The organism is Desulfocicer vacuolatum DSM 3385 (genome assembly GCF_900176365.1).
Lineage (GTDB): Bacteria > Desulfobacterota > Desulfobacteria > Desulfobacterales > Desulfobacteraceae > Desulfocicer > Desulfocicer vacuolatum.
The window spans coordinates 57,672-115,342 of the sequence record NZ_FWXY01000004.1 but is presented as its reverse complement, the minus strand read 5'-3'; the positions used below and the strand labels follow the sequence as shown (position 1 = coordinate 115,342).

Annotated in this window: 57 protein-coding genes and 2 tRNA genes (2 of these 59 cut by a window edge); 39 read left to right on the top strand and 20 right to left on the bottom strand. The window is 45.4% G+C overall.

Going from position 1 to position 57,671, the window contains the following annotated elements; genetic code table 11:
• Together B9A32_RS05185 and B9A32_RS05180 are read left to right on the top strand one after the other, a co-directional pair.
• Window positions 1-325, top strand: partial view of a lytic murein transglycosylase gene (locus B9A32_RS05185; protein WP_232367048.1) — the final stretch only. The gene continues 575 nt to the left of window position 1, outside the view; 325 of the gene's 900 nt are visible here — the last part of the coding sequence; its start codon lies off the left edge, out of view; it ends in the stop codon at window positions 323-325.
• Window positions 326-337: 12 nt separating this feature from the next.
• Window positions 338-553, top strand: coding sequence for a PLDc N-terminal domain-containing protein (locus tag B9A32_RS05180; RefSeq protein WP_084067323.1), 216 nt, complete (start codon window positions 338-340; stop codon window positions 551-553).
• A 135-nt stretch (window positions 554-688) separates the two neighbouring features.
• Here B9A32_RS05180 and B9A32_RS05175 read toward each other — a convergent pair whose 3' ends face one another.
• Window positions 689-952 (bottom strand): hypothetical protein, encoded by a 264-nt coding sequence (locus B9A32_RS05175; protein WP_084067322.1) that lies wholly within the window; start codon window positions 950-952, stop codon window positions 689-691.
• Window positions 953-1,310: 358 nt separating this feature from the next.
• Here B9A32_RS05175 and B9A32_RS05170 point away from each other — a divergent pair.
• Window positions 1,311-1,385, top strand: a tRNA-Glu gene (locus B9A32_RS05170).
• Window positions 1,386-1,522: 137 nt separating this feature from the next.
• Window positions 1,523-2,632 (top strand): tyrosine-type recombinase/integrase, encoded by a 1,110-nt coding sequence (locus tag B9A32_RS05165; protein ID WP_084067321.1) that lies wholly within the window; start codon window positions 1,523-1,525, stop codon window positions 2,630-2,632.
• A gap of 834 nt (window positions 2,633-3,466) precedes the next feature.
• Here B9A32_RS05165 and B9A32_RS05160 read toward each other — a convergent pair.
• From B9A32_RS05160 to B9A32_RS05150, 3 genes are all read right to left on the bottom strand, one after another.
• Window positions 3,467-4,783, bottom strand: coding sequence for a DEAD/DEAH box helicase family protein (locus B9A32_RS05160; RefSeq protein ID WP_139795716.1), 1,317 nt, complete (start codon window positions 4,781-4,783; stop codon window positions 3,467-3,469).
• A gap of 219 nt (window positions 4,784-5,002) precedes the next feature.
• On the bottom strand, window positions 5,003-5,413 hold the full coding sequence (locus tag B9A32_RS05155) for a hypothetical protein (protein WP_084067319.1): 411 nt from the start codon (window positions 5,411-5,413) through the stop codon (window positions 5,003-5,005).
• 646 nt (window positions 5,414-6,059) lie between these two features.
• Window positions 6,060-6,626, bottom strand: a complete 567-nt coding sequence (locus tag B9A32_RS05150; protein ID WP_084067318.1) for a recombinase family protein — start codon at window positions 6,624-6,626, stop codon at window positions 6,060-6,062.
• Window positions 6,627-7,665: 1,039 nt separating this feature from the next.
• Here B9A32_RS05150 and B9A32_RS05140 point away from each other — a divergent pair.
• The 5 genes from B9A32_RS05140 (at window position 7,666) to B9A32_RS21300 (ending at window position 11,697) form a co-directional block, all read left to right on the top strand.
• The gene (locus tag B9A32_RS05140) at window positions 7,666-8,238 is read left to right on the top strand and encodes an SLATT domain-containing protein (protein ID WP_084067316.1); all 573 of its coding nucleotides are present in this window, start codon (window positions 7,666-7,668) and stop codon (window positions 8,236-8,238) included.
• Window position 8,239: 1 nt separating this feature from the next.
• Window positions 8,240-9,571 carry a reverse transcriptase domain-containing protein gene (locus B9A32_RS05135; RefSeq protein WP_084067315.1) on the top strand — a complete coding sequence of 444 codons (1,332 nt, stop codon included), beginning with the start codon at window positions 8,240-8,242 and terminating at the stop codon, window positions 9,569-9,571.
• 484 nt (window positions 9,572-10,055) lie between these two features.
• Complete coding sequence (locus tag B9A32_RS05130; RefSeq protein WP_084067314.1) at window positions 10,056-10,421, top strand: helix-turn-helix domain-containing protein; 366 nt, start codon at window positions 10,056-10,058, stop codon at window positions 10,419-10,421.
• Complete coding sequence (locus B9A32_RS05125; protein ID WP_084067313.1) at window positions 10,421-11,053, top strand: ImmA/IrrE family metallo-endopeptidase; 633 nt, start codon at window positions 10,421-10,423, stop codon at window positions 11,051-11,053. The genes B9A32_RS05130 and B9A32_RS05125 overlap by 1 nt, the downstream gene beginning before the upstream one ends.
• 507 nt (window positions 11,054-11,560) lie before the next feature.
• Window positions 11,561-11,697 (top strand) — tRNA-Ser (locus B9A32_RS21300).
• 18 nt (window positions 11,698-11,715) lie between these two features.
• Here the strand turns inward: B9A32_RS21300 and B9A32_RS05120 are convergent.
• Window positions 11,716-11,919, bottom strand: a complete 204-nt coding sequence (locus tag B9A32_RS05120) for a hypothetical protein (protein ID WP_139795715.1) — start codon at window positions 11,917-11,919, stop codon at window positions 11,716-11,718.
• Window positions 11,920-12,064: 145 nt separating this feature from the next.
• Here B9A32_RS05120 and B9A32_RS05115 point away from each other — a divergent pair, with 145 nt between their 5' ends.
• From B9A32_RS05115 to B9A32_RS05080, 8 genes are all read left to right on the top strand, one after another.
• Window positions 12,065-14,836 (top strand): DUF499 domain-containing protein, encoded by a 2,772-nt coding sequence (locus B9A32_RS05115; protein WP_084067311.1) that lies wholly within the window; start codon window positions 12,065-12,067, stop codon window positions 14,834-14,836.
• Between the two features lie 46 nt (window positions 14,837-14,882).
• On the top strand, window positions 14,883-16,130 hold the full coding sequence (locus B9A32_RS05110) for a DUF262 domain-containing protein (protein WP_084067310.1): 1,248 nt from the start codon (window positions 14,883-14,885) through the stop codon (window positions 16,128-16,130).
• An 8-nt stretch (window positions 16,131-16,138) separates the two neighbouring features.
• Window positions 16,139-17,227 (top strand): AAA family ATPase, encoded by a 1,089-nt coding sequence (locus tag B9A32_RS05105; protein WP_084067309.1) that lies wholly within the window; start codon window positions 16,139-16,141, stop codon window positions 17,225-17,227.
• Window positions 17,228-17,231: 4 nt separating this feature from the next.
• Entirely contained in the window at window positions 17,232-18,134 is a 903-nt protein-coding gene (locus B9A32_RS05100) for a type II toxin-antitoxin system RelE/ParE family toxin (protein ID WP_084067308.1), read from the top strand.
• Window positions 18,135-18,146: 12 nt separating this feature from the next.
• Complete coding sequence (locus B9A32_RS05095; protein ID WP_084067307.1) at window positions 18,147-19,145, top strand: hypothetical protein; 999 nt, start codon at window positions 18,147-18,149, stop codon at window positions 19,143-19,145.
• A 1-nt stretch (window position 19,146) separates the two neighbouring features.
• Window positions 19,147-22,437 (top strand): DUF1156 domain-containing protein, encoded by a 3,291-nt coding sequence (locus B9A32_RS05090; protein ID WP_212637768.1) that lies wholly within the window; start codon window positions 19,147-19,149, stop codon window positions 22,435-22,437.
• Between the two features lie 61 nt (window positions 22,438-22,498).
• Window positions 22,499-23,020, top strand: coding sequence for a hypothetical protein (locus B9A32_RS05085; RefSeq protein ID WP_084067306.1), 522 nt, complete (start codon window positions 22,499-22,501; stop codon window positions 23,018-23,020).
• A complete protein-coding gene (locus B9A32_RS05080) occupies window positions 23,020-25,782 on the top strand; it encodes a DEAD/DEAH box helicase (protein ID WP_084067305.1) in 2,763 nt (920 codons plus the stop codon). Before B9A32_RS05085 ends, B9A32_RS05080 begins: the two co-directional genes overlap by 1 nt.
• A 330-nt stretch (window positions 25,783-26,112) precedes the next feature.
• Here B9A32_RS05080 and B9A32_RS05075 read toward each other — a convergent pair whose 3' ends face one another.
• The 3 genes from B9A32_RS05075 to B9A32_RS05065 are packed head-to-tail and all read right to left on the bottom strand — an operon-like array spanning window position 26,113 to window position 27,471.
• Window positions 26,113-26,352: a helix-turn-helix domain-containing protein gene (locus B9A32_RS05075; RefSeq protein WP_084067304.1), complete on the bottom strand. Its 240-nt coding sequence runs from the start codon at window positions 26,350-26,352 to the stop codon at window positions 26,113-26,115.
• A 52-nt stretch (window positions 26,353-26,404) separates the two neighbouring features.
• Window positions 26,405-26,941 carry a hypothetical protein gene (locus tag B9A32_RS05070; RefSeq protein WP_084067303.1) on the bottom strand — a complete coding sequence of 179 codons (537 nt, stop codon included), beginning with the start codon at window positions 26,939-26,941 and terminating at the stop codon, window positions 26,405-26,407.
• 2 nt (window positions 26,942-26,943) lie between these two features.
• Window positions 26,944-27,471 (bottom strand): hypothetical protein, encoded by a 528-nt coding sequence (locus tag B9A32_RS05065; protein ID WP_212637766.1) that lies wholly within the window; start codon window positions 27,469-27,471, stop codon window positions 26,944-26,946.
• A 286-nt stretch (window positions 27,472-27,757) separates the two neighbouring features.
• On the opposite strand from B9A32_RS05065, the gene B9A32_RS21045 reads away from it, so the two are divergent.
• Entirely contained in the window at window positions 27,758-28,135 is a 378-nt protein-coding gene (locus B9A32_RS21045; RefSeq protein ID WP_139795714.1) for a DUF6399 domain-containing protein, read from the top strand.
• A 91-nt stretch (window positions 28,136-28,226) separates the two neighbouring features.
• On the opposite strand, the gene B9A32_RS05055 is transcribed toward B9A32_RS21045, so the two are convergent.
• Complete coding sequence (locus B9A32_RS05055; RefSeq protein WP_084067300.1) at window positions 28,227-28,412, bottom strand: hypothetical protein; 186 nt, start codon at window positions 28,410-28,412, stop codon at window positions 28,227-28,229.
• 54 nt (window positions 28,413-28,466) lie between these two features.
• Here B9A32_RS05055 and B9A32_RS05050 point away from each other — a divergent pair, with 54 nt between their 5' ends.
• Window positions 28,467-28,703: a DUF4160 domain-containing protein gene (locus B9A32_RS05050; RefSeq protein ID WP_084067299.1), complete on the top strand. Its 237-nt coding sequence runs from the start codon at window positions 28,467-28,469 to the stop codon at window positions 28,701-28,703.
• Window positions 28,684-28,986 carry a DUF2442 domain-containing protein gene (locus tag B9A32_RS05045; RefSeq protein ID WP_084067298.1) on the top strand — a complete coding sequence of 101 codons (303 nt, stop codon included), beginning with the start codon at window positions 28,684-28,686 and terminating at the stop codon, window positions 28,984-28,986. Before B9A32_RS05050 ends, B9A32_RS05045 begins: the two co-directional genes overlap by 20 nt.
• Window positions 28,987-29,339: 353 nt before the next feature.
• Here B9A32_RS05045 and B9A32_RS05040 read toward each other — a convergent pair whose 3' ends face one another.
• Window positions 29,340-30,212: a tyrosine-type recombinase/integrase gene (locus tag B9A32_RS05040; protein ID WP_084067297.1), complete on the bottom strand. Its 873-nt coding sequence runs from the start codon at window positions 30,210-30,212 to the stop codon at window positions 29,340-29,342.
• Between the two features lie 273 nt (window positions 30,213-30,485).
• On the opposite strand from B9A32_RS05040, the gene B9A32_RS05035 reads away from it, so the two are divergent.
• Both B9A32_RS05035 and B9A32_RS05030 read left to right on the top strand, forming a co-directional pair.
• Window positions 30,486-30,908 (top strand): hypothetical protein, encoded by a 423-nt coding sequence (locus B9A32_RS05035; RefSeq protein WP_084067296.1) that lies wholly within the window; start codon window positions 30,486-30,488, stop codon window positions 30,906-30,908.
• 339 nt (window positions 30,909-31,247) lie between these two features.
• Window positions 31,248-32,447 carry a putative sulfate/molybdate transporter gene (locus B9A32_RS05030; RefSeq protein WP_084067295.1) on the top strand — a complete coding sequence of 400 codons (1,200 nt, stop codon included), beginning with the start codon at window positions 31,248-31,250 and terminating at the stop codon, window positions 32,445-32,447.
• On the opposite strand, the gene B9A32_RS21555 is transcribed toward B9A32_RS05030, so the two are convergent.
• Window positions 32,411-32,551, bottom strand: coding sequence for a hypothetical protein (locus tag B9A32_RS21555; RefSeq protein WP_212637758.1), 141 nt, complete (start codon window positions 32,549-32,551; stop codon window positions 32,411-32,413). The two genes, B9A32_RS05030 and B9A32_RS21555, sit on opposite strands and share 37 nt — an antisense overlap.
• Window positions 32,552-33,016: 465 nt before the next feature.
• On the opposite strand from B9A32_RS21555, the gene B9A32_RS05025 reads away from it, so the two are divergent.
• The 6 genes from B9A32_RS05025 to B9A32_RS05000 all read left to right on the top strand — a co-directional run bounded on the left by B9A32_RS05025 (window position 33,017) and on the right by B9A32_RS05000 (window position 39,979).
• Complete coding sequence (locus B9A32_RS05025; protein ID WP_212637756.1) at window positions 33,017-33,769, top strand: outer membrane lipoprotein-sorting protein; 753 nt, start codon at window positions 33,017-33,019, stop codon at window positions 33,767-33,769.
• A gap of 64 nt (window positions 33,770-33,833) precedes the next feature.
• Entirely contained in the window at window positions 33,834-35,072 is a 1,239-nt protein-coding gene (locus B9A32_RS05020) for an ABC transporter permease (RefSeq protein ID WP_084067293.1), read from the top strand.
• Window positions 35,073-35,521: 449 nt separating this feature from the next.
• Window positions 35,522-36,850 carry an ABC transporter permease gene (locus B9A32_RS05015; protein ID WP_084067292.1) on the top strand — a complete coding sequence of 443 codons (1,329 nt, stop codon included), beginning with the start codon at window positions 35,522-35,524 and terminating at the stop codon, window positions 36,848-36,850.
• A 136-nt stretch (window positions 36,851-36,986) separates the two neighbouring features.
• Window positions 36,987-37,697, top strand: coding sequence for an ABC transporter ATP-binding protein (locus tag B9A32_RS05010; protein WP_084067438.1), 711 nt, complete (start codon window positions 36,987-36,989; stop codon window positions 37,695-37,697).
• Window positions 37,682-38,971, top strand: coding sequence for a hypothetical protein (locus B9A32_RS05005; RefSeq protein ID WP_139795713.1), 1,290 nt, complete (start codon window positions 37,682-37,684; stop codon window positions 38,969-38,971). Before B9A32_RS05010 ends, B9A32_RS05005 begins: the two co-directional genes overlap by 16 nt.
• A gap of 531 nt (window positions 38,972-39,502) precedes the next feature.
• Entirely contained in the window at window positions 39,503-39,979 is a 477-nt protein-coding gene (locus tag B9A32_RS05000; protein ID WP_084067290.1) for a CYTH domain-containing protein, read from the top strand.
• Between the two features lies 1 nt (window position 39,980).
• Here the strand turns inward: B9A32_RS05000 and B9A32_RS04995 are convergent, their stop codons facing one another.
• The 4 genes from B9A32_RS04995 to aroB form a co-directional block, all read right to left on the bottom strand.
• Window positions 39,981-40,943, bottom strand: coding sequence for an NAD(P)H-dependent oxidoreductase (locus B9A32_RS04995; RefSeq protein ID WP_084067289.1), 963 nt, complete (start codon window positions 40,941-40,943; stop codon window positions 39,981-39,983).
• Window positions 40,944-40,977: 34 nt separating this feature from the next.
• Complete coding sequence (locus tag B9A32_RS04990; protein ID WP_232367047.1) at window positions 40,978-41,685, bottom strand: BamJ family beta-barrel-assembly machinery protein; 708 nt, start codon at window positions 41,683-41,685, stop codon at window positions 40,978-40,980.
• 206 nt (window positions 41,686-41,891) lie between these two features.
• On the bottom strand, window positions 41,892-42,467 hold the full coding sequence (locus tag B9A32_RS04985) for a class I SAM-dependent methyltransferase (RefSeq protein WP_084067288.1): 576 nt from the start codon (window positions 42,465-42,467) through the stop codon (window positions 41,892-41,894).
• Between the two features lie 53 nt (window positions 42,468-42,520).
• A complete protein-coding gene (gene aroB, locus B9A32_RS04980) occupies window positions 42,521-43,537 on the bottom strand; it encodes a 3-dehydroquinate synthase (RefSeq protein WP_084067287.1) in 1,017 nt (338 codons plus the stop codon).
• A gap of 216 nt (window positions 43,538-43,753) precedes the next feature.
• Here aroB and B9A32_RS04975 point away from each other — a divergent pair, with 216 nt between their 5' ends.
• The 3 genes from B9A32_RS04975 (at window position 43,754) to B9A32_RS04965 (ending at window position 46,849) form a co-directional block, all read left to right on the top strand.
• Entirely contained in the window at window positions 43,754-44,878 is a 1,125-nt protein-coding gene (locus B9A32_RS04975; protein ID WP_084067286.1) for an SPFH domain-containing protein, read from the top strand.
• A gap of 370 nt (window positions 44,879-45,248) precedes the next feature.
• Entirely contained in the window at window positions 45,249-45,932 is a 684-nt protein-coding gene (locus tag B9A32_RS04970) for a TFIIB-type zinc ribbon-containing protein (RefSeq protein WP_084067436.1), read from the top strand.
• Window positions 45,917-46,849, top strand: coding sequence for a DMT family transporter (locus B9A32_RS04965; protein ID WP_084067285.1), 933 nt, complete (start codon window positions 45,917-45,919; stop codon window positions 46,847-46,849). Before B9A32_RS04970 ends, B9A32_RS04965 begins: the two co-directional genes overlap by 16 nt.
• 38 nt (window positions 46,850-46,887) lie before the next feature.
• Here the strand turns inward: B9A32_RS04965 and B9A32_RS04960 are convergent, their stop codons facing one another.
• Together B9A32_RS04960 and speD are read right to left on the bottom strand one after the other, a co-directional pair.
• Window positions 46,888-47,913 carry a glyceraldehyde 3-phosphate dehydrogenase NAD-binding domain-containing protein gene (locus B9A32_RS04960; RefSeq protein WP_084067284.1) on the bottom strand — a complete coding sequence of 342 codons (1,026 nt, stop codon included), beginning with the start codon at window positions 47,911-47,913 and terminating at the stop codon, window positions 46,888-46,890.
• Between the two features lie 359 nt (window positions 47,914-48,272).
• Entirely contained in the window at window positions 48,273-48,668 is a 396-nt protein-coding gene (gene speD / locus B9A32_RS04955) for an adenosylmethionine decarboxylase (RefSeq protein WP_084067283.1), read from the bottom strand.
• 453 nt (window positions 48,669-49,121) lie between these two features.
• Here speD and B9A32_RS21550 point away from each other — a divergent pair, with 453 nt between their 5' ends.
• From B9A32_RS21550 to B9A32_RS04930, 6 genes are all read left to right on the top strand, one after another.
• Window positions 49,122-49,268: a hypothetical protein gene (locus tag B9A32_RS21550; RefSeq protein ID WP_212637754.1), complete on the top strand. Its 147-nt coding sequence runs from the start codon at window positions 49,122-49,124 to the stop codon at window positions 49,266-49,268.
• 242 nt (window positions 49,269-49,510) lie between these two features.
• On the top strand, window positions 49,511-49,852 hold the full coding sequence (locus B9A32_RS04950) for a hypothetical protein (RefSeq protein ID WP_139795712.1): 342 nt from the start codon (window positions 49,511-49,513) through the stop codon (window positions 49,850-49,852).
• Window positions 49,853-50,291: 439 nt separating this feature from the next.
• A complete protein-coding gene (locus B9A32_RS04945; protein WP_232367046.1) occupies window positions 50,292-50,831 on the top strand; it encodes an RNA polymerase sigma factor in 540 nt (179 codons plus the stop codon).
• Window positions 50,828-51,316, top strand: a complete 489-nt coding sequence (locus B9A32_RS04940; RefSeq protein ID WP_084067280.1) for an anti-sigma factor family protein — start codon at window positions 50,828-50,830, stop codon at window positions 51,314-51,316. Before B9A32_RS04945 ends, B9A32_RS04940 begins: the two co-directional genes overlap by 4 nt.
• 42 nt (window positions 51,317-51,358) lie before the next feature.
• Window positions 51,359-51,814, top strand: a complete 456-nt coding sequence (locus tag B9A32_RS04935; RefSeq protein WP_084067279.1) for a hypothetical protein — start codon at window positions 51,359-51,361, stop codon at window positions 51,812-51,814.
• Window positions 51,815-51,999: 185 nt separating this feature from the next.
• Window positions 52,000-52,596, top strand: a complete 597-nt coding sequence (locus B9A32_RS04930) for a helix-turn-helix domain-containing protein (protein WP_084067278.1) — start codon at window positions 52,000-52,002, stop codon at window positions 52,594-52,596.
• A 43-nt stretch (window positions 52,597-52,639) separates the two neighbouring features.
• Here the strand turns inward: B9A32_RS04930 and B9A32_RS04925 are convergent, their stop codons facing one another.
• Window positions 52,640-53,326 carry a DUF554 domain-containing protein gene (locus B9A32_RS04925; protein ID WP_084067277.1) on the bottom strand — a complete coding sequence of 229 codons (687 nt, stop codon included), beginning with the start codon at window positions 53,324-53,326 and terminating at the stop codon, window positions 52,640-52,642.
• Window positions 53,323-54,870: a sigma-54-dependent Fis family transcriptional regulator gene (locus B9A32_RS04920; RefSeq protein WP_408607024.1), complete on the bottom strand. Its 1,548-nt coding sequence runs from the start codon at window positions 54,868-54,870 to the stop codon at window positions 53,323-53,325. The genes B9A32_RS04925 and B9A32_RS04920 overlap by 4 nt, the downstream gene beginning before the upstream one ends.
• 282 nt (window positions 54,871-55,152) lie before the next feature.
• Between B9A32_RS04920 and B9A32_RS04915 the strand changes: the two genes are divergently transcribed.
• Window positions 55,153-56,331: a PAS domain S-box protein gene (locus B9A32_RS04915; RefSeq protein ID WP_212637752.1), complete on the top strand. Its 1,179-nt coding sequence runs from the start codon at window positions 55,153-55,155 to the stop codon at window positions 56,329-56,331.
• Between the two features lie 16 nt (window positions 56,332-56,347).
• Here B9A32_RS04915 and B9A32_RS04910 read toward each other — a convergent pair whose 3' ends face one another.
• Entirely contained in the window at window positions 56,348-57,181 is an 834-nt protein-coding gene (locus B9A32_RS04910) for an NAD(+)/NADH kinase (protein WP_084067275.1), read from the bottom strand.
• A gap of 271 nt (window positions 57,182-57,452) precedes the next feature.
• On the opposite strand from B9A32_RS04910, the gene B9A32_RS04905 reads away from it, so the two are divergent.
• On the top strand, window positions 57,453-57,671 hold the 5' end (the start) of the coding sequence (locus B9A32_RS04905) for a branched-chain amino acid ABC transporter substrate-binding protein (protein WP_084067274.1). It continues 897 nt past the right edge of the window; the window shows 219 of its 1,116 coding nt (coding positions 1-219); its start codon is at window positions 57,453-57,455; the stop codon falls past the right edge of the window.

Below are 57,671 nucleotides of genomic sequence, written 5' to 3'. Positions count from 1 at the left end.
TGCAGAACTTCAAGCTTTCTTAAAATTTGCCCAACGGGAAAAAATTGACCCCGTGGCTGTTAAAGGTTCCTATGCCGGGGCCATGGGGATCTCTCAGTTCATGCCAAGCAATGCCCTTACCCTGGGAAAGGACGGCAATGGAGATGGTAAAGTGAATCTGTTTGAACACCCGGACGCCATCCACAGCATTGCAAACTATCTGAAACGATATGGCTGGAAGCCCACGGTGAGCCGCCAAAGGGCTCACAAGATCCTTTACAAGTATAACCACAGTAATTATTATGTGGACACATTGCTTAAAATTTCAGATAAATTAAAGAAATAATCAGGGGATTGAATGGATACATTTGTAGTGATTGCCGGCATTGGTGTTATTTTCTGGGGATTAACCATGCTGGCCATGGTGGATATCATTTTAAAGGACTTTGGTTCCATTAAAACCAAAGCGTTGTGGGGAGCGGTCTCCTTGGTACCCTTTATTGGCTGGCTGATCTATGCCGTGGCAGGTGCCAAAAAAGGCATCCGAAAAAAAAATATAAAGGCTGATTCCTGACCAAAGTTTATAGATTCACGGGCATTTATTAAAAAATACAAGCAGACCTGACATCACTTTCATGCTTTGTTGTGGGCAAACCCAGGTGCAGGCGGAGGTCTGCCCATGGCAGTGAGGTAAATGCTCTGGATTTCCTCATGTGCCAATGTTTTTTAAAAAATTTTTACGGCGAATTTTAAAAAGAGAGTCGTCCTCTTTTACCAGGTAGTAATGCTTTTTATCTTTCTCATCAAAGCATTCATAAAGGGCTGTATAGCTTTCAACATCATCCACGTCACGAACGCGGTGTACATCATCGTTAAAGCGCCTGCAAACAGCTACCCAATCCTCAACCAATCCGCCTTTTGCAAAATCCAATGTATTTTTTCTGGCATCATATTCCACAAGAATTGCGTCCATGTTGTTCCTCCATTTTAAAATGGGTTGATCCCGGATAAAAACTGCGGGATGACTATTTGGACAAGCTTTAATAAAAATATTATCACACCTTGAAGCTCTGTCAACGCAAAAGCCCCTTTGATGTAAATTGGAGTCTACTCATAAGTCCAAAGTTCTCATTTCTCAGACCACATGGAATATGTTCAATTTCAAAGGAACACATTGTGAAGTGTCAAGCTGAAGAACTTAATGACTTAGAAGGACTCTATATTCTTCAATATTTAACCCGGGAGCACCACTGAAACAGCATTGATTTAAAAAACATTCCAATTTTTTATTGACAACACCACCATCTATCTATATAAAGTAGTGGTTTTGTGGCCCCATCGTCTAGCGGTTAGGACGCTGGCCTCTCACGCCGGAAGCCGGGGTTCGATTCCCCGTGGGGTCACCAAACAAAACTATGAAATTATAAGGGGTTATGCTTATCAAGAGCATAGCCCTTTTGTATTTTTAACCCACCCCAAAACGTCCTGTTTACACACTATTTACACACCTTTCAGGATACCCAAACCAAAGAAAGGGTATCTTATGACCATCACCTTACACTGTCCCAAATGCAAGTCTGGAGCGAAAATCGGAAGCAAGGAGTGCAAGAAATGTAGTTTCAAATTCACACCCAACGGTCGAAAATATCGAGTTGCTGTGAAGTTAGCCAACGGCAAAAGAAAATCCAAGGTTGTAAATTCTCTAAACCTTGCCAAAAAGCTGGAGGCAAAGTTAAAAACAGAATCTGTTGAAAATGGGATGTTCAATATCCAGAAGTCCCCAAACCTATCTGACATCTGGAGCCAGTATTTGACCTGGGCAAAAGCCAACAAAAAATCTTGGACAGAAGATCAGGGGCGCTGGACACATCATGTTAAATCACACCTCAAGGCCATGACAATGGATAAAATAACGGCAAGAGATATTGAGGCTGTCCTTGAAGCAATGAATAGCACCAATAACAGACAAAAAAAGCCCTACGCACCACAGACAGTTAAGCACGTCCTCATCCTCATGAAACGTGTTTTCAACTGGGCGATCCGCAGAGATCTTTACCATGGTCAAAACCCCTGTCTTAAAGTGAAGCCACCTAAATTTGATAATCGTATTAACAAAACACTGTCAAAAAAAGATCTGGAAAAACTTTTATCGGTTCTTGATTCCTGGGAAAACCAGAGGGGTGCCATGGTAGTAAAATTCGCATTGTATACAGGTAAGCGCCGGGGGGAAGTATTGTCACTCAAATGGAATGATATTGACTTTGAGAACCGCCTCATGACTTTTCATGGTTCGACTACCAAAAATGGTAAAAGCCAGACACTTCCCATAAATAACAAAGCTTATGAAATCCTTCTGACTGCCAGGGAATTAAACAAAAACGATGCGGTGTTTTCATCACGAAAAGGGAAGGCTTATAGCCCCAATGGTTTCCATTCCATATGGAAGCGGATTAGAGCTAAAGCCGGAGTAAATATCCGGTTCCACGATCTCAGACATACCTACGCCAGTTATCTTGCAAGTTCCGGAAAAGTTGATATTTACACCCTCAAAGAACTCCTGGGGCATTCAGATATCAACATGACCCAAAGGTATGCCCACCTCATTAATGGAGCATTACGGAAAGCGGCTTGTGTAGCCGATGAAGTTTTTTAACCGAAGCTCAAACGTAAACTGAGAATTATTAATCACATACATAGAGGTGTCCTCAAAACTGAGGATACCCCTTCTCCACGGTTCAGTAGCCTCTGACGGGGTCTGCTCAAAACTGAGCACCCCCTCCGGCTACCGCCAAAGTGATGGCAATATTCCGCATGGTCCGAACCATTTCACCTTATTAGATGTATGGCTAATCATCAAATCCATATCCTTCCAGAAACTTTGAAATCCCTGTGAACATTGCTATCCTGAGAGAGGGACCACAGGGACCTAAAGCCTTGGTAAAGTGAACTGCAGACGATGATGACCGAAGGGATATCCCAAATCAAGCATCTTTAAAGATGTCACACAAAAATCAATAGAAATTCTCATGTTTGGCAGGATTATGAATTATTCTATTGGGGGGTGTGTCTGGCTTTAAGCCTGGGCTGTAAGCTGACTTTCAGTCTTTGTTACTCTGGTGTTAAAAGATCTTAATTCATTATCCCTCCTCCACACGGAACTACGTTCCATGCTCCGATCGGGTCAGCTACGCTGAATACACATCTCTGATTATTTATGCCTGAATTAAACTTAACTTCACTGAAAGCATATCTCAGATTTAATCTTCTGATCTTACCATTTCTGACCATACTTAAATATCTGGTATCTCTTTCAGTTTCTTCTTACCTTTAAGGACTGTGTTCTGAAAAGCCCTATTAACAGGGCTCTTGAGCCCCCGGTACGCAAATAGAAACGTACCTTTTTTCAAGGGTCGTAAAATCATAGTCTCAAGCCGAAGGATAATGGCAGGTAACACCACCATATGGGTAAGTGATGCCAGCGCACCTCTCAGGACCAGCCGAGCCAGTTTATCAGCAAATCTCTCATCCGCTTGGACGGAATATAGACCCGGACCTTTTCTCCCTTTCTGATCGCAGACCGCCAGATCCACTGCAGCAATGTACTCAAAGCAAGGGTATCCTCAGAATAACAGCTATCTTCACTGATCACAGAGTTAACCGTTTGTTTGACTGCAAGATGCTGAAAGACATTGTACAGGAACGCCAAGTTATGCTTGTGGGCATACCCATTGACCCCCCGCTTGTTGTACGGCACCCATGTGGATTCCCCGATGAACTTTGTCGGCAGGTCTTTACCGCTCCAGATGCCCCTGATGTCACTGAGGGAAGCATACATAAAATCCTCGGGCTCAATGACCTGGTTTTTCTTTCGGTTTCTGAAGTGCCGTTTAAGATCTTTCTGGACCTCATTTATCATGGTGATGTTCCGTTTAGACTTTTTCTTCAATGCCCTGGATGAAGTTGCGGAAAGCTGGCCCCGCTCATTCCCAAAAGAACTCTTCACATCCAGTATTTCAATGAAACTTTTGAACATGGCACCACTGTACTGACCGGAATGAGAAGCAAGATGAAACAAGTCCTCGGCATCCCTGGTCAATTCCAGGTGAGCCACTCCGATGCCTTTCATCCGACACCAGTAATCCAGATCACTGCCCAGGAACATATAGGTCAGAACTGTCATGGATTTAAAAGACTTCAACCGACTCTCGGACAATGAGAATGTAAAGAACCCTTTGGCGCTTTGATCTTTTACTGCCAGCATGTCATTGACCATCAGCCCTTTTAGTAGGTACTTTTCAACCGGAGTGGTCATGAAGTTATCAGCCCTGGTATACATCTCCGTGACACCGGATACGGGCTCAATCTTTCTAAGCCTTTCATTGAGCTGCCTGATTTCCACAATACCGTTGACCAACCATCCATCCAGCATTGTCTTGGACAAACTCTTGATCGGTTCAAACGTGGCAATGGCTTCATCCATCAGAAGGTGCCAATGTCCCTCCTCAATCAACTGAAATAAATGGAGTTTGAGAAAATCTTTTAGCAATGTATGGGTGGTGATGATTACATGGGCATCTTGCAGGGCATCTTCAAACCGTTCCTGCTTGTTCTGACCTTCAATGTCATCATATAGGGCCGTGACATTCAATTCCGGTGTATCCTCCAGAAGAGCATCGGCATACCGTTTGATTTCTGCCCGGTACGGCAACACCACAATGGTTCTTTGTCCTGTTGCTTTAAGCTGCTGAATGGCCCAGGTTGATTTACCCGTTCCCATTACAGCATCAATAACTTTAATGAGCATGTCTTCTTTCTCTCCCATAAAATAGCAAAGGCCCCAGGAGTTCTCCCCCAGGGCCTTCGGTTTGTGGTTAAGTCTAAATATAAAAGTAAAATGTCGTGCCGGTCAGTTAATCCACATCATCCATGCCAGCAGAAAAGTAGCCGCAACGTGCAGCAGGTCATCATAATAGCTTGTCCTCGTTAATATAAAGGTGTGTCCCCCCCTTCCTTCTCCTCATGGTTACCGGTTAATGGATTTCCCCTCATAATCAGAGGCCTCATAGGGTTTCTTCCCGACCTTCTGAAGTTCCCGGAATGTAGGAAACACCTTCATAGCCCCAGGGTCGTGATATTGATTTCTACGCTGGCCTTCAGATCCTTTGGCGCACCGGTCAAGGCTTGCGAGTTCCTGCCGGTTTGTTATAGCACCGGATCGCTCCTTTAAAATCTGACTGTCAATATGGTCAATGAGAAGTTCAATGGCCCGGCGCACGACCACACCGGTGTTTGTGGATAAACCTGTCGATTTGTCATAGTAGGCTTTAAGGTACTTCAGGCGTTCATGGGTCTGGTGGTCAATGCGGGTATTGCACTGGTAGATGCCGTTCAGGGGCCTGATGGTCTTGGCCCGGTTGTTTAGGTGGTTAAACATAGTGGTCCTCCAATGGTTTGTAGGGTTGCTTGAATGGTTGTCTCGGCTCCTCCTCCCCTCTGATAAGGACTGGAAAAAGAGTATAAGCAAAAAGACACAGGCAGGTTTGAATTCAGGTTGATTACTGGGTGAGGATAAGGTGTAGAAAAGGAGATGGTGACCAACTGCAGATCCCGGTCGGGAACCTACAGCCAGTCTCCACCACCACGAGAAGAGGGCATGACAAGACCGTCACAATAAATCACGGAGAAACCGGACTGTATTTTCCTTCATAGTGAGTAGTTGTGATTTGCTCATTATATCAGGACGTTTTTCTCTTCTATATGGTCGACTGAATTGTTTTCAATGATTTCAGGCCTTTTGCTCTTTAGTGAGCAAGCTGGTTGGTGAACAAAATAAAGCCATTTTTTCCTTCTATATGTTCGACCATATTGGCATGGAATTACAATAGGTTGGAGGTTCATGTTTTGGCCATTTTGTAACCTTCTGGGGTTGACACCATCAAAATGGCAACGCTCCTTGCATACTTTCCCAGTTCCTGGGGTATCCATCACCGGTAGGCAAGTAAAAGCGCCATTTATGGAAAATCGTTCTATCCTCCTATATGGTCGACTTAATGCTACAAAAATCCCTTGAGTTTACTTGGCTATGTAGTCACCTCTTTTTTCAGGACATTATAAATAGTGGCCCGGCTCACCGCATATTCACGGGCAAGCTGTGTAGGGTTCATACCTTGATTTCTTTTCTGGAGGATCTCCCGGCACTGATCCGATGTCAAGGACGGCTTACGACCTGTATAGACACCCTTGGCCTTTGCTTTTTGGATACCTGCCATCTGCCGTTCACGCCGAAGATTTGTTTCAAACTCAGCAAATACTCCAAGCATCTGCAGGAAGGCTGTACCGGATGCAGTGCTGGTGTCAATGGCCTGGTCCAGGATCTCCAGGGATGCTCCCCGATCCTTTAGCAACTCCACGATCTTGAGCAGGTCCATCATGTTCCTGGCAAGCCTATCCAGTTTCCAAACCACCAGTTTCTCTCCCTGGTCGATTATGTTCAGGATAGTGTCCAGTTTCTCCCGGCCTTTTGTGGTGGTGCCAGATTTCTTTTCGGTGAGAATCTTAGCATCCGGGTATCGGTTAAGAATTCCATCCTGTTGCATGGTAGGGTTCTGATCCAATGTCGAGACTCTGCAGTATCCGTAGATTTTCATGGTGATGTTTCCTTTCCGGTTCAAGTTCAAGTCAGGTGGTGTCACGGCCAAAGTGCAAGATAGGGTCTAAACCATTTTAGAATCAGTGTCAACAACCTATTTCACCACCCTAAATATACACTGTTTTGATGTCTAATATGGGTAAACCCTATTTAACACTTCCTTTGAATAATAGCAGACATGCTCCCTGGATACTGATTATGTCCGATACAATCCTATCTCAACATACCACCAAGCTATTGAGAATCAACCAGACCAGGCCGAGAATCTATTCAAAGTGATACGATGCAATCAAATCGCATTGCAGGCACTATTCAGGCCACAGGAATAGACTGTAAGGTACTGAGAGGGGGGGAAACCAAGGATAAATGATAACGATGAGGGCCTCATATTTTTGCAGCACTTTAAAATGGCATCGGCCATTTGATATCGATTTTTTTTGCGAACCAAATAATGCATATTTGAACCGTCAGGAAAATAGAAAATATCGTTGAAGGTATAGTTTTCTGGATAAACAGGGAAGTTTCCAATAACATACATGGCTGTAACCACCAGCCACAACGAAAATTGAAAATCTCATGATTCCAGACCTTTGGGCGGAGTTTCATATAAATAGATTAAGCAGAAAAAGAATATTCTGTAGCTCAAAATCTAAGATGGAGAGATCTACAAATGAAACCAGGCAGCATGAGCATTGACCGCATATCGTAAGATGCGTTAACAAATATTCTATCTTATGCTCGTGTTTTATACAAAACAAATCTGTGTGAGGATAAATCCCCATCGAAGTTAACATAAATTCCCCATATTATTTTTATTTAAAATATTTCTTGCTTTAGAAACTTCCTTTCTATATGAGAGTAGAGGCTCGGATTATTCTGAATTGTCCCGAGGTGTGCCAACCTTTCGGTTGACCGTCCATAGCTGGATGTTACTAATATTGGAGGGTTTATCCCCTTAGCATTAATGCTGGCCCTTTACTGGGCTTTACTCATTTACTATCTATGACACCTCGGGACATTTTTCATTGGAGGTTGGTATGTCTCTACAAGACAATATTTGGTGGACAAGAAAAGCGCGTATTCAAACTGAAAAGCGACTCCTTTTTAATGCAAAACAAACCAATATTATACTGTTCTGGTATTCTTTTGTTTCTGTTGCTGCATCGATTTATTATTTAAAATTTGGTAAGCAAAGCGATCATTCAGGAGTGGCATGGATAATATTTTCAGGATTAGTCCTAAGTGTTTCTGGACTTATCAATGGTTTCACTTTCAAAAGGAGAGCTGGCTTAATAAAAGATTGTTATGAAAAACTAAATGTTTTGCACCAAAAAGCAGTTACTTCTAAATCTTGCCAGTCAGACTCAAGTATCAACGACGATTACAAACAGATTTTGAATTTATGCGAAAACCATCTGGATTGTGACTACCACCAAGCTCTCTGCCTCGAATACTTAACTACTCCCAAAAAAAACAGAGATAAGCTCTCAAAAACACCGACCTTTTATATTTGGTTTTTATGTCTTTGTTACAACTCAAAACGAATCTTCAGCATGGTACTTTTTTATTTCTTCCCAATAATAGTGATGTATCTTTTGGAGTTCACGTAATATGACTGTTCGACAAGATTTCGAGGAATTCCTATCAGAAATATATCTAAAAAAGATTTATACCGAGCATATAGTATACTCACCTGCTCAAGGAATAGATAACCTTAATCAAAAGCAGTTTAACAAAATCCTTGATGATCAGATCGAGATTATATCTCGAAAAACTCTGAATGGGACCTACAAGTTTACCAAATACAAGCTGAAACTAATCAGTAAGGGTAAAGGAAAAGTACCACGAGAAATATCTATTCCAACGATTAGAGATCGTATTGCGCTAAAGGCACTATGCAACTTTCTGATTGATCGTTACGACGGAACCATTCATTTTGATATTCCGCAAGTCTTAATAAAGAATTTAAAAAATGCTACCATGAGCGGTAGGTACAATGCTTTCATAAAGCTTGATGTCGCCTCATATTATCCCAGTATAAAACATAAAGAACTGAAACTAAGACTGGGCCGGAAAATTCGAAATCCTGAGATAAAAGAATTCATTGAAAAAGCGATAAAGACAGCAACGGTTATAAAGTCTTTTAAACACGATAAAGAGAATTCAGAGGGAATCCCTCAAGGATTATCTATTTCTAATATTTTAGCAGCGATTTACCTGATCAACATTGACAAAACACTATCGGCATTGAGTGAGGTAAAATATTTTAGATATGTTGATGACATTCTTATCCTGTGTGACGAACGGGACGTTAAAACGATCACGCAAAAGGTTATCCTGCTTTTTAAAAAAATAGGATTAACTATTCATGACCCTGAAAAAGTGCCTGAAAAGTCAGTGGTTGGGAAGATTGGTGATGAGTTCAGTTATTTAGGTTACTTGTTTAAAGGACCATTAACCTCAGCAAGAACAAATTCTGTTCTTAAATTAAAAGAATCCATAGTTTCCATTTTTTCAGGTTACAAACACTCAAAAATAAAAAGTAAAAAGTTTTTAGAGTGGAGATTAAATCTTAGAATAACTGGATGCATCTTTCAAAACAAGAGCAAAGGTTGGCTATTCTTTTTCTCTGAAATGAACGATGAATCGTTGCTTCACGAATTAGATCATTACGTAGTGATATTAATGACAAGATTTAGAGTAACAATACAACCCAAAAAGTTTGTACGCTCATATTTCCAAATCAAACATCATAAATACAGAACTAAATATGTTCCGAATTTTGATAAATATGATCTAAAAATGATGAAAAAAGTTCTTGTTGAGTATTTCAACAAAAGCATCAAGCACCTTACTGACCAAGAAATAGAATATGAATTCAAAAAGCGAATCGACCGCCAGGTAAGAGATCTTTTAACAGATGTAATGGATTTTGGTTATTAGTACATATTTTTAAAATAGGCGCTCCCTACATTGATACCAGATAAACAGCCTCCGAATTTTTCAATTCTTAAAATTCATCATTTCTGGTGATATGTTCAACCAAATCAATCGATATCGAGTAAGGATTGATCTGTATCGCTAAATCCACTTAAATAAAGGCTCCTGAGCATTTGTGTCAAACAAACAAGTACGGGAGGATATCAGAATCCAAGGAAAAGAAACACCTTTCTCGGAATTTTTACCCCATGAAGGAACCAAAGTCGAATAAGTTTGCATCAACGTAGGCTTTCCCTGCAAGGAATTGTTATTCATTCGTGAAAACAAAAAGGCTTGACTCCAACCAAGGTGTGGTTTATATTAAACCACGTGGTAAGAAAAACACCACACCCTTCTCTATAGACGCACATTTTGTTGGAGGAGGAAACACAAACCCACTAACCAAGGAGGAAACAATGGAAGCAAAATCAGGAAGGGAGGTGCTCAAATGTTTGGTAAATTCATCAAATCTCTCAGGATTGAGAGAGATATCGGCCTAAGGGAATTTTGCCGTCGGCTATCACACGATGCAAGCAACTGGAGCAAGATTGAAAGAGAACTTTTAGCACCACCACAAGACGAAGAAAAACTAAACAGTATTGCTGAAGTATTGAGCATTAAAAGAGATTCTGAGCTGTACAACGAATTGAAAGATAAAGCGGCTATTTCGGCAGGAATAATCCCCAAGGATCTCCTGTCAAACGACGAAACACTAAGCGCGCTACCAATGTTCTTCAGGACGGTAAGAAATGAAAAGCCGACTAATGAGGAATTAGAAATGCTTATAGAAAAAATTAGAGGAGAAGGAGGTTAATGCTAACCATCTCGGATTTTAAGTGTCCCTACATAGACAAAAAAGAAATATGGAAGGTAGCAGAACGATTTAGGGAAAAATATTGCAAGGGAAATGAACTGCCCATTGATATTGAAAAGGTCATTGAAGATGACTTAGGAATGTATATCGAACCGGAACATGACCTCCTTAGTGAGTATGACATCGACGCTTATTTGAGATTTGACCTTACCGGCGTTGTCGTTGACTATGCACGCTATATGGATGAACGATTTGCCAACCGGCTAAGGTTTTCCCTTGCACATGAGCTTGGTCACTTTTTTTTGCATCAGGACACATATAAAAAATTCGGGATCACTGATTTAAATGGATGGAAATCATTCATGGATCGGCTTTCAGAAAGACAGTATAGTTTTTTTGAATTTCAAGCAAATGAATTTGCTGGAAGAGCATTAGTTCCAAAAGAAGCACTGGCAACAGAACTCAAAAAATGTCTTGTTTTATTAAAAGACAACGGCTTAGAAAATCTACTCGTTCAAGACCCTTCTATGACATTGAACCACATTAGCACCGCACTATGTAAACCATTTGGAGTTTCACACTATGTCATTGAAAGGCGTATAGAACGGGAAGACCTCTGGCCGCCGAGGTAAAAAGAACAAAAAAAACCCTTAGATGTTGACGCACCTAAGGGTTTCGGTATAAAGCCAAAACAAACTGACTCGACCATATCAAGTTTCACTTTAGAGGATACGGCCATTGGCTGTCAATCAAAAAGTGGCACTGCATCGGAGACGTTGTTACCGGCTTTAAATCATGCCGAGAAAAGGAGGTGAAATAATGGCTGGTAAACGTAAAACCAATACGTTCAAAGTTGGGCGGGACGCCGGTAATGGTAGATTCATACCTGTTAAAGACGCACAACGCCGGAAGAAGACCGCTGTAGTTGAGACTATAAAAAAAAGAACCAAATAGTCGACATCAATAATGTATACTAAGCCTTGGCCATTTCGGTTGAGGCTTACCCTATTTTCTACTCATAATAAAATACCATTGTAAAAGACAACCGCATCAACAACTAAAATATTAACCCGTATCCTGAAGGGAACTCACTTGAATCAACTCAGTACACACTATTTACACACCCTGTGTCTGAGGGAGACTATGAGTTGGGTGTTAGAACGTTTAAAATGCAGGCCATACAAGGGTTTTGGAGAAACTCATCGCCCTGAAACAACTTTTACTTTACTGGCCTCTCACGCCGGAAGCCGGGGTTCGATTCCCCGTGGGGTCACCAATTAATAAATTCAAGGGTTTAGCTTAAATGCTGAACCCTTTTTTTATTGGGTAAAAAAGTCGTTTCACCCTCTATTTCACCCCCCTGGATAGAATATACAGGTGTTTTAAGATGGCATCTATCTGTGATTTTTTTCTTCGAGATTCTGACAACACCTGCCACAGCCCCGATTCCCAACGATTCAATAATCACGCAATAAAGCACACCTGTTTTCAAATTCATGGGTTTCATTTAATCATAATATTGCGATTACTCAATGATTCTTGCAATAAGGCAGCTATTGTGAAATAACCTGATGATAAACAAAACTAAACGTATCGTTAGTATGAAAGGTGTATTCAGGAGTACGGCAAATTCGGAGGAACATATGCTCGGTCTGAAGCTTCGACAAGAATTCAAAGGACGGCGCCTGAAGGGCACTGCCATTGAGCTGACAAACAAAAACAACACCGGTGCCACCCAGATACCGGCTGAGGATTTTCTTCGAATCACCTATCCCTCCCATGATGTGTTGAAAACAATAGAAGCATCCGGGCCATCACAGGGCCGACCCGTAACCATTATAGGTGATAGAGGACAAGGTAAATCTCATTTAATGGGAATGCTGTATCATGCCTTCAATGATCAAACAGCAACCCGTAAATGGCTTGAAAACTGGTCCGACCTGTTGGGAGAGAAAGCTATCAAAGCTCTCCAGCTCCGTGACGGACTCCATGTAATCAGCGCAAGCCTGCATAAACAGCGCTATAAATTTTTATGGGATTTGATTTTTGACAATCACCCCCATGGGAGCTACTGCAGAGGTCAATGGGAAGGTCAGGGGGATAAAAAAACAGATATCCCCAGCGATGAAATTCTGCTTGAGTTGTTCAAACATACCCCCACCGCACTGATTCTTGATGAATATCAAACATGGTACGACGGGTTGACTAACACAAAACAATACCCCTGGAAAAACTGGACATTCAACTTCATTCAAATTCTTTCTGAAATTGCCAAAGAGCATCCGGAGTACCTGGTTCTTGTGGTGTCCGTCCGTGAAGGCAACACCGATGCATTCCAGCAGATTCAAAGGGTCAACCCGGTGATTGTCGATTTCAAAGGCCCTTCAGCAAAGCATGACCGTTTGCGTCTTTTGTTGCATCGGCTTTTTGAAAATCGTATTCAGGTTAACGATGATCAGATTGAAAAACTGATTAACATTCATATCTCTGAATTCTTCAGGCTCCATGACACGCCACCGGTGGAACAAGATCGACTGCGCACGGAATTTATTGAGGCATGGCCCTTTGCCCCCCATTTGATGAAGCTTCTTGAAGATCAGGTATTGATGGCAACCCAAGCCCAGGAAACCCGTGATTTGATACGGGTGCTGGCAGCCCTTTATAAAAAAAATGGGCAGAAAGCCTCCATTATCACGGCTGGACATTTCAGGCTCGATGATGATACCAGTGGGATTACTGCGTTATTGGATTCTGTGGCAAACCAGTACCATGCAAAGCTTAGAGAAAAAGCGCTTCGGAACCTTGAAGCCGTAAGGGATGCCGCTGCCGGTACCCGTCAGGAGCTGCCGAATCTTGAAAGAATTCTCAGTGCGCTTTGGCTGCGGTCCCTGGCGGCAATCAATCAAGCCGGGGCGGATCAATCCACCCTGCACGTTGACATCACTTGTGATATACCCATTGATGATAATGCATTCCAGGTTGAACTGACGACCATTGTGGAGAACAGCTTCAATATCCATGAGGATGGCAATCGGTACATTTTCAGAGAAGAAGAGAATCCCCAGGCAAAACTCATTGCCAGTGCCAGAAATGATCGAATGTTTAAAGATGAGGAAGATATTGATCATCTCACCAAAGAGATCCGCTATGTTATTGGTGGTGATACCGATGTGGCGACCCGGTTTCGTGTTATTGTGCTTCCCCAGGCCTGGCAAACCGATCCCTGGCACAAAATGGATGAAAAAGACCATCCTGACCACTGGGGTGATCGTATTCCATTGCTGATACTGCCCCAGACCCCTGAAAAGAAAAAGGATCTTGAGACTCAACTGGGAACATGGTTGTGCAAAAATGTGCAAACCCATCGGAATATCGTCAGGTTTCTACTCCCCCGCCAAGAATCAACAAACCTGTTTTCTGATCGAGATCTCATTGTCCTGGCACGCTGTGTCTTCCTTGCCCAAAAATGGAAATCACAAAATCCAGAATACAGACGACTGGAAACCAAGTATCAAAAAGAATTAAGGGGAATATTAAAATCTCGATTTGACCGGTTTGCCATCATCTCAAGTTGGAATTTTCAGCATCCTGAAAACTGTCAATTCCTCATAGAAAATCACAAAGCAGAAGGGAACAAAATCCCGGATGCCATTGATAGCATTACCAGGGAAGATCTATTTATACCGGAAGATTTTGAAGATTTCATCATGGAAGCGGCACCCAATAACGAATCCGTTGGTAAACTGATCAACGAATTGAAAGAGCCCCGTCCAGGTGGCAAAGATTGTATCCCCTGGCTGGGTGAAACCGTGGTCAAAGAAAACATCATCCACCTTTGCGCACAAGGAAAGATCGCCATCAACTTAAGAGGGATGGAGTATTTACAGCAAGAAGATGGTGAAACAGAAGACAAAGCCTGGAAACGAATGCGGGGCAAGCTGGGAACAGGTAAGCATCTTGATGAAACCCATATCCTTTTACCTCAAAATGTTCCCACTACCGGGGGCGCTTCTTCTGATCCAGATAAACCGGCAGGAACGGACTCCACAGGGGGACAGTCATGGAAAGACAGTGCCAATGGCGACGCGGGATCAGCAGGGGGTAAGATTCAAGATCCAAGTATACCCGGCAACCATGGAACGGACTCAGGGGATGGCTTAGGTGGCAGCAGCAATCCTGGACCCGGTGGGATATTTGGCGGCGGCAACAGCTATACCACACATTCAGAACCCGCAACCTCTGCCCTTAATCTGCTTGGAAAAATCGAAAACTGGGGTGTTGGTACCGGCACCCAGATACGCTCCATGGAATTAAAAATCAGCCATCTCACCGGAGCGCAACTTCAGGAATTGATCCGAAAATTACCGGATGGTATGGTGTATGAACTGGAGCTTGAAAAAGAGAACAACGCATAACCCCATATTTGCCCAGGCAGCAGGTGCGCCATAAGAGGAACAAAGCATGCAGACCGATGAAAAATATAATGAAGATTTAGCTGCGGACGGTAGCCTCTCTGGTGTTGAATCCGAGGATGCTGCAAGGGACGAGCAGGATCCATTTGACCCAGAAAAAATATCCATGGACCCGAAAGTGATAGCCATGGATGCTGTCATTCGGCGTTTACTCCAGGGCTCTATCCGCCTGGCACCGGCTTTTCAGCGTAGCGAGGTCTGGAACGACGAGCGAAAAAGTCAACTCATTGAATCCTTGATGCTAAAAATACCCATTCCCATGTTTTATGTGGCATCCGATGAAAAAGGCAATTGGGATGTTGTGGATGGCCTTCAAAGGTTGATCACCATAAAAGAATTTGTTCTCGGCAACGAATATTTTGCAACAAGAGATGAAAAAATAAAGGGAAAAGGCCTCAAATTAACGGGGCTGGAATTCTGGGGAGATAAATTTGATGGATTTACCTTCTCAAAATTAAATGACTTACCTGAACCTACCATGGTGAATCGGATCTTGGAAACGCAATTCCAATTTACAATTATCAATCCAGGAACCCCGGAAGAGGTAAAACGCAATGTTTTTAAGCGAATTAATACCGGTGGAATGCCCCTGACATCCCAAGAAATCCGGCACGCACTTTACCAGGGAAAATCATCGGAATTGCTGGCTGACTTGGTCAAATCCACTGAATATAAAACAGCCACAACATCATCTGTCAAGGATAGCCGTATGGCCGGAAGAGAATTGATTTTAAGATTTCTCTCCTTTTCAATCCGTGAATACACTGAATACCAAAAAAAACCGGACATGGATGCATTTTTAAGTGACACCATGCGGATTATCAATTTAATGCCGGAATTACCGAAAAAAGAACTCGTAAAAATTTTCCACAACAGTGACACGCCAATTCCGGTGTTGAAAATCACTACGATTGAACAACTCAAAAAACGTTTTTCAAAAGCAATGAGTAGAGCCCATGACCTTTTTGGTGTTCATACCTTCCGTAAGTCACATGGAGAGAATAACAGAGCACCCATCAATAAGACATTGTTTGAGGTCTGGGGAAATCTCTTGGCCGAGCTGAGTGATGATCAATTCAAAACGTTGTTATCCCATTCCAAGGATTTTCTTCATGAATACCATTCCTTACTTGGTACCCATGAAGCTGCCAATATGATTTCACGACATAGTTCTAAATATTCGGGCGTAAAGGACCGGTATGAAAAATTCTCCACAATTTTGAAAAAATATATTTAAGGGGCAATATGTTTAATCAAATCAAACTGTCCAATTTTAAATCGTTTTCAAATTTACAGATACCATTATCAAATTTAACCCTGTTATCCGGCCTGAATAATTCAGGCAAGAGCTCTTTGATTCAGGCCATACGAATGGTGGACAACTGGACCAAAACCGGTGATCCCACCCTGCCGCAACACGGTTCCATTCAAGAAATGAAAAATATCAATGCCTCAAAAAAAGCCCCCATGGAAATTGTAGTGGAAAATTCAGGGGCTCCCATTGGTTTAAAAATAAATTTCAATGAAAAAAATAGGCCTGTCATGGATCCATTCGACAAATCTCTGTCCCAATTTCCTTTGGTTTGTTATTTAAGCGCAGAGCGGTGGGGGCCAAGGGTGTATTTGCCGACCTATGAATATATGGAAGAATTATCCAATGTCGGCGAATACGGAGAGTATGTGATTGATTTTTTGGCCAGACATGAACTGGACACTATTGACTCAAGGCTCAAACATCCCCAAGCCGAAGGCGACACCCTGGAGTGGAATGTCCGGGGATGGCTTGCCGAAGTGGCACCCGGGGTTGATTTCAAGCATATGGTGGAACGAAAAAGAGACTCGTCATTCGCCACCATGAATGGATTCAGGCCCCCAAATGCCGGATTCGGATTAAGTTACACTCTGTCCGTGATTGTGCTGTTACTGGGCATGACCGCAGACTGGATAAATGAAGATGAAAAACAGGAAAAAGAAAATCGCGGGGTTCTGATACTACTGGAAAACCCGGAAGCACACCTGCATCCCCAGGGCCAAACCGCCATTGGAGGCTTGATCGCATCCGCAGCATCCACCGGGGTCCAAATTATTGTTGAAACACATAGTGAACATGTGATGGACGGCATTCGGCTGGCAGTTAAAGACGGCAAACTATCCAGTGAAAAAACCATCTTCCACTATTTTAAAAATCAACGGGTGGTTAAGGATAAAATCAGTCAATATGAGACCGTTGTGGAAACCCCGAAATTGCACAAAAGTGGGAAACTGGATTTCTGGCCGGAAGGTTTTTTTGATCAAACCCTTATAAATAGAGCCAAATTAGCCGGTCGGAGGTAGTTCCATGGAACATGCCATTTGTCTGAATACGCTCAGTCTGCCTGCCGATGATGAAAAATCCGCCTACAATTTGATGCTTGAAGCTTGTTATGGAATGCTGGAGTTGAATACCGGAAATGATCGATTCGCTCTATATTTTGATGACAGGAATAAAACAATCTACGAATGTCAACTTGCTGAAAATTATACATACAATGATTTTTTAGACGAACTTGAAGCCAATCAACTCATTGATTTACTGTTAATGTTGCAGGAGGCCGAAGATAAAAGTCCGGCCCTGGACCATATAACCCTTGAAGCCTTTGATGAACTTGCCTCATTTCAATTCTATCTGACGGCTTCCGGATTGAATGAAGTAATGGATATCCTTGGCATTGCATGGCTGGTGGATGGTACGCTTTTAAGTCTTCTTACCCATGACCATTGGGAAAAAAGCAAGGTATCCATCTCCAGATGGAATGATGATGAAAAAAGGGAAGAGCGGTATTTCATCAATAATATTTCCGGGGTGGAAAACGGCATTGAACTCCACAACGAGATAAAAACCCTGACGGAGCGCACCATAGACGATATCTGCTCCCAGTGCATATACACGCAAGAATTCCGGGAATGGTACAAGGGGTTGAATGAAACCAACCGCCACCGGGTATATAAAAAGATTCAATTGGCTGCACAAAGACGATTCTCAGGCGGAGAGCCTTTGTTTAAAAATCTGGGAGATGGAGACGGCATGCGAGAATTGCGATTTTCTGCCTATCCCGGAGGTGCCATCCGTGTCCTGTTTGGTGCTCTTCCGGGCGATGGCCAAGCCATTCTTGTGGGATTTATTAAAAAAAGCAACAAAGAAGGATACAAAGAGAACATGCAACGTGCCCAATTACTTTGGACGAATCTCTCAAAACAATAAGGAAAGCAGCCCATGACGAGTTCCCTTGAGTTTGTCCGGAAAATACAAAATGAGTCTTCAAAGGATGCATGGCACTCCATTCTGTCTTATGCCTGGAACTTCTGCTCCCAACCCGTTTCCAGGACCAACCCGGCTTCTGAAATCATTAAAAGAGACCGGGCAGTGGGAAATATTGACCATTATCTTGCCACTGCCGGATGGGATCTTTGGTCAACTTATGAACAATCTGTGCCGCAGACATCCAACGCCCTGATCAATTGGTGGAATGATCATGATACAGGTCGAGGCGTTCTTATCCTTGATGCCTTCTCACTCCGGGAAGTCCCCTGGCTGCTCCAGCAGGCAAAAGAAAGAGGGTTTACCATCCACAAGGCCGGGCCTGTCTGTGCGGAACTGCCCGCAGACACCACACCCTTTGCCAAAGCATTGGGCTTTAACCAGCGCTCCTCTCTTGCCAACAATGGGGGCGGCAGTGCCCACCATTTACCCGGAGCCGTGACGGAATCCACGGATATGGAATGGAGCGCCTGCGCCGATTTGATCGGTTCTGAGCCGGATTGGGTATTCTGGCACCATTTTCCGGATCATCGGCTTCACCACCATGACGCAGCCGGCAAGGGAATTTCTTCCCTTGTTGATGAAATAAAATTCCATTTTACCGGTGACAGTTTCTGGTCGTTGATTCATCGCTTGACCCAGGGACGTCGGGTCATTATCACTTCGGATCACGGTTATGCCGCCAGCGGATTGTTCCCCGATGCCAATAAGCAGCAGAGTGATTATTTGAAAAAACAGTTCAAAAGCGGCAGGTGGCACAATAATGAAATGGATACCGGATCATGGTGGGTCCCCCCCATTGATCTGGAGATTGAAAGCAGGCATGGCGCATACGGCTATGTTAACGGCCGAAGAAAATGGAAAAGCGCCGGTGGATATCCCACCCTGACCCATGGCGGATTGACGGTGCTTGAAATTGCCGTTCCCTATATCGAAATCAGCAGGAGCAACTAACATGGCTAAAGCACAACCCTGGAAAGATAAGGGAATGAAAAAAGCGGACTGGCTGGCGGAAGAGGTGGCAAAGGCCGTTGGCGCAGGCAAACCGTGGGAATGTGAAACCGTTGATTTTTCTGATCCCCATCGTCCTCTCACCTGCATTGAGGTGGATTTCCCCATCATTCCCATCAATCAGATTGCCGCCATTGAGGGCAATGCCGGAAAACCCATCTACCAGATGTCCAAATGGTGGGCACGGCGGCGCAGCAGTGTTTTCCGGGCCATGTTGCTGGCATCGGCCATCAAGGCACCGGACGATCCTTCGGAAGCGGCCCGTCTGGTCTGGAATGCCTATTACGGCAACCACCAACAAAAGGGAGCGTTCAAAGATCTCAAGGTGGCGGACATCTTCATGGGGGGCGGGACCACCATTGTGGAGGGCTCCCGCCTTGGCATGCAGATGTACGGCAATGACCTTAACCCGGTGGCGTGGTTCATCGTTAAAAATGAGATGGCCAAGGTGGACAAGGAAGAGGTGGAATCACTGCTGGCGGAGATCGAAGCCGAGGTAAAACCCCAGATCATGCCCTTTTACACCTGTGATTGCCCACGGGGGCATAAAGGCCAATGGACCCAGGTCAGCACCGGGGAAATCATGGGAGAGGATTTTGATCCCTTTGCCCTGTCAGCGGAACAAAGAAAGGGGTACACTTACCAAGGCCCGGAGATCATTTACGTGTTCTGGGCAAAACATGGCCCCTGTCAGGTCACCGGTTGCGGTCATCGAACCCCCATCATGTCCACCCCGGTGATGGCTGTTAAAACCCTTTCCGTAAAGCATTGGAAACGAAGATGCAAACACTGCAAAGGAGAATACGACCTTGAAGCACGGGATGCCCGCATGGCTCCCGGGGTTCCCCTGGTGGTGGCGGATACGGAATATCCTTTTGTTGTGGCATCACTGGACGAATTGACACAAAAACCCCAAAGTGCCGTGTGTCCCCTCTGCGGTGAAAAAGAAACCTTTGGGAGATTTCCCAACGGTACCAACAAAAAGGTCTCCCTCTCTCTTCTTGTGCATCCGGATTGGCTAAAAGGGGAAGCCGGCACTGATCCAGATGGCAGACCATACGGCGGTAGTGCGGATGACCCGGTGGAAGAGACTATCCCATGGAACCAGGCCCGTGCAGAGAGTTGCAAATTGATTGAAGTTCGGGGGAAACTGCCGGAGGAAATTGTCTGTCCGGAGACTGGTGTTGTCATCCATACCGGCAAAGAAGGAGGTACTGTCCCCAAAAGGAGCAACTTTTCATGCGGGGGGTGCGGAACTGTTCAGGATGTCCTGAAATCGGTCAAAGCATCAGGGAAAACAGGGCCAGTTTCCATGTATGCAATTCAAGGATATTGTCCTTGTTGTCATGAAGAAGGGCAGCCCTATGGTGGGAGATTTTTTGTACCAGTTGATGACAGTAGAACATTGGATGCTTCTCTGAAAGAGTGGGGAACGCGAAAAAATTCAGACTTAGATGGTTATTACCCAAAAGAATCTCTATTCAAATATGAGCATGGTAATGACAGTAAATTATATATTCAACCTGACCATGGGTTCACACATTGGTGGAAAATGTTCAACCCAAGGCAAATGATTGTACATACTTCTCTTCTTAAGGCACTTAAAGAAACAAAAAAAGATTATAATCATGATGTTAAAATGTTTGTTATAGGAGGTATTCAGCAATATTTGCGCAATCAGAACATATACTGCTTTTGGGATATTAGTAGGGATTGTATGGCGCCACATATGAGTAATAATAATTATCATCCTAAAAACAATTTTGTAGAAAATTGCGTGTTTCCAAATTTAGGTAGAGGGAATTTCCAATCTTGTATAAAAAATTTACTTGTTTCACTTTCATGGTCAAAAAATCCATGGGAAATAATACGAAATGACATCATTACTCAAATTAAACAAGAGTTGAGTGGACATTTAACAGGAAAAAGTGAAAAAGTCTTTCCAGGAGATCAATTATTTAATCATCCTATATTAGAGTGTGGTTCAGCTACAGAACTAAAAGTACAGAAAAATTCATTCTATGATTTTGTTGTGACAGATCCACCATTTGGTTCTCTTATACACTATTCTGACCTGTCAGATTTTTTTTATCCTTGGTTACGAATCGCTTTAAAAGACCAACACCGCGATTATTTTTCACACCATTACACCCCAAAGATATTGGAAAGTATTGCTAATCGTGGGCGTAACCCAGGAAAAGATCATTTAACTGGAAAAGATAACGCTGATATTTTCTATCAGCGGTTGTTGACGTCAAGCTGGAAAGAGGCTCACCGCATTCTCAAACCCGGTGGTATGCTTGCTTTTACTTTTCACCACAGTGAAGATGCCCCGTGGGTATCGGTTCTTGAATCTCTCTTCAATGCCGGTTTTTACCTTCAAGCAACATACCCGATTCGTAGTGATGAAACCAAAGGGTCAGGGGAATTTGGATCTCGAAAAATTGAATATGACATCATCCATGTGTGCCGCAAACGCAATGAAGACTCAAAACCCATTTCCTGGGCAAAGCTCAGAAGACAAATTCTCCGGGATGTACGGGATCTTCAAGAATTGCTGGAACATCACCAGGAAGCAGGCTTGATGGAAGCTGATCTTCAGGTGATCCGACGGGGGAAAGCATTGGAATATTTTTCCCGCCATTACGGCAAGGTGTACAAGGATCAAGACACGCCAATATCTGTTCTGGAGGCGTTGGTGGGAATCAATCAATTACTGGATGAAGAAGCCGAAGATATCAAGGAACCCCCTCCCTACAATGCAGAGCCCTTTACCCGCATGTTGCTCCGCCTCTTTCATGGGGTGAACGAACTTCCCAGGGATCAGATCCATAAATTTTTAAGAGGTACCGGATCGGCCCCATCGGATTATGTGGAACGGGGATGGGTGTATGTGGATAAAAAAATCTTTCATCTCACCCCTCCCCTGGACATGGCCAAATCCTGGGTGGGAAAACAGAAAAAAAATATGAACAGCGATTATGATCAGGCCATGTTCTTTACCGGGGCCTGTTTTGAGGGAAGCGGTATCAATGCCGCAGATACGTTGAACAATCCCAAGTTCACGGCCCATCCCGCCCTTGGAGAGATTTTAAAATGGCTGGGAAATCATGGCGGCACCCCACAGATTCGCAATGCGGCCATCACCGCTTCCCGTCTGTATGAACAAATTTCAGCGAAAAAACAACCCCTAAAACAGCTGGATATATTTGGTAATCCAGATGATGGGGAGTAAATATGGGGAACTGACCAAACATTTACAATACCAAACCGAATACTTACGATGAGGAAATGTAATGGTTCACACACGTTTTAACCGTGGATGGCCCCGCCGTGGTCTGGCATTTCTCTGGAGCGGTGACATCCTGACCCAATTGATTGACCCGGGCGCAGTGCTCTCCATGAGACAATTCTTTTCCCAGGTGGATGATTGGCCCGAAGAGCTGCCGTCCCTGGATGGAGACACCATGGTGGTCTCGGGTTTTGAGGGCACCATTGATCTATTGAATACAAAGGATGCGGAAGAATGGATTGAAAGGGATCTTAAAGAGGCCATGCTCTCATTTCAGGATTTCTATCAAGGGCAGGCCGGACTCATCTTCTGGGTCCCCAGCGGCCGGGCTCGGATTATGATGAAAGGCGCCAGCGAACACTATTTCTGGAAGCACAAACCCACCGGTGGGGATGGCCTGCCCATGGGGCGACTGCTTTTTTCCGGTGCGGAAAAAGAGATTGAACGGATCATGGACACCGACGACAACCAGGCCGATTACGACGGTAAAGAGTGGGCCGGGCTGTATCACCCAAGGATCAGTTGATGTCTGACATCAAATTTGAAGCAGGCCAACGGGTGCGTCACCCTGAATTTGGAGAGGGAATTGTCGTCAGCAGCACAGCGGACGGATATGTAAGGGTCTTTTTTCCCATTGGGGAGAGACAGGTATTTCAGGATGCCATTTCCCCCCTCCAGACCCCAACGGAACAGATGCTCGCCGATGTGTCAGGGGGCAAGGATCGTCTGAGAAATGCATGGCTTTATGTGGAAGCCCATGCATTGCCGTTGATGGACAATGCCGCAGCCATGACTGCGGCCAGGATTGATCTATTGCCCCATCAGGTGGTCCTGACCCACAGGGTGGCCACCGCATCACCCAGACGGTTTCTGATAGCAGATGAAGTGGGCCTGGGTAAAACCATTGAAACCGCCCTGATTCTCCGGGAAATGACCAGCCGGGGAGAGTTGAATCGGGCCTTGATGGTGGTGCCTGCGGGTCTGGTGAACAACTGGCACAGGGAACTGAACGAGGTATTCAATCTTGATTTTGAGGTATTTGGTGCCCAGGGGGATGTCACCGACCGCCGAAGCAATGCCTTTGCAAAGCATGACCGCCTGATCGCCAGTGTGGATACCCTGAAACGGCGGGCCCGGGTAAAAAGACTGAAAGAGGCCCCGCCCTGGGATCTGGTGGTGTTTGACGAAGCCCATCATCTGTCGGCATACAAATCGGGCCGCAAGGTACGGAAAACCGAAAATTACAAGCTGGCCGAGGCCTTGCGGGACCATGCCCGTGATCTGCTGTTACTTTCTGCAACTCCCCATCAGGGAGATCATTTTCGTTTCTGGATGCTGATACAGCTGTTGAATCCCACACTTTTCAAAGGGCCGGATGATATGGTGGACAAACGCCACCGCCTCAATGCCGTGGTCTATCGGCGAACCAAAGCCGATGCCTGTACCCCGGACGGCTCCCCTCTTTTCACCCGGCGATGGGTCCATACGGAAGCCTTTACCATGTCCGGCAGGGAAAATGCGTTTTACGCCAAGCTTCGTGAATACCTGCTTGATGGGTTCAATCTGGCCAAACAGCAGGGAAACAAGGGCCGGGCCCTGGGATTTGTGATGACCATTTTCCAGAAAATTGCCGCATCCAGCTTTGCCGCTGTCAGAAGTACCCTGCGTCGACGTCAGCTCAGCCTGACCATCCATGAGGCCATATTAAAGGATCAGGCCTTGGATATTGACGGACACCTGGCATTGATGAATGAAGCCAGGGAGATGATCCACACCGACCATAACCTGCCCCGTGATCAGGTGGGCCGTATTGAAGTGGATCAGATGCTTTCGGATTTAAAACTCAAGGTGATCAAAAAAATGGATGAAGAGGAGCTTGCCGTTGCCGCCTCTTCAGAATCATCTGAAGTGGTTGTGGCTGAGGGCGAAAATCTGGCTGCCACCGCCATTGCCATGTGCCTGCCTGAAGAGCGTCTGCGCATTAAAGAATTGCTTGCCGTGTATCCTGATGAACAGGAAACCAAAATTGAAAAGCTGATCCGTGCCCTTGGGACATTGTGGAACCAGAATCCCAATGAAAAGGTGGTGATTTTTGCCACCTATCTATCCACCGTGGATCTGCTGTCCCGGGCCATTGATACCTCCTATCCGGGTCAAGGGGTGGTCGTATTGAGGGGCGGAGACCACAGCAGCAAGCTGGCTGCGGAAAGACGGTTCAGAAAAACGGATGGACCACGGGTGATGGTCTGCACCGCAGCCGGTCGGGAGGGGATCAATCTTCAGTTCAGTCGCATTTTGTTTAATTTTGATCTACCCTGGAACCCCATGGATGTGGAGCAGCGGATTGGGCGAATCCATCGGTATGGTCAGCAGTACACGGCCCAGGTCTACAATCTGGTATTATCCGACACCATTGAAGGAAAGATCTTTTTACTTTTGATGGATAAGCTCAACGAAATTGCCCGTACATTGGGAAAAGTGGATGAGCAGGGCAATGTAACCGAGGATCTTCGGGGTCAGATATTGGGGCAGTTGAATGACCGGCTCAGCTATGATCAGCTGTATCGGGATGCACTGGAAGATCCCACACTTCAAAGAACCCAACAGGAACTTGAAGAGGCCATGTCCAATGCCAATGAAGCAAGAAAGGTGGTATTTGAGTTATTTCAAGAGCTGGACAGCTTCAGCCTTGATGAATACAAACCCCTTGCCAATATTGATGACAGTAAATCCCGCATTATCCGTTTTTTGGAACAGGTCGCACAAAAAAACAAAGGAAAACTGATTCACATGGATGATAAACGATTCAAAATGCTTGTCAGAGAGAACGAATCTCCTGTTATCTGCACCCTTGACCGGGAATTAATCCAGGAAGACGATACCTTGGAGTTGATGGGGCTGGATCATCCGATCATGAATCAATTGATTCAACAGTGCAAAGATTATCCTGCCACGATTCTGGGGGCAACTGCGGATATGGGGCTTGGATATCCCGCAGTTCTGACAGTCTGGCTGATACAATCCTTTGGCAAGGGAAAAGAGGCGGTAAGTCATGTGATTCCCATTGCAGTCAATAGTGACGGTAAACGAATTCCGTCGGTTGAGAAGCAGTACCGGTCATGTTTTTTCACATCCCCTGGAAAATTATCCTTTTCAGCTAAAAACAGATTATCCATTTTAAATGATCATATAGAGCCGACGTTGCAAAAAGAGTTGAGGCATCGTGCCATTGCCACACCGGAAAAAGGATATTCAAGTGAGCTGTTGGCATGGGTAGAATTGGCTTGATAAGGACAGGTAATCCGTTCATTACGTCCTCGTTATATCCATCCAAGTTAATAAAGTTTATCCCAAGTCACTGTCAACCACATTGGCCTCTGTCCGTTTGGGGTATTCTCCCCAGGTCTTGGTGCTATCGTCACTTTCCAGGTAAAGGAAAAATTCATACAAGCCCCGGGGTCCCCCAGATGGAAATGATGGGCTTGGTTCTAAGTTGGTCCACTTTGGGCAGAACCCATTAGGTGGTATTCGATAAATAATTGAAAATTAAAATAATATTCAACAATTAATCATTTGATACATAACCACTGGGCGAAGTTAGAACCAAGCCCGAAATGATCAATTAATGATAACACGATTTTCTGAAATTAATTTATCCAGAGCTTTCTTTTCATACATGACATAACGCCCCATTTTGATGTAATCAGGGCCTTTCCGGGTGTGCCTCCACGTTGCCAAGGTCTGTCGTTTTAATCTGAGATATTCCGCAGCCTCATTTGTAGTAAGCAAAAGTCTCGTTGTTTTCGCACCGTAACTTGTTGATGATTCCTGCAATTCTTTTTTCGTTAATTTTCCCATGATATCCCCCTTGATCGCCCCAGAAAGCAAATCTTCCCAAGGTAATTTAAAATCAGTACAATTCAACAGAACTTGGTTCACCGATTGAATGGGTCACCCGCCGGACCACCGGGTTTGCTGGAAGGTAGAACCCGGCATTTGCTGCAACGGAATGTGCCTTGTAAGCACGGACAAAATCCCGTGACCACCATTTTAAATCATCTTCCTTCACCCTGGATGCCCAGGAGTGATAGCGCCACCGGTGGCACATCAGGTGTTTGGTGATGGGATCATCAAAAGATGGGGCAACCTGACTTCCAAAATAATGCAGGTGGTCCAACACCTTCCCGGCCTCGATCTCCGCCCGCTGCTCTGTGTTAATCCTGACCACACCGTCCATGACGTTGATTATGTCGCCAACGGTGGGCATTGAATTATATTTGTGGGTTCTGACAAGCTCCATGGCGGCCTTGGCCACCTGATCAATGGAGAATTCTTTCAGGGCGGCAAACCTGAGCTTCAAGCCGTTGCTGGTGAGGACTGCCCCAGGGTAATTCTCGGCAAGCCCCATCATGACTTCCGTAAATTGCTTGATATCCTGTTTTTCCATGCCTACACCTCCACACCCATTTCAGCCATAAATTGAGAGGCAGCTTGATAATTGCTATCCATCCGGGGAGAACCGGTCACAGTGCCATTTGGGTACCTCCCGGCAGGCATTGCCCCGGCAAAGCCCCCAAGGGAAAACACGGCAGGGGCAGTGGTGCTTATGGTGTCCAGATACCCGGCAGCCCACTTGTTCTTCAAGGTCTTGTCCAGGTAGGCCTTGTACTGCATCCACCCGCCTTTCACATTGGCAGTGGAATACACAATGGCCTCCTCCACTTCCAGGAGGGTGTATTTCTTCACGGCCTGATTAACAAGGGCCTTGACCATGGGCTGGCTGTGCTGTTCCGGAATAAGATCCAAAAGAGAATTTATATCTTCTGTGGCTGGGTACGACGGCGGCACTTCTTCCAGAACCTCAACCACTGGGGTCAATTCCTGCTCCGGCGTAGTAGTCGTTGTTACTACCTCTGATTTGTTAATACCCTTATTCTTTAATACGGGGTCAATTTTCCTGATTTGAATTTTCCGCATACGGTTAATTGCATTGGGTGCAGTATCCTGTTCCGGGGTTTAACCTGGCTGGTGGGTGGCTGTTCCGGTACCGCTTCCTGTATCAAAAATTCCTCCAGATTTGGGGTGACATCCAGGGGAGTGATGCTCGGTTCCTGCTGTGTTATCTTGCGTGCTGCTTCCGGGGATACCCGATGGTCAAAGATAACATGCCGGGTGCCCCTGATCCTCCCTGACTTGTCCCGGACCACATCCCGGTGAATATATCCAGAATCAATCAGCTCATTAATGGCGGTCCTTATGGCACTTGGCCCTTCTTTATAAGTCAGAAGAATTACTTTCCGTGTTATCCGGTAGGAACGGCCCGCTTGCGGATTGCAGTGAATCTGATATTTACCACATGAAGCAAAAAGCCAGAGAATTTGCAGGAATTTTTCAAAGATCGAGTTCTTGTGTTGAGGGGCGTAATGCACAACTTTCTCTTCGCCATCATGGCATACACCGCCTGAGTGATCAAAAATTGAGAGCGCTGACCGTGGTACACAACTATTATTTGAAAAGACCTGACGGGACCACTGCGGCAGAACGATTTTATGAGAACCGTCCGATTGATATGTTTAAATGGTTACTCGGCAATATGAGTCAAGTGCCACGGCCGAGAAATGGAACAAAAATAGCCGCTTAGAGTTAAGTGGCCCAGCTTATGACCAAGCCCTTTAATGTGTATTTCAGACAATACATACCTAAAAGGAAAAAATACTTGAGGCAATGTTTTTTTAAACATTTGAGAAGTCTTCATTATCCTGCCCGGTACCTGCCACCTGAAATACCCCATGCCTCAAATAAGCATCCCACTGTGTCATCATCGGGGATTTATGCGTCATAAGTCTTTTTTTCAGTCCCATTACCGCCCAACCTGATCCCCAAAAGTTTAAACCACAATCCATGAATTTTGTTTTCATTTCTACGTCCATGTTTTATACTTGATAAATGATCACACATGGAGGTTTTGATATATGCCAACGATATTACGGATAGGGCCTTATCGGTTCTTTTTTTATTCCGGTGACTATGGAGAGCCCATCCATGTTCATGTTGAACGTGAAAACAACCTTGCAAAGGTCTGGGTGGACCCGGTAAGGCTCCAAAGTAGTGGCGGGTTTAACAGATCTGAAATAAAAAAAGTTTTATCCATTGTTGAAAAACATCAGGTGGAAATAATGGGGGCATGGAATGACTACTTTAGCGGTTAAAATCAATATTCCAAAGGCAAACAATTTAAACGTAACAGAGGACACTCTTACCGTTGAACTTGACGACGGACGAACCATAAGCGTTCCCCTTGCGTGGTATCCACGGCTCCAAGAGGCTTCTGTGGGTGAAAGAAATAATTGGCGGCTTATTGGGGGTGGGCAAGGGATGCACTGGAGAGATATCGATGAGGATATCAGCGTCCAAGGTATAATTTCCGGGACACCTTCAGGGGAGAGTCAGAATTCTTTCAAACGATGGTTAGAATCAAGGCAAGCTTGTTGATTCCGCAATCTTCCCCCAATTTCAGGGACACTTTACTTAAGAGTACCGGAGGATTCCCAACTGGATTGCTCCTGCCGGCTGCAGCATGGAACAGGCCAGTTTTATTCCCATAGGAGCAGACAAACTGCCCGAGGCCATGGGCACCTGGGAGAAGTCTCCATAAGGAAACAGTAGATTTGCTGGTCCGACTTGCCGTGCTGAAAACCTTTGTGGAAGCCAGTGGGCAGCGTTCAGCCGTCCTGAGTTTTCTGTCCTTGCTCAATATTGCCGAAGGCCACGAGGGCTTTTGATGCGCATGAACGAGCCAAAAACAACTTTGTGGCGCACAAAACAGTCTTTCATGCGCCACAAAATCAATTATGGTTATTCTGCGAGCCACAAACTGAATGATTGGTTATTGGGGACAACCGTGCACTCGACTGTTTCATAATCTCATCAATCTGACCGGCCCCATCCTTCAATGCCTCATCCCTCAAATGGGCATACCGCTGTGTCATCTTTGGGGATTTGTGAGTCATCAATCTTTGAAGTACATACATATCAACTTTTCCTGAACTGGCCAGCATGGAAGCATAGACATGACGTAATCCATGAAGTGGTCGAAACCCTTTTGGTAGCCCTGCCCGCTTTGTAATCCGCTGCCCAATCCTGCCTATTGTGGTCCTCTGTCCTCCCCCTCTCCCAGGAAAAATATATTCACTCCCGGTCTTCACAACACTTTTAAAAATTTCCCTGGCAGTTTCGTTCATGGGAATCTTTTGATCCTCTCCACCTTTAGGACCTCTGATGGAAATAAAACCTGCCTCAAAATTTAAATCTTTCCATTTTAATCTTAAAATTTCCATTCGACGCATCCCGGTAAACAGAGCCACCTTCATAATCCTTCCCACATCAATATTGCTATCCTCTTCTATGGATAACAACAAACGTTCAAGCTCTTCCGGGGTAAGATCCTCGGTCTTTTCATTATTTACTGAAGGTTTTTGGATATGAAAGGAAACTCCCTGGCAGAGATTATTCTTTGTGCCGTAATTAACTATCCATGTAAATAGATTGAGAACGTGCTTAACACTTTGAGGGGAAAGTTTTTTTAACAATTTGAGGCGTACCCGGTCCACATCCAGTTTGATAATAGCCTTAGGCTCTTTGTCACCAAAAACAGGTTTCACATATTTGTTGTATCGCCCAGTGTCAGTGTCAAGACTTTTGCCGGCTTTCCTGTTCATACGGTATTCATTCCAAAGTCACCAATTAATAAATTCAAGGGTTTAGCTTAATTGCTGAGCCCTTTTTTTTATTAGATGAAAAGCACAGTCCTCCACTCTATCCCCCCACAAATACATCAATTTTGGAAAGTTACCTTTCCCATGCAATGCCAAAATGCTTTCCACATTAAATACTCCGGCAAATCAAACGTCAAAAGATTAATGTCTTGCGAAATTAACAATTATTGGATAAATTAGCACAATAAAAAATACCACATAAGAAAAGGATTTAAAATGTCGGATAGATACCCACAAGACCCGGATAATGGCGGGATACAAATCAATGACAATATAAAATCCCATGTAGAAAAACGCATTATGAAGTTTGCAGAGGCAAATCTTGCCGGTAAATATACAAAACTGGATATTCGATTTCGTGATAAATTTTGCTATGTGGATGCTTACGTTGAACCGGAAGAACCTGTAATCAAAGAATGGCCGCCTGATTTTCCCGAAACAAGGGAAGAGCATATGGAACGTATGAGAAATACGCCCATACATCTATGTCGACTTCGTTATTTTGGGAATGACGACGAATGGGGCCTTGCCTTTTACAGCTACGCCCACAACAAATATGAGACATCCGCATTTCCCAATGGAAAATTTTTTGACACCCCAGAAATGGCAATGGAAGCGGCAGTAGAATTTTATCTTTAATTCAAGAGCAAAAATTCAATGTGATTTACCTGGAACAATCCCATCTCTGGATTTTAGGATAATTGTTAATTTTTAATTTTGCGAATCATTGAAAAAACTTAGGGAGTCAGTAATTTTTAATCTACCATTTATTCAGGGTCTCATTCACGAAAAATAACAACCATCGAGTATTAAATGGTAAATTAATAAGGTCTGACTCCCTTACCGTGAGACTAACTGCCTTTATGTAATGGATCCCTTGTCATCGTTCCCATAGATAGATTTATCCGCAAAAATGGCGCAGCCCATTCTTGGCATGTGGCAGAAATGATAAATTTGTTATTTCAGGAGAACATTTGAATGAACAAAATCTGGCAATTTAACCGCATGGAAGTTGCAGGTTCTCTGGGGGACCTGGGAACACTTTTACCCATCTCCCTTGGAATGATACTTGCCAATGGTCTGGATCCCACCGGGACATTTCTGAGCATCGGTCTTTTTTATATTTTTTCAGGAATTTACTATAAAGTCACGGTGCCGGTCCAACCTATGAAAGTCATTGGGGCCTATGCCATTGCCACGGGTATGACCGCCACCCAGATTTCTGCATCAGCTTTTCTGGTGGGCTGTTTTCTGCTCATCATCGGCGGCACCAGCACCATTACACGCATGGGAAAATATATTGCCAAGCCCGTGGTCCGAGGGGTTCAGCTATCCACGGGCATTCTTCTCATGGCAGAAGGGGTGCGGTTCATGGTGGGCACCTCAAAATTTCAGATATTAAAAGCCAGTGCAGAACCCTGGCTGAGCATTCAACACCTTGGCCCCATTCCCATCGGGATTATCCTGGGACTTGCCGGGGGTATTCTCACCCTGCTGTTTCTGGAAAACAAAAAATTGCCCGCAGGTCTGCTGGTGATCATGGGGGGGCTGCTGGTGGGGTTGATGCTGAAAAATATAAACATATCAGACTCCCTGTCACCGGGATTTCATCTGCCTTCCTTTTTACCTGCAGGATTCCCTTCCCAGGTGGATTTCACCTTTGCCCTCATGGCCCTTGTTCTGCCCCAGATTCCCATGACCCTTGGGAACGCAGTCATTGCCTATGCAGATCTCTCCCAGGATTATTTTGGTGAAAAGTCCAAAAAAGTAACCCATAAAGCTGCCTGTATTTCCATGGCCCTTGCCAATTTCATGTCATTTTTCATGGGGGGCATCCCTCTGTGCCACGGTGCCGGAGGCCTTGCAGCCCATTACCGTTTTGGTGCCAGGAGCCCGGGTTCCAATCTTATCATTGGTGGCGTTTTTGTAATTTTAACCCTTTTTCTGGGGCCCGGCCTCATCTTAATTCTCCATCTCATCCCCATGTCCATACTGGGGGTACTTTTAATATTTGCCGGTGGTCAGCTGGCCTTGACCATCATGGATTTAAAGGAAAGAAAAGAACTCTTTGTGCCCATGATTATCATGGGCATCACCCTTGCATCCAACCTGGCTGCGGGATTCATGGTGGGTATTATCATTCACTGGATACTGACATCCGAAAAAATGTCAATCTGAGCAGTTGAACTGCTCCAGATCGCTGATACGGGCGGACCGTATTCTGACCCGATCCTGCCCACAACAAAACTTGAAATACGCCTCATATCTGTGGAGCGTTTCATATAAACCGGGCATTTCCTGGTGGACACAACGCATATTGAAAATGGTATTATGCCGCCGCCCCCCCGATGGGCAATGGGCCCGGACCGGAACTGTAGACAGCTCAATTGTCCGGTTCCTATTGCCCATCGGGGGGACGGCTCTGCCTTAGCTTGCCTTGGAGGCTACCTTCTCATATAAAACAGCCATGATGCGCTGCATCACAACAAATAATGAAATTTTATTATAAAAATATCTGAACAATTTTACCATTCTTTATGTATCTGAAATTATGACATTTAAAAGCACTTTCTCATAAAAAAAGGGATAAAACATTGCTTCATAAATGTACAACCACATTCCACAATGATTCCTCCCTGAAAAAAAACAGGGTTCTGTTTTTTAAATTCAACCGAACAAAGTTCAACATTCAGATACTTATTATCTTTTTGCTTACTTGGATAATAATTTTTCCATCACCACAGGCAATGGGCAACACGGCAACAATATCTAACTCTCCTTCCACAAATAAGACGCAGACAGCTCAAACCACACCAAAGATATCCCTTGAAACCATCATAAACCGTTTGGATACTCTTTATCGCAGTGACACGGCCTATGCTGAAATGGAAATGACCATCCAGACACCCCACTGGAAACGAACCCTGACCATGAAAACCTGGAGCAAAGGGCTGGACAAAACCTTTATCGTCATTGAATCTCCCCCCCGGGAAAAGGGAATCTCCACCCTGCGCAAGGGCAATGAAATGTGGAATTTTTTTCCCAAAATTAACAAAACCATGAAAATCCCCCCCAGCATGATGATGGGCAGCTGGATGGGTTCAGACTTTACCAATGACGATCTGGTTAAAGAAAGCACCCGCATGGCAAATTATTATGCAAAGCTGATCCAGGGTGAAAACCGGGACAATTACTATATAGAATTTGTTCCCCATAAAGAAACAGTGTCCCTGTGGGGAAAAATCGTCTCTGAAATCGATAAAAAAAGCCTGTTGCCTGTCAGTGAAATCTTTTATGATGAGAAAAATCAAAAAATACGGGAACTTTATTTTAAAAAAGTGACCACCTTTGGCAATAAAACCATTCCGGCGGTGATGGAATTAATCCCAACCACCAAGAAAAATCATAAAACAATTATTCATTATACTTCTGCAAAATTTGATGAACCCATTGACAAAAAGACCTTTACGCTTCGAAATTTGAAAAAAAAAAGACGATGAATGCATTGATACTATGAATCCAGAAGAACGCAAAACTCAAATTTTATGACCCCGGGAGCCCACAATGATAATTATGAGAATTGCGTTTAGAAACATTTTTCGGCAACAGCGGCGTTCCCTTTTCACGGCCCTGTCCATGATCATCGGGTTTATCCTCCTTGCCGTCTCCTTTGGTTTTGGAGAGGGGGGATATGGGCACATCATTGAAATGTTCACCCATTCCAGCACCGGGCACATTCAAATTCACAGCCCGGGATATCTGGAACGGCCCAATCTCTATAAAAATTTCCAATATACCCGACAGCTTCAAACGTTGTTAAAAAATATTCCACAAATCCAGGCCCAGGCCCCCCGTATCCATTGCGGCACCCTTGCCTTTATTGACAAAAAAACCACAGCTACCCGCCTCACAGGAGTGGCCCCCCTGAAAGAAAAACAGCTTTCCACCCTGGCGGATAAGGTGGGACAGGGGCAATTTCTGGACATCACCCCGGCAGAGGCCCCCCACAACCAGATTATCATCGGCAACGGTCTTGCACGCATTCTCAAAGCATCCATTGGCAGTGATATTGCCCTGGTTTCCCAGGGGGCAGACGGTTCCATTGCCAATGATCTGTTCAAGGTGGTGGGTATATTAAAAAAGGAGGTGGATGGAACAAATCGCAACAACGCCTATATTCACATTTATAAAGCCCAGGAATTTCTGGCCATGGGTAGCAATATTCATGAGGTGGCAGTGATTCTTACCAGCCACAAAAAATCAAGACAAATTACAAAAACAATCAAAAAACAACTTAAACAAGCAAACTTGACGGAATACGAAGTCCATCCCTGGGAAAAAATTGAAGAACTCTTTTATCGATCCATGAGCGCAGATAAAAAAGGAAACTGGATTTTTTTATTCATCATCGGACTTATTGTGGCACTGGGCGTTCTCAATACAGTGCTGATGTCCATTCTGGAGCGAACCCGGGAATTCGGGGTAATGCGGGCCGTGGGAACCCGACCCTCCCATATTTTTCTGCAAATTGTTCTGGAAACCCTGGGACTCTCGTTCATGGCCACTACTGTGGGAGCATTATGCGCAGGTCCCATTCTCTGGCCCTTTGTGATATACGGCATTCCCATGGAACAACCAATTACCATTGGCGGCATTGAGATCAGCACCTTCAAAGCCGGGTTTGTGCCCGGGGCATTCATTATCCCATTTCTGGTTATTGTGATCACAGCCACACTGGTCAGTGTTTTTCCAGCCATCCATGCGTCCCGGGTAAAACCGGTGGATGCCATGAAAACCCATTAAACGTCAATTATCCCCTGAATGAAACCGTCAGGGATTCTTGCCGTTTTTTATAACCGCCACGGGCGGACCGTATTCTGATCCCGTTCCGCCCACAACAAAGGTCGAAATATTCCCCGGATTTGCGGAGTATTTCATATAAACGGGCATCTCCTGTGGGACACAACAAATATAGGGTCGTAGATGCGGAGCCAGTATTATACCGCCGTCCCCCCGACGGGCAATGGGCCCGGACCGGAACTGTAGACAGCTCAATTGTCCGGTTCCTATTGCCCGTCGGGGGGACGGCTCTGCTGAGATACCCTTGGAGGCTGCCTTTTCATATAAAAAAAACAAAAATGCTTGAAAGGCCCTACTGCAACGTCAAATCTTAATTTTAGGATAACTGCTTCTGAACAGGCCGGAGCCACACCGGTCTGGAAGATGTATCATCCTAAATCTTAGCCTTGACTATGCATTACTCTTTATGGAAAAGAACCATGATTTTATATAAAAAGCCCTGTAAACCGACTAAATTTTCAAGCATTGTTGAGAACAAATCAAAATACGCTCCACCCGTGGCCGTTTACATAAAACTTGCGTGGCGAAATCTCTTTAGAAATAAACGTAGAACCCTTTTGTCTGTGCTGGCCATCGGGGTGGGAATAGCTGCCCTTATTTTTGTGGATGCCCTGCTCATCGGCTGGAAAGATAATATGATCCACACAGCCACTGCCACCTTCATGGGCCAGGGGCAGGTGCATCATAAAGGATTTCTGGAAACCCTTGAGGTGGATAAAACCATTGATCACCCCGGAAAAAAAATAAACAAACTCAAATCCAACCCTGATATTCAGCAGATTACCTGCCGGACCAGAAGCTTTGGCATGATTGCAAGCCCCGGAAATGTGCAAAGCATTATCATCAACGGCATTGACCCGGAAACGGAAAAAAACATGTCAAAACTGGATGAGGCCATTATTAAAGGAAATTTTTCGGGAAAAAATAACGGCCACAACAAAATGCTCATTGGAAAAAAGCTGGCAGAAATTCTGGAGGTGACGCCGGGGGATAAGGTAACCCTCACCGTGGCCCAGGCCAAAACAGGCAACACAGCCCAGGAGATGTTTCGCATTGGGGGTATATTTGAATTCAAAGTTAGAGAGATGGATACCTCCATGGCATTTATAGACCTGCATCAATCCCAGAAGCTCCTTGGAATTAACAAAGACGTACATGAGATTGCCTTTACCTTTAAAGATATAACGCTTTCCACCCAGGTGAATCACCCGGTGTGGAGCCTTCTTGGGTATTCAGATATAGAGACCCTCAGCTGGCTTGAACTGATGCCGGAATTAAAAGCCATGCTGAGTTGGCTCAATGTGAGTATGCTCATCATGACCATTATTCTTTTTGGCATTGTGGCCGCTGGCATTGTAAATACGCTGTTCATGTCTTTATATGAACGCATGTTTGAATTCGGGGTCCTCCGGGCCGTGGGTACCCGTCCGGGGAATCTGGCGTTTTTGATTGTTCTTGAAGCCGGTTCCCTGGCAGTGATCAGTGCCGTGGCAGGTTCAGTCATGGGGGCTATTCTGGTTTATATTTTCAGCAAAGAGGGCCTGGACTACAGTGATACGGAATTTGTTAATGTGGCCATCATTGATCGAATTTATCCGGTCATGGCATCCCATCAATTTATGATTTACCCCCTTTCTCTAATTTTGTTTACCATGGTGATAGGCCTTTATCCGGCCATCCATGCAGCAAAAATAACACCTGCAAAGGCCATGAAAAAATAACACCACTCATATCATCCCATAAAACTTTGTATTTTTGAAAAATTTTCCCCCAAACAGAGATATTTTTTCTACAACAATGGCAAATTTAAAATTAAAGAGTGCCCAAAAACAGAACTCAAAAAAAACAAGGCAAAAAATGTCAAACATCATCATCAATGCACAATCTCTCAAAAAGACCTATAAAACCGGAATGGTGGAAGTCAATGCCCTTAACGGGGTGGATTTTCAAGTCAGGCAGAAAGAATTTACAGCAGTGGCCGGGCCATCCGGATCAGGCAAAACCACCCTCTTGAACCTGATCAGCGGCCTTGACACTCCCACTTCGGGAACGGTGCAATTAAATCAAAAAGAGATCAGCAGTATGAGCGGGGCTGAACTGGGGGATTTTCGACGGGACCACATCGGTTTTATCTTCCAGTCCTATAATTTGATCCCTGTTTTAACGGTCACAGAAAACATTGAATATATCATGCTGCTCCAAGGTATAAAAAAAAATGAACGCCACCGTCGGGTAAAAAAAATCCTTAGCGAAGTTGGCCTTGAGGGTACGGGAAACAGAAAACCCATTGAACTTTCCGGTGGTCAGCAGCAGCGGGTGGCCATTGCCCGGGCCATTGTCAGCAGGCCGAACATTATTCTGGCCGACGAACCCACAGCCAACCTGGACTCCAAAACAGGTCGTGAACTTCTTCAAATAATGCAGACATTAAACCAAAAATTGGGTATCACCTTTGTTTTTTCCACCCACGATCACATGATCATGTCCCATGCCAGACGTCTGGTATGGATACACGACGGACAAATTGAAAAGGATGAAGTGCGGGAGCAGCCATGCCAGGGCGGATAAAAACATCTCAACTTGGCCTGATATTATGTGCGTTGATTATATACCCATGGTTTACGACCCATGGTGAGACGTCCCCGGTGTTTTTAAGCGGTTATCTCAAATCCACTGTAACGGTACAAAAATTTACACCCAACATGACCCAGCCTCCCCTGGAAGATGATACCCAATATGTCATGATTCAGAGTCAACTACGGATGCGATTGTTCCATGAACCATCTGATTTTTGCGCCTTTGAAACCAGCTATGCCATCTCCCCCACGGCAGCAAATCCCCACCTCCTTGCTTCCCAGGGTTTCATCTCTCCCCGGGAAAACAGCTATCGCATACATGACTTTAATGAAACCGTTCTGGACACCCCCCCCAGGGATCTCTCCTTGTTCCACAATCTGGACCGATTAAATATCAATATTTTATTTCCATCTGCCGACCTTTATTTAGGCCGACAGGCCATTTCCTTTGGCAGTGGCAAATTTATTAATCCCACAGATATTTTTTCCCCCTTTCTTTTCCAGGATCTTAACAAGGAAAACAAGATAGGGGTGGATGCCCTGCGCTTAACCTTTTCCACCGGTGATTTCAGTGAAATTGACCTGGGGCTGGTCTTTGGAAAGAACGGTAAAATGAAAAACAATGCGATTTTTCTACGCACACGCCTCCATTTTTACAACACAGATATTTCCCTCATGGCCATGGACTTTAAGAACAATCTAATGCTGGGATTTGATATGACACGATCCATATCAGAGGCGGGGTTCTGGCTGGAGGCGGCCCGGGTATTTGCCGGTCGGTTTGAGAATCATCTTAAAGAGGAGGACTATTTTCGTCTGGTCAGCGGCATTGATTTCAGCTTTTTTGATAACACATATATCTTTGTGGAATATCATTACAACTCCGCAGGAACAAACACAAAGGAAAAATATATTTCCAACACCATTGGCACCGGAAACCCGACCGGCGCCGACACTGCATTAAAAACCGCCTATGCGGATGGTGGGACATACTTATTGGGGAGACACTATCTAATTCCCGGGGTAACCTATGAATTTACGCCGCTATGTTCCGGTACCATGCACAGTCTGATAAACCTGACAGACCTCTCCACATATATGGGAATTTCTCTGGAATATAGTTTAAAACAGGATATTTTCCTGGAGGCAGGGGGGTTTTGGGCCTTGGGAAAACGCCCGGACATGTATGGTCCGGTGGTGATACCCCATTCAGAATTCGGTCTTTATTCCAATATGATCTATGCCGGTGTCCGTTTCTATTTCTAACCCATGCATTGTGCCGGTACCGCTGCCAGCTTCGTCAATTCTCGCTAACTGCCACGGCAAGACCGATGTCAGAACACAGTCTGCCAGTGGCAGTTTATAATAAACTCCGTCCAAAGGTCTGGAATCATGAGAGTTTTATTTTTCGTTGTGGCTGGTGGTTACAGCCATGTATGTTTTTATATGAAATACTCCGAAAATTTAAGGCGTATTTCAAGCTTTGTTGTGGACAGGTCAAATCCCAATATATGAAAAGGCAGCCTCCAAGGCAACCTCAGCAGAGCCGCCCCTCCGATGGGTAATAGGAACCGGACAATTGAGCTGTCTACAGTTCCGGTCCGGGACCATTGCCCATCGGGGGGGCGGCGGTATAACACGTCTACGACCCTATATTCGCTGTGCTCAGCAGGACATGCCCACTATATGGCCATAGAAATCCGGGTTGCGTTCCTGATTCCATTCTGGCACTGTGTAAAACCATAATTCTGGAGAGATTCATGCAAAAATAATACAAAAAAGAGGAAAACGCTGAAAATGGGAATTGAAATAGAACGAAAATTTCTGGTAAAATCGATATCAGGCCTTATGCCATGGCAACGCAGTGGCCTTATCCCATTAACACTACGCCAGGGATATCTAAAAAACAGCAAAGACGTCACAGTGAGAATTCGAACTTCAGATGAGACCGGTTATATCACTGTAAAGGGACCAACAAAAAATGCCAGCAGAAAAGAGTTTGAATACGAAATCGCCCTGGCAGAGGCCATTGAAATGCTTGCTCTCTGCCAGGACGCCATCATTGAAAAAAAACGATATTGCATGGATTATAAAGGATTTAGGTGGGAAATAGATCAATTTTCAGGGAAAAACCAAGGATTGGTTGTGGCGGAAATAGAATTAAGCACACCGGATGAATATTTTGATAAACCGCCATGGCTGGGCAGGGAGGTCACATCTGATCCCCGGTACTGCAATGCCTGTCTGGCGACCCATCCCTTCCAGAAATGGTAATTCAACAAAGCAGGGACTTGACCCGTTCCAAAATCTCATCCCTGATGTCACACACCGCTTCAAGGGGTTTTTCTGCCGGATCGGGAAGATCCCACTCCACCACCTTACACCCGGGAATTATGGGACACGCCTCTCCGCACCCCATGGTGACAATAATCTCCACGTTTCCCAGGGCCAGGGCATCATCCATGGAACAGGGCTGATTAAATGCAATATCAATACCCTTCCGGGCCATGGCTTCAACGGCCAGGGGATTGATTGTTTGGGCCGGACTGCTGCCGGCACTGATCACGTCATATGCATCTCCGGCCAGCTGCCGCGCAAACCCAGCAGCCATTTGACTTCTGCCTGCATTTTCACGGCAGGCAAATAAAATTCGTTTTCTCTGTTGAAACGGTGTCAACACCTTGTCTGCCAGACGCTTCACATCATCCTTCACCCCGGGATGAGCGGCAATGGCACCCCGGTCATCAATGCCGGGGTAACACAGCTCCCGGTCATAGGTACAATCCATTGCATCAAAAAAATAACGGGTGGTGAGCCGGATACCGTCAAACAGATTTTTTCCATGGGTGGCTCCCACAGACAAAAGAATCCCCTTTCGATATTCTGCCCCGGGATCCTTTAAATTAAAGCGGTATTTCCTGGACCAAAGGGTTTGAATGCGATCAATAATGCCCTTAATGCGTGCCGGAACGCCATAGAAATAAACCGGACTGGCCAACACAATGACATCTGCTTTTCGCATGAGTGAAAAAAGATCCCGGGCCATATCATCTTTAATGGAACACAGGCCTTTTTTTTCACAGTACCCACACCCGATGCACGGTTCATAGGACTCAAAGGCAGCCGCAATCGTGTGGGTGGCGCATCCTCTTTTTTCTGCTTCATCCATGAAAAGAGACAAAAGATAATCGTTATTCCCCTTGCGCCGGGGACTTCCATTCAAACCGAGAACAAACATGGATTGCCTCCTTGATTGACGTTACCCGGAAATATTATTTAATGCCCAGCAACTCCACCTCAAAAAGCAATGTGGAACCCGGTGCAATGGCATTGCCTGCACCTCTGTCACCATAGGCAAGATCCGAAGGAATAAACAACTCCCACTTGGAACCCACCTTCATGAGCTGAAGGGCTTCGGTCCATCCTTTGATCACGCCACCCACCTGAAAAGATGCAGGTTTTCCTCTTTTATATGAAGAGTCAAACTCCTTACCGTCAATGGTGGTACCTCTGTAGTGGCATTCAACCGTATCTGAAGCTTTGGGAGTGGCACCGTCACCCGCAGTGATTACCCGGTACTGAAGACCGCTCTCCAGGGTCACAACCCCCTCTTTTCCCTTATTGGCAGCAAGGAATTCATCGCCCTTGGCTTTGTTGTCCTGGGCTGCTGCTTTCATCTGGGCCATCTGTTTTTCCCGCATTTTATTTTGAAATACAGTCATGGCCTCTTTCATCTCTTCCTGGGTCAGGGTGGGTTCTCCTTGTTCTTGACTCTCCTTAAACCCCTGGAAAAAAGACGCCACATTGACATCAAAATCCCGCTTAAGATTCTGGCCGATATTGTACCCCAGGGAATAGCTTATTTTTTCATCTTCCGTTGTGACTGCTTTTTTGGTTTCACCAGCGTTGATATCATGCCAGCCAGGGCACAGAACCAATGCAAAGACAGACAATACAGCCATTTTTTTCAAACCGATCACGGGACGCCTCCTGTAAATTAATATAATGCAACATTTAGATATAAATTCCACTGTCTTTGCTATCAGACTTGGAAATAAATGGCAATGAACTTCTCACACAACCGCCACCCGGAAAAGGTCATGGTGAACGCCAAGGGCATATGTGATTGCACCGCCCACCCTGAAACAAATGCCAAAGGAGGCCCAAGACCCAAAACATTCTGAAACTAAAGCGCTTTTTTTAACACATGGGCAAGCCAGTTTTCCCCCGTTGCCAGGAGAGAACTATCTTTTGAACTATTTAATATTTTAAGAAAATTTTGTTGTAACAACGGTACCAGATCATCCTCCTGCCACAGATAAAACCGTCTGCCTTTTTCATCTTGTCGGACACCGTGTCCCTCTTTTAAAGAAAGAAACAATACCCCCCCGGGTTTCAGACCTGCAATGATATTGCGCAAAAGAGGAAGAAATGCCCGGTGGGGCACATGAACAAGGGCACCGGTGAGAAAAATGGCATCCACGGCCAGCCGGGAAAAATCAAAGGTGTTAAAATCCCCCTGTATCACCCGGCATCCCGAATACTTTGCAGCCAGACTGGCAAGTCCTTGGGATCGTTCCAGCCCCACTGCCTTAAAGCCCTTTTGTTTCAGCCATAATAGATCCCGGCCAGAACCACACCCCACATCCCATACTTCCCCACCAACAGGCAGATGGGTTATCACAGGTAGCAGAAAAGGGGCCGGGTCCACATGAACGGTAGCGTTAAAATAAGACTGAAACTCTTTATGGTAATAATCCACGGTTTTAGGGCACCTCCCTTTCCGGGCTCTCTATTACACAACAAATAGAAACGTCACAGCAATTGCCCCAAGGTTTCCATGTTGATTTTCTCCACAACGGCATTTCCAATGCCGTTTAAAAAAACAAACGCAATGGCATCCTCTTCCTTTTTCTTATCCCGGGTCATGGCATCCAGAACCTCCCCGGCATCAACGGAAAAAGACGTGGGAAGATCCAACCGGGTGAGCACCCGGGAAATTCTACGGCACTCTTCCTGGGATAACAATCCTTTTTTAAAGGAAAACCGAGCTGCGGCAACCATTCCCACAGCCACGGCCCGGCCATGGCCCATACCGGTTATTTTTTCCAGGGCATGGGCAAGGGTATGGCCGAAATTGAGTTTTTTACGTTCTCCCGCCTCCCGCTCGTCCCGCTGCACCACCCCGGCCTTGAGTTTCACAGAATCAAGCACCAGGCGGTTGATCACATCACTGTCCAGGGCCAGGGCTTTTTCGCAATTTTCTTCAATGTAATCCAGCATGACGGCATCGGCAATCAGGGCATGTTTCACGATTTCACCAAAGCCGTTGGAGATCTCTTCCCGGGGCAGACTTTTTAAAAGAGAGGTATCACAGATGACAAATTCCGGCTGGCAAAACACCCCCACCATGTTTTTATAGGCATCAAGATTCACACCGTTTTTTCCCCCCACACTGGCATCCACCTGGGAAAGCAAGGTGGTGGAAACAAAGCCAAATGCAAGGCCCCGCATGTAGGTGGAGGCAACAAATCCCGTAATATCACAAACAATGCCGCCCCCCACCCCCAGTATAAAAGTGGAACGATCGGCTTTAAGCGCTATGAGCTCTTTGTATATTTTCTCCACAGTGGCAAGGGTTTTAATGGTCTCACCCATGCCAATGGTAATCACCGGTGCCGGGGGGAAATCCTGACCCCAGGCAGCCTTTACATTGTGGTCGGTGACAATAACTACCTTTTTCCGGGGCAGGTATTGCCCCACATTTTTCAGATGCTCTCCCACATGTATTCTGGAAATACCGTTGGCACCTTCAACTTGAATAGTTTTCACGCAAATACTCCTGTAATGCCATGTTTGGCGTTAATTTTAACAAAAATTGTATTGTTGCACAGATACAGGTGTCAAGAAAAAAATAATTTGAGTTCATACCCCGGGATGGATTATGATAAAAATAAATACTTACCCAACCGACCCGGCTTGGCCCAAAGGACAGATACATAAAGCGCCAACCCATTATCAAAAAACAGTAACCCAAGGGGGTAAACCGTGACATTATGGGAAAAGGTAAAAGGCGAATTCATTGACATCATCCAGTGGACCGATGACACTCCAGACACCATGGTTTACCGATTTCCACGGTATGACAATGAAATAAAATACAATGCCCAGCTGGTGGTAAGACAATCCCAGGCCGCCGTGTTTGTCAATCGAGGAAAAGTGGCAGACGTATTTTCTCCGGGACAATACAGTCTCACCACGCGGAACCTGCCCGTCCTCTCCACACTGATGGGATGGAAACATGGATTTCACAGCCCCTTTAAAGCTGAAGTTTATTTTGTCAGTCTCCAGAATTTCACCAATCTCAAGTGGGGCACCAAAAACCCTGTCATCTTAAGAGATCCGGAATTCGGGCCGGTGCGTCTGAGATCCTTTGGCACCTATGTGGTTAAAATAGTTGATCCAGAAAAATTCATCAAAGAGATCACCGGCACCCGGGGACATTTTTCCCTGGATGGCGTTGTGGAACAACTGAGAAACCTCATTGTTTCTCGATTTTCCGATCTCCTGGGAGAACGAAAAATCCCGGTGCTGGATCTTACTGCCAGCTATGATGAACTGTCAGCCGTTCTCACCCGCATCATTGCCCCGGAATTCCTTGAATATGGTCTTGAAATCACAAAACTTCTGGTGGAAAACATCTCTTTGCCTGTGAGTGTTGAAGAAGCCCTGGATAAAAAAAGCAGCATGGGCATTGTGGGCAACCTGGATGATTACTTTAAATTTCAGTCTGCCAATGCCATGGCTGCGGCTGCGGAAAATCCCGGAGGGGAGGCTTCTGCCGGGGTGGGCATGGGCATGGGGTTTGCCATGGCCAACCAGATGGGGCAGGCCATGATGCCCGGACAAAAGGGTTTTGATCTCCCTTCCCCTGCAGGCACACCGCCTCCCCTTCCGGAACAATCCCCGGAAATTGTGTACTACCTTGCCGTTAAAGGCAAGCAACTGGGTCCTTTGGGCCAAAATAAAATTATCCACAATATTAAAATCGGAAAAATAAAGCCTGAAATGCTCATGTGGCGCCAGGGACTTAAAACATGGCAGAGGGCCGGAGAAATCCATGAATTAATTGCTCTGTTTAATACAACCCCGCCGCCGTTGCCCGGGAATTAACTCCATAACTTTTTATATAACCGCCAGACCGTATTCTAATCCGGCTCTGCCCACAACAACGCTTGAAATACACCCCGGGTTTGCGGCGTATTTCATATAAACGGGCATCTCCTGTGGGACACAACAAATATAAAATGGTATTTATACCGCCGCCCCCCGATGGGCAATGGGCCCGGACCGAAACTGTAGACAGCTCAATTGTCCGGTTCCTATTGCCCATCGGGGGGCGGCTCTGCCTTAGCTTGCCTTGGAGGCTGCATTGAATATAAACTGCCACGGGCCGACCTTATTTCAATCAGATTATGCCCACAAAAAAAAGCATAAAAAACCATCAATTTTACCAAAATTTTTTTATAAAAAGGACACTGCCATGTCAAAATGCATAAGCTGTTCTGCACCGTTGCCCCCCAACGCCATTGTGTGCGAATATTGCGGCACCAGAAATGACACGGACCTTGCAGGAATACACACCTACACCACCCATGAGCTGGAATCCGCAAGGACCTGTCCCAGATGTAATCTGGCCATGAAAACCATTGATCTTAAACTCAACGGTAAATTTTATATTGAACGATGTCAGCAGTGCATGGGGCTTTTTTTTGATCCCGGAGAACTGGAGGTGCTGCTCAAAGCATCTGTGAAAAACGTATTTCACATCAATCGTAAAAAGCTGGACCGGATTAATGCCACCATGGCAAAAAAAAGCCCATCGGTGAATTATGTCAAATGTCCTGAATGCCACAAGATAATGAACCGGATGAACTTTGGTTCCAGAAGCGGTGTCATTGTTGACAGATGCACCGAACACGGTGTATGGCTGGACGGCGGTGAACTTCGGCATCTGTTTGAATGGATGAAAGCCGGCGGTGAGATCCTTGATCAGGAGGCCAGGGAAAAACAGATACGCAAAAAGGAAAAAGAACAAATGGCGACCACAAAAAAAGACGCCCCCCTCCACACAGGGGGACTGCATATTTATGATAATGAATTTGCCCCGGGAGACACGGATCTGTTCCAGGTTGTTCAGGGGGTGGTTCGATGGTTCATGAAATAATCAGGAAATATCAACCCCAAATGGCCCAGGCTACAGGTCCCTTTCTCATGCTGGGGGCGGCCATTTTGTTTACCCTTCTCAACTTCTTAATCAAATTGCTCAGTCCGGAGTACACCGTTTGGCATATTGTCTTTTACCGCTGTTTTGGGGGCATGGTGCTCTTGAGCTTACTCATGGGTCGCCATGGGCAAAACCCCTTTAAAGGAGATAATATTTCCCTGCTCATGATCAGGGGATTCGTGGGAAGCGTGGCGTTCTGCTGCCTGGTCACGGCCATCAAAATACTGCCCCTGTCCACAGCCGTTGTGATTTTTTACTCATACCCTGCCTTTGCGGCCCTTTTTGCCTTTATCCTCTACCGGGAAACATTGGGCATGGGAGAATTGGGGTCCATTTTCAGCGTCATTGCCGGAGTGGCCATTTTGTTTGATTTCCATCTGGCAGGAGGCGTTCTCGGCCAGAGCATGGCTGTGATATCAGCGGCCCTTGCCGGTCTCACCGTCACCTTGATCAGATCCCTGCGTCTGCACAACGGCCCTGCTGTGATCTACCTCTATTTTTGTGCCATGGGGGCATTGATCACCCTTCCCATGTTCATTCAAAGCCCGGGTATCTCTTTAACCATGAGAGATTTTTTCCTTATCACCGGCATAATTCTCACTTCCATTTTTGCCCAGATTATCATGAACCAGGGTTTTTTCCACTGCCGGGGATGGGAAGGAGGCGTTTTCATGTCCAGTGAGGTGATCTTCACAGCCGTGGCAGGCATTATCTTTCTCCATGATCCTGCTCCCTGGCGTTTCTGGGTGGGTGGTATCATTATCATGGGCAGCGGGGTGATGCTGGCCAGACTGAAAAAAAATACGGCCCAGCCCCCATCTCCGGTACAGGACTCTGCCTTTTCTGAAAAAACGTAAACAAGCGTTAGAAGCGCGAATAAAATAAGTTGAAAAACTTAAATCCCATGGACTTTTTTCATCCAGGCCGCCGTGGTATCCAGCATTCTATTGGCAAAGGCCCATTCATTGTCAAACCAGGCAAGAATTTTCACAAGATTGTTACCACTGACCCGGGTTTGATTGCCATCCACCACCGAAGATCGGGCATCATGATTAAAATCACAGGAGGCAAGGGGCTCTTCTGTATACCCCAAAATCCCCTCCAGACGTCCTTTGGTGGCCAGTTTTAAAATGTGATTCACCTCTTTAACACTGGTTTTCTGTCCAAGTACCATGGTGATATCCAAGGCAGACACATTAATGGTGGGCACCCGCATGGAAACGGCCTGAAATCGACCACAAAGTTCCGGCAAAATACGGTCAATCCCCCGGGCAAGTTCTGTATCCACCGGAATAATGGACTGTCCTGCACACCGGGTTCTGCGCAGATCATGGTGATGGTAGGCATCAATCACCGGCTGATCGTTCATGGTGGAATGGATGGTGGTGATAATTCCAGATTCAATGCCCAGGGCATCGTGGAGAACCCTTAATATGGGAATACTGCAGTTTGTGGTGCAGGAGGCATTGGAAATGACGGTGTGCTCCGGCCTTAACGTCTCTTCATTGATCCCAAAAACAATGGTGGCATCCACATCATCTTCAGCAGGATGGGAAAAAATAACCCTTTTAGCCCCACTTTTTAAATGCTGCTCCGCAATGTTTCTTTCTGAATAGGCTCCGCTGCACTCCATGACCACATCCACACCGAGATCTGCCCAGGGCAGCCGGTCCATCTGTCGTTCATGGGTCAGTTTAATGTAGTTGTTGTTCACAAAAAAATCTTTACCGCACAGTTCAACATCCCCTGAAAACCGCCCGTGGGTGGTGTCATACTTTGTCAAATGGGCAATGGTTTTTGCCTCTGCCGGTTCATTGATGCCCACCACCTCAAGATTTCTGTAATGGTGGGATTCATACAGTGCCCGGAGCACTGATCTGCCGATACGCCCATACCCGTTAATTGCAATTTTATATGCCATTTCTACCCTGCACTTATCATGTCATGTGTGGATCTTCATATCCCGGGCACCCACAAGTCAGCCCCGGGAAACTGTTTTTTTCTTCTCAAATCATCCAGAAATCAACAAAAAAGCTGTAGGGTAAACCGAACATTAAATTTTGTCCATCATAATTCCGTACCAGATGGCAAGAATGGTATTTTCAAAATATCTGTTTTTACTCCTCACTCATAAATTTCCCAACCCGCAACCACATAATGTGCTTCTTCAAAATCAAAAACACACCATGTGATATGAAAGATGAGAAGTTCGAACCCATGAAATTTTTAAACCAATGGATTCACAGGTCAACACTGCCATGGCAAAAATTTAAGTAATACTCAAAAGATACCCCGTCCCATGTCCGAAGACACCACCACCTTTCCGGCCCCCAGAAATTCCTGCAAGGTTTTTTTGGCCCTTTCCATGTCGATGTGCTCTCCACAGCTGAAAATATCCACTGCTGCGTACCGGTGTTCGGGCCAGACATGCACTGTAAAATGAGATTCTGCAATGATCACCACCCCACTGACCCCCTGGGGATTAAAGGCATGAAAAGAAGAACTGATAACAGTGGCACCACTGCTCCGGGCAGCATCAACAAAGGCTTTTTCCAGGGCATCACAATCGCCAAGGGCCTCTTTTCGACAATTATAATAGTCAATGGTCAGCTGCCTGCCCAGGGTCAATCCCCCGGCAGCATGCCTTTCTTTTAATTTTTTCCGGCTGTGTGACATCTTAATTCACTCTCTCCAATGGATAACATCTTCATTTCTGTGGTTGAGCATAAGGTATTTTTTTTATATGAAAAGGCAGCCTTCAAGACAACCTCAGCAGAGCCGCCCCCCCGACGGGCAATAGGAACCGGACAATTGAGCTGTCTACAGTTCCGGTCCGGGACCATTGCCCGTCGGGGGGCGGCGGTATAATACCATTTGGCTCCGCGTCTACGACCCTATATTTGTTGTGTCCCACAGGACATGCCCGTTTATATGAAAAACAGGTGCTGGGTGCTCTCAGCAACTACTTTTTCATTGTTCGTTGTGGCTGGTGGCTACAGCCATGTATGTTTATAAGAAAGTAATTTTAAATATCATAATTTCAGACACATACAGAACGGTAGAACCATTCGGATATTTTTATAATAGACTTTCATTATTTGTTGTGATGCAGCGCATCATGGCCGTTATATGAAATACTCAGCACATCAGGGGTGTATTTCAAGTTTTGTTGTGGGCAGTACCGGGCCAAAGTACGATCTGTCCGTGGCAGTTATGGAAAACGGCTTTCATTTAAGTGGATTATACCGCTTTTTAAATTTTTTTCATTTTTTTTGAACAAATTCTTTTTCACGGTGTCAATGACATACAGAAGAACAAAAAAATGGTATTTTTGTTCACAACCCTTTATCCTAAGGTAAGGAGAACGATTATGAAAAAAATATTGAACATACTCCTCATTACAGCGGTGCTGATCCCATTTCTTTTTTCCCCGGCATGGGCGGGCTCCAGGAATAAACATTTGCTGGAAACAGTGATCATCGGAACAGGTGTGGCCATTCTGGGCACGGCATTAATTCATGAGGTGCACCACAATAATAAAAAACATGCTTATGCCCATAATAGCTATAATAATCAACGGAAATACTCCAAACATTCCAGACACCGGGAAAGACATCCGAGCCATTGCCGAAAACACCGTGGCTGGAACAAACATAAAAAAAGGGGACACATGGTCATGGAAAAAGTCTGGGTGGGACCCGTTTATAGAAACAAATGGAAACCGGGCCATTATAACAGACGGGGCAGATGGGTTAAAGGGCACTACAAACAAATCCTCATCCGGGAAGGATATTGGGAAAAAAGACAGGTGTGGGCACGGAGTGATCGATAATCCTTACAGGATTTCACTTGTCATATAAAAAAACAGTCTCCATGCTTACCTAAGGCAGAGCCCCTCCCATGGGCAATAGGAACCGGCCGATTGAGCTGTCTACGGTTCAGGCCGGGACCATTGTCCCCCGGGAGGCGGCATGATAGCATTTTTCATATTTGTTGTGGGCAGGGCCGGATCAAAATACGGTTTTGCCCATGACAGTTAGTTTTTGAATAACTGCCATGGGCAGACCTTATTCTGAACTCGGTCTGGCCACAACGAAGATTGAAATACATCCCTGATTTGCGGAGTATTTCATATAACCGCCACGGGCGGGCCGTATTCTGATCCGGCTCTGCCCACAACAAAGCTTGAAATACATCCCCGGTTTGCGGAGTATTTCATATAAAACACCAATTCTGTAAACCCCATCGTCAAATAGAATACCAGAGGTGATGAAAATAAACCGCCGCGAGGAAAACAATTTGATCAAAAGGCTTCAGCAGGGCCAGGAGGCAGCCTTTCAGATACTGGTGAAACAATACCAGTCAAGACTCATGGCCATTGCCTGGGGTATCACCCTGGACCACGAAGAAAGCCTTGAAATCGTTCAAGATGTTTTTTTTAATGTGTATCGCAATATCAATGAATTTCGAGGGGATGCCGGTTTGATGACCTGGATGAGAAAAATCACCGTCAACCTGTGCCTTAACTGGAAACGGCGATGGAAAAGACGGTTCAAGTGGCACCATGTCTCCCTGGATTCCGGGGACACATTGTCTTCAAAAGAAGAAAATGCCTCCCCGGAATCACACTATCTGAACCTGGAAATGGAGAAAAATATCATGGCACATGTGGCCAGGCTTCCAGAAAAAATACGCACCGTTTTTATTTTAAAAACAGTGGAAGATATGTCCTACGAAGCCATTGCCCAAATGCTAAACATCAAACCCGGCACTGTAAGTTCCAGGCTTTACCATGCCCGAAAAAGCCTGGCCGGTGCCCTTAAAAGGGAGGCATCATGAAATCCTGCAATAAATACACCCCCAAAATGCTCAGCCAATTTGTGGATAATGCCCTTCCTTCTCAAATCACAAGAACACTGGAAGAGCACCTCACGTCCTGCCCAGCCTGTCAGCAAACAGTGAAAAAATACCAAAACATCACCAATCAGGTGGTAAACGGTATCCAACGCCATAGCAACCGGATGAATGATACAGAGATTGAAAAAAACTTACTCATTAAAATCAGGAAAGAAAATGCCAAAAAGAAATGGAATTTCTCTTATTTAAACGGTTTTATTGATTTTATAAAAGTAAAGAAAATTTACTTGCAGATGGCTTCTTTTGCTGCAATACTCTTATTAAGTATGGCATTTTTGCAGGATCAAAGACCTGCATTTCACACCCCCAGTGCCATTGTGAATTCCATAGACGGAGAGATGGCATCGGTGATGATTCTGGAAACCCCGGACCGGCGTCACACAATCATCTGGTACAAAGAATCCTGAATAAAACAAAGCAAAAGAAACTTAAATTTGGGGCAGATAATTATGAAAATAAAATACACATACCTTTTAACCGTAATCATTGCTGTGCTTTATCTCACCTGCACAGCACAGGCCTTTGCCGCCAAAGGTGTTCTGGGGGATGTGCGGATCATCCATGCCTCATCGGGCCCTGCCCACATGGACCCGGCACTGGGGGACCTTGCACATGAGCTTCAAACGGTGTTTAAATACACATCCTATCGCCTTTTAAACAGAAAACCCTTGAATGTGAAGCACCGTCAAGTGGCCCATATATCCCTTCCCGGAAACAGGACCCTGGAAATTTCCCCCACAGGATTTAAAAAAGGACGAATAAAATTCAAAATTAATATTTTAAAACAGAACAGATCCGTTTTTAACACTGAAATTTTATTAAAAAACAACCGCAGCATAACCATTGGCGGCCCAGGATTTAAAAAAGGCTATCTTCTGTTTAATATTTCAGCCACGGCAAGGTAAGACTGTCTTTGTCAAAAAACAGACAGGCCTGCTTTTTTATCCGTTTTCTACATTGATCTTTTCATACATAAAACTGCCGTGCATGGGAAAAACCGCCTTGAATACGAATAAGCTTTTGGGCATCCCGGTATAGTCTTATCCGCCAATGGCTTGATCTGCTTTAAGCTAATAAAAGGAGGGGTGTTATGAACCAATCCAAAAAAAGTGACCGTGGGCAATTGGGTATTGGAGAAAAAATAAATAAACTCAGGGAATCCAGGAATATGCCGCTGTCCTCACTGGCAGCCAAAGCACAAATATCCTCCAGGGTCATGTCCCAGATTGAAACAGGCCAAATTCCCCCGGGGCTTGTCACCCTGGCCAATATTTCCAAGGCACTGAATGTAGGGATGGATTTCTTTTTCACCAAAAAAGCGCCCATGGACACCATGGAACTGACCCGGGTAAATGACAGGATAACAGTGAAGAAAAAATCACATTCAGATCATGGGGATGCCCACTATGATTACCAGGCTCTGTCCTATCGGCTAAAGGACAAAAAAATGGAAACATTTCTGGCCCAGTTCAATGAAAGCCCGGGGATTGCCCCCCTGCCCGTGGCCCATTCCGGAGAGGAATTTTGTTTTTGTCTTAAGGGTGAAATCGACTTTATCACCCATGATAAGACCATTCGTCTAATGCCCGGAGATTCCCTTCATTTTTACTCCCAGACACCCCATGTGTTTAAAAAAGCAAGCCCTGCAACGGCAACGGCGCTGTTCATTCTTTTGCCCGGCACTTAGGGAACCGCAGATGAAATAATTTGAGCAGAACCCCCGTAATTTTTCACCCCACAAGTTCCAGGAGCATATACCACACCAGGGGCAGAAAAACCGCCGGGATCATGCTGCCGATGCGAATCTTTGAATCAGCCACAAAGTTAAACCCGATGGCCATGATCAACACCCCGCCCACAGCGGACATCTGGGCCACCACATCAGGCTGGAGATAGGGTTTTATCACCACGGCTGCCAGGGTAATTGTACCCTGGTATAGCAACACGGGAAAGGCTGAAAACAACACGCCAAGCCCCATGGAAGACCCCAAGATGATGGAAAAAATACCATCCAGGGCGGACTTTGCAAAAAGGGTATGATGATCATTGGCAAGCCCGCTTTCCAGGGCTCCCACGATGCCCATGGAGCCCACACAAAAAAGCAGGGTTGCCGTAACAAAGCCTTTGTAAAAACCCTCGTCATCACCGGCAAATCGTTTTTCCAAAAGCTTTCCCAACATCACCAGCCGATCTTCAATTTTAAGCATTTCACCCAAAAGACTTCCCAGGGCCAGACTGAGAATGATCACCAGCAGGGCATCGGATTTCATGGCCCCCCGGATGCCGATGACCAGAACAGCCAGACTGATGGCATGCACCACGGTTTTATTATACTTCTCCGGAATTCCCCCCCGGCATAAAAGCCCCACAAGGGCACCTGCAATGATGGCCACGGCATTTGCAATATTTCCTATCATCCGCGATAGTCCTTATAGTTAATCCCATATCGGGACGATTTGTAGGAAAATTTACGCACGGTGGTTCCCAAAAGTTCCGCTGCTTTTTTGATATTTCCCCGGGTGTTTTTCAAGGCATCAATAATCATCTCCTTTTCCAGGTTATGAACCGCCGCTTCCAGGGTCATGGGGGCAAGGGTACTGGAAGCCTTTCCTGTCTGAAGACTCGGTGGAAGATGATAGCTGTGGATAGCCCCTTCGTTGCACAAAAGTACGGCCCGTTCAATGCAGTTTTCCAATTCCCGGACATTGCCGGGCCAGTGATATTGCATCATCATGTCAATGGCCGGGGTGGAAAAGCGTTGGATTTTCTTGAAATGCTCCCGGGCATATTTTTCCAGAAAAAAATCGGCAAGGAGCATCACATCGGTGCGGCGCATGCGAAGGCTGGGCAGATAAATGGGAAAAACATTGAGCCGGAAATAAAGATCATCCCGAAAGGTTTTTTCCTCCACCATCTCTTCAAGATTGCTGTTGGTGGCGGCAATGATTCTCACATCACTTTTAATGGTTTTGTATCCCCCCACCCGCTCAAATTCTCTCTCCTGAAGCACCCTTAATAATTTGACCTGAACCCCCGGCTGCATGGTACCGATCTCATCAAGGAAAATGGTACCCTTATTGGCCATTTCAAATTTTCCTTTTTTCTGGGTGGCAGCTCCGGTAAAGGCTCCTTTTTCGTGGCCGAACAGTTCACTTTCAATGAGATTTTCCGGCAGGGCCGCACAATTTATCTTCACAAAGGGATGGCTGTTTCTAAGACTGTTGTAATGGATGGAGTTGGCAATCAACTCCTTGCCGGTGCCGCTTTCCCCCCGGATCAGAACCGTTGCATTGCTCCGGGATACCTGGGAAATCATCTGGAACACTTCTCTCATCTTGTTACTGTTGCCGATGATGTTGGAAAAACTGTATTTATTTTCCAGTTCACCCTTGAGGCGAAGGTTTTCCTCTTTTAAAAATTCCTTTTCCATGTGAAGGGCTTCCAGGTTAATCACATGGCGGGCAATCATGGTGGCCACGACAGAAAGAATCTTTTCTCCTTTTTGCAGGGCATCTTCCCCCTCCAGGGGGGTGTCGGCACTCAGGGCACCCACCACCTTTTTCTCCCGCATCACCGGCACACAGATAAAAGAATAATCTCCGGCAACGCTGACCTTTCTGGAGTCTGTTCTGTCCAAAAACAGAGGTTCCCGGCTGATGCTGGGAACCACCATGGCCTTCCCCGTCTGTATCACCCGACCGGTGATACCCTCCCCCATCTTGTACTTCACATTTTTTGTGGTTCTTTCCGGAATTCCATGGGCAACTTCAATGTGAATTTCCCGTGTCACAGGGTCCAAGAGCGTAATGGCCCCCCGGATGAGATCCAGGGATTCTGCCAAAATAGTCAACACCCGGTACAGGGATCTTTTCATATCCGTGTGCTCGTTCAATGCCTCATGGATTTCATAGAGCAATGAAATTTCTTCAAAGGATTTATTTTTTTCTTTAATATCTGACACGTTGCCGTCCTGATTTTAATAGATCATAAATTTGGGTTTATATCACTTTAGGAGAGACACTGTCCATGTAGAAATTTAAATTCTCCCCCACAACAAAAATGTATATCCATGAACAACAGGACAAGGTGCCGGGAAGATGATAAATACTTTTACAAATCCCCCGAATAGATTTATATATATCCTTAATTATGATAAAATCGTAATACAATACACGGCCACCTGCCCGGAAATCTGTGCCGGTCAAAGGACAAAAAACAACAAATTATGGAAGAAGCAAGAACAATGTCTGCCCTCGAAAAGAAACACCAGAAACTAATGGATGTTTTGCTGGAAATAGCAGAAGCCGTGAACCGAACACGGAATCTCAACGAGCTTTACCAGGCCATTCACACGTCCCTTGGAAAAATTCTCAATGTAGACAATTTTTTCATTGCCATACATCATCCAGATAAAGATACCATCACCTTTCCCTATTATGTGGACCAGCATGACAAAAACATCCATGAAATAAAAGGATTCAGTAATACCGCATCCTTGACCGGCAAGGTTATTCAGGTAGGCAAGCCCCTCCTTTTTGACAAAAAAGACATTTTAAAACATGCCAGAACCATTAAAAAGAAAACCATTGGTACTTTAAGCTGTACATGGCTGGGAGCTCCCCTTAAAATCGGCACCAGGGTCACCGGCGCCGTTGCCGTACAAAGTTACATGGCCAACGTCAGCTACACCAAAAAAGATCTGGACATCCTTGACCTGGTGGCACGGCACATTGCCTTGGCCCTGGAGCGAAAAGAGGCCAGCGATGCCCTCCAGGAGCAGGGTCAGATCCTTGAAAAAATTCTTGAAACATCACCGGTGGGCATTGCCCTTGTGGAAAACAGGACCTTTAAATGGGTCAATCAGGAAATGGTGAAACTCTTTGGGTACCATGGAAAAAATGAGTTTAAAAACCAGAGTCTAAGAATGATCTACCCCAGCAATGAGGCGTTTCTGGAGGCAGGAGAACAGATATACGAACATTTCCCCCGCACAAATAAAATGGAAATAGACCGCGTGCTCATGCGCAAAGACGGCTCCACATTTTCCGGCCATATAAAATTAGGCAGTGCCGATGCCAAAAACCCTGTGGCCTGCCTGATTGCCACATTTTCCGATATTACGGAACGACACCGTGCACAACAGGAAAAAAGCGAAAGAGAGCGCCTCCAGGGGGTCCTGGAGATGGCAGGAGCCGTGTGTCATGAACTCAATCAACCGTTGCAGACATTAATGGGGCATTCTGAATTAATCGCCATGGACCAGGATCCCGACAGCCAGCTTGTCAAAGACATGCACACCATTCAAACCAATGTTTCACGGATCAGTCACATCACCCGGCGGCTGGCAGGCATCACAAAATACAAAACAATGAAATATCCAGGCAGGCTTGAGATTGTAGACATATGGGAATCCAGTGATTGATTACAATACGCCCTGACTACCCCCGCCCCCCACTCCACATGAGCCTTGCCTTTAGAACATTAAAATAATTATCCCGGGACAAAGAAAGCATCTTTACGGGATAAGTTCCTTTTTTAACCACGATTTTATCCCGGGAATCAATGGCCATGCCCTCCTGACCGTCAAAGGTAAGAACAATATCTGACGGATCATCCTCCAGATGCATTTCCACCTGGGCCGTATCAGGGATAATCAAGGGCCGGTTGGTCAAGGTAAAGGGACAGATGGGGGTTAAAATAATCCCCGGTACAACGGGATGAATCACAGGCCCCCCGGCAGCCAGGGAATACGCTGTGGAACCTGTGGGGGTTGCCACGATGAGTCCGTCGGCCTTAAAGGTGGTCAGATAGCTTGAGTCAATGTACACGGCACAGCGGGCAAGGCGGGAAAGGGCACCTTTATTGAGCACCACATCATTTAAAACCCCCACAGAGGCAATTTCTTCTCCCTCCCGGATGACACTCACCTGGAGACGCATGCGTTTTTCAACAACATACTTTCCTTCCAGCACATGGCCCACGGCCTGAAAAAGATGGGCTTCCAATGTTTCAGCCAAAAATCCCACTTCGCCAAATTTGATTCCCATGAGGGGAATATCCCGGCTCCCCACCAGGCGGGCCGCACTTAAAAAAGTACCGTCCCCCCCCAGAACAATAATGCAGAAAGGGTCCTTTCGGGACAATGAGATTTCCGGCCCATCGGCATAAAAAACATCAATGCCCCTTTGCAGAAGCCATTTTTCCAAGGCCACGGCCTTTTTCCTTGCCAGTTCATCTCTTTTAACAAAAAGACCGATACATTTAATTTCCATGGAGGGAGCTCTCTTTTGCTGCATCTATATTCATAATTTTATTAAGCTTTTAATATCTTGTTACATTGCGTAATGGTCTTTTTACTTGCTTCCAGCGTATAGATGCAAGTTTTTTTTATTCCCATTGAACCTTTTCCGGACAATTGGCTGGATCTAATCCCCTGATTTGTCGCGTTTTTCCTTGACTCAACCCTGGTGAATCAGTATAAATCATAGGTTAATTTATTTTTTAAGGTGCCCTTATTATCAACACGTAAATATAGGAGAACCCATGAAAAAATTCGGTAAAGTACTGGCTGTATTGGCTGTATCCCTTTTTGCCCTCACCGGTGCCGCATTGGCCGGAGATACCATTAAACTCGGTGTTGCCGGTGCCCACAGTGGGGATCTGGCATCCTATGGACTTCCGTCGGTGAAGGCTGCAGAACTGGTGGTAAAAAAAATCAACGCCCAGGGCGGTGTCCTTGGCAAACAGGTTGAGCTTCTGGTG

Coding starts and splice junctions, on each gene's coding strand:
- B9A32_RS05180 (WP_084067323.1), top strand. CDS start 338: ATGGATACATTTGTAGTGATTGCCGGCATTGGTGTTATTTTCTGGGGA.
- B9A32_RS05175 (WP_084067322.1), bottom strand. CDS start 952: ATGGACGCAATTCTTGTGGAATATGATGCCAGAAAAAATACATTGGAT.
- B9A32_RS05165 (WP_084067321.1), top strand. CDS start 1,523: ATGACCATCACCTTACACTGTCCCAAATGCAAGTCTGGAGCGAAAATC.
- B9A32_RS05160 (WP_139795716.1), bottom strand. CDS start 4,783: ATGCTCATTAAAGTTATTGATGCTGTAATGGGAACGGGTAAATCAACC.
- B9A32_RS05155 (WP_084067319.1), bottom strand. CDS start 5,413: ATGTTTAACCACCTAAACAACCGGGCCAAGACCATCAGGCCCCTGAAC.
- B9A32_RS05150 (WP_084067318.1), bottom strand. CDS start 6,626: ATGAAAATCTACGGATACTGCAGAGTCTCGACATTGGATCAGAACCCT.
- B9A32_RS05140 (WP_084067316.1), top strand. CDS start 7,666: ATGTCTCTACAAGACAATATTTGGTGGACAAGAAAAGCGCGTATTCAA.
- B9A32_RS05135 (WP_084067315.1), top strand. CDS start 8,240: ATGACTGTTCGACAAGATTTCGAGGAATTCCTATCAGAAATATATCTA.
- B9A32_RS05130 (WP_084067314.1), top strand. CDS start 10,056: ATGTTTGGTAAATTCATCAAATCTCTCAGGATTGAGAGAGATATCGGC.
- B9A32_RS05125 (WP_084067313.1), top strand. CDS start 10,421: ATGCTAACCATCTCGGATTTTAAGTGTCCCTACATAGACAAAAAAGAA.
- B9A32_RS05120 (WP_139795715.1), bottom strand. CDS start 11,919: ATGAATTTGAAAACAGGTGTGCTTTATTGCGTGATTATTGAATCGTTG.
- B9A32_RS05115 (WP_084067311.1), top strand. CDS start 12,065: ATGCTCGGTCTGAAGCTTCGACAAGAATTCAAAGGACGGCGCCTGAAG.
- B9A32_RS05110 (WP_084067310.1), top strand. CDS start 14,883: ATGCAGACCGATGAAAAATATAATGAAGATTTAGCTGCGGACGGTAGC.
- B9A32_RS05105 (WP_084067309.1), top strand. CDS start 16,139: ATGTTTAATCAAATCAAACTGTCCAATTTTAAATCGTTTTCAAATTTA.
- B9A32_RS05100 (WP_084067308.1), top strand. CDS start 17,232: ATGGAACATGCCATTTGTCTGAATACGCTCAGTCTGCCTGCCGATGAT.
- B9A32_RS05095 (WP_084067307.1), top strand. CDS start 18,147: ATGACGAGTTCCCTTGAGTTTGTCCGGAAAATACAAAATGAGTCTTCA.
- B9A32_RS05090 (WP_212637768.1), top strand. CDS start 19,147: ATGGCTAAAGCACAACCCTGGAAAGATAAGGGAATGAAAAAAGCGGAC.
- B9A32_RS05085 (WP_084067306.1), top strand. CDS start 22,499: ATGGTTCACACACGTTTTAACCGTGGATGGCCCCGCCGTGGTCTGGCA.
- B9A32_RS05080 (WP_084067305.1), top strand. CDS start 23,020: ATGTCTGACATCAAATTTGAAGCAGGCCAACGGGTGCGTCACCCTGAA.
- B9A32_RS05075 (WP_084067304.1), bottom strand. CDS start 26,352: ATGGGAAAATTAACGAAAAAAGAATTGCAGGAATCATCAACAAGTTAC.
- B9A32_RS05070 (WP_084067303.1), bottom strand. CDS start 26,941: ATGGAAAAACAGGATATCAAGCAATTTACGGAAGTCATGATGGGGCTT.
- B9A32_RS05065 (WP_212637766.1), bottom strand. CDS start 27,471: ATGCGGAAAATTCAAATCAGGAAAATTGACCCCGTATTAAAGAATAAG.
- B9A32_RS05055 (WP_084067300.1), bottom strand. CDS start 28,412: ATGAAAACAAAATTCATGGATTGTGGTTTAAACTTTTGGGGATCAGGT.
- B9A32_RS05050 (WP_084067299.1), top strand. CDS start 28,467: ATGCCAACGATATTACGGATAGGGCCTTATCGGTTCTTTTTTTATTCC.
- B9A32_RS05045 (WP_084067298.1), top strand. CDS start 28,684: ATGACTACTTTAGCGGTTAAAATCAATATTCCAAAGGCAAACAATTTA.
- B9A32_RS05040 (WP_084067297.1), bottom strand. CDS start 30,212: ATGAACAGGAAAGCCGGCAAAAGTCTTGACACTGACACTGGGCGATAC.
- B9A32_RS05035 (WP_084067296.1), top strand. CDS start 30,486: ATGTCGGATAGATACCCACAAGACCCGGATAATGGCGGGATACAAATC.
- B9A32_RS05030 (WP_084067295.1), top strand. CDS start 31,248: ATGAACAAAATCTGGCAATTTAACCGCATGGAAGTTGCAGGTTCTCTG.
- B9A32_RS21555 (WP_212637758.1), bottom strand. CDS start 32,551: ATGAAACGCTCCACAGATATGAGGCGTATTTCAAGTTTTGTTGTGGGC.
- B9A32_RS05025 (WP_212637756.1), top strand. CDS start 33,017: ATGGGCAACACGGCAACAATATCTAACTCTCCTTCCACAAATAAGACG.
- B9A32_RS05020 (WP_084067293.1), top strand. CDS start 33,834: ATGATAATTATGAGAATTGCGTTTAGAAACATTTTTCGGCAACAGCGG.
- B9A32_RS05015 (WP_084067292.1), top strand. CDS start 35,522: ATGCATTACTCTTTATGGAAAAGAACCATGATTTTATATAAAAAGCCC.
- B9A32_RS05010 (WP_084067438.1), top strand. CDS start 36,987: ATGTCAAACATCATCATCAATGCACAATCTCTCAAAAAGACCTATAAA.
- B9A32_RS05005 (WP_139795713.1), top strand. CDS start 37,682: ATGCCAGGGCGGATAAAAACATCTCAACTTGGCCTGATATTATGTGCG.
- B9A32_RS05000 (WP_084067290.1), top strand. CDS start 39,503: ATGGGAATTGAAATAGAACGAAAATTTCTGGTAAAATCGATATCAGGC.
- B9A32_RS04995 (WP_084067289.1), bottom strand. CDS start 40,943: ATGTTTGTTCTCGGTTTGAATGGAAGTCCCCGGCGCAAGGGGAATAAC.
- B9A32_RS04970 (WP_084067436.1), top strand. CDS start 45,249: ATGTCAAAATGCATAAGCTGTTCTGCACCGTTGCCCCCCAACGCCATT.
- B9A32_RS04965 (WP_084067285.1), top strand. CDS start 45,917: ATGGTTCATGAAATAATCAGGAAATATCAACCCCAAATGGCCCAGGCT.
- B9A32_RS04960 (WP_084067284.1), bottom strand. CDS start 47,913: ATGGCATATAAAATTGCAATTAACGGGTATGGGCGTATCGGCAGATCA.
- speD (WP_084067283.1), bottom strand. CDS start 48,668: ATGTCACACAGCCGGAAAAAATTAAAAGAAAGGCATGCTGCCGGGGGA.
- B9A32_RS21550 (WP_212637754.1), top strand. CDS start 49,122: ATGAAATACTCAGCACATCAGGGGTGTATTTCAAGTTTTGTTGTGGGC.
- B9A32_RS04950 (WP_139795712.1), top strand. CDS start 49,511: ATGAGGTGCACCACAATAATAAAAAACATGCTTATGCCCATAATAGCT.
- B9A32_RS04940 (WP_084067280.1), top strand. CDS start 50,828: ATGAAATCCTGCAATAAATACACCCCCAAAATGCTCAGCCAATTTGTG.
- B9A32_RS04935 (WP_084067279.1), top strand. CDS start 51,359: ATGAAAATAAAATACACATACCTTTTAACCGTAATCATTGCTGTGCTT.
- B9A32_RS04930 (WP_084067278.1), top strand. CDS start 52,000: ATGAACCAATCCAAAAAAAGTGACCGTGGGCAATTGGGTATTGGAGAA.
- B9A32_RS04925 (WP_084067277.1), bottom strand. CDS start 53,326: ATGATAGGAAATATTGCAAATGCCGTGGCCATCATTGCAGGTGCCCTT.
- B9A32_RS04915 (WP_212637752.1), top strand. CDS start 55,153: ATGTCTGCCCTCGAAAAGAAACACCAGAAACTAATGGATGTTTTGCTG.
- B9A32_RS04910 (WP_084067275.1), bottom strand. CDS start 57,181: ATGGAAATTAAATGTATCGGTCTTTTTGTTAAAAGAGATGAACTGGCA.